We start from the raw sequence: 57,671 nt of genomic DNA, 5'->3' as shown, positions 1-57,671 counted from the left end.
TCTCCTGGCGCTTCGCCACATCCTTCAGGCGGATCGGTTTTCCTGTATAATTTGTAGCAAGATCCAACATCAGTCTCAGCGCATATCTTCCTCTTGTAGAAATCCTCATGTAATATTTACCTCCAATATTTCAGTATTCTTCTGATTTATAGCCTTTCGCTCTTTCTGTTATTGTGCAGCTGTTCGGCCGGAAATATTCCTCTGTATTCCATGACCGGCACCCTTCTCTGTGATGCACAGGCAGCTTCCTGTATCTTCTTTCATAAGAAACAGAATCTGCTTTGCAGACTTTATTCTTTATATTGTTAATAGGTTTTGTTTGTTTTCTCTATTATACCCTAAAAAACTATCTGATACAAGTCAAGCGGATATTCGCAATCCGCTTTGCTACTTGCTCATAACCGAATAACTGCTTCGCAGTTTATCAGAAGGAGCCTGCACTCCTCCTGATACAAGCAAGTCCCCATCCAATGCTTATTGTTTTTCGCAACCCCGCAGGGGACTTACTTGATTCGGTAAAAATAAGAATAAAACCGGCGCTCCGGCAGCCTGCTTGGACAGGCATTCAGGAGCGCCGTAAATAATTCCGCAGAAGTACGCTTCGGGGCAAAAGAAGCGGTCTTCGGATCAATTATTTTGTAAACAGTGGTGTGGAGTAGTAACGGTCTCCGCTGTCCGGAAGAAGTGCTACGATCACTTTACCCTTGTTCTCCGGGCGTTTTGCAAGCTGGATTGCTGCATAGAGAGCTGCACCGGAAGAAATTCCTGTAAGGATTCCCTCTTTCTTGGTGAGGAGTTTGGATGTCTCAAATGCATCCTCATTTTCTACTGCGATGATCTCATCATAAACCTTGGTGTCAAGTGTATCCGGAACAAAACCAGCACCGATACCCTGGATCTTATGCGGGCCTGCTTTTCCCTCGGAAAGTACAGGAGATGTTGCAGGCTCAACAGCTACTACTTTCACGTTCGGATTCTGGCTCTTCAGATACTCACCTGTACCTGTGATTGTTCCGCCTGTACCAACACCAGCTACGAAGATATCTACCTTTCCGTCTGTGTCGTTCCAGATCTCAGGACCTGTAGTTGCTGCATGTGCCTTCGGGTTGGCCGGGTTCTCAAACTGTCCTGGGATAAAGCTTCCCGGGATCTCCTTGGCAAGTTCTTCTGCCTTGGCAATGGCACCTTTCATTCCTTTAGCTCCATCTGTCAGAACTACCTCTGCGCCGTATGCTTTCAGGATGTTTCTTCTCTCAACACTCATGGTTTCCGGCATGGTGAGGATTGTCTTATATCCCTTGGCAGCTGCGATAGCTGCAAGTCCGATTCCTGTGTTACCGGATGTTGGCTCGATGATGGTTGCGCCTGGTTTCAGAACGCCTTTCTGCTCTGCATCCTCGATCATTGCCTTACCGATTCTGTCCTTAACGCTTCCTGCCGGGTTAAAATACTCAAGCTTGGCAAGAATGGTAGCCTCAAGTCCTTCAGCCTTCTCTACGTTCTTTACCTCTACAAGCGGTGTGTTTCCGATCAGTTCCAGTGCGCTTCCGTAAATTTTACCCATGGTGATATCCTCCTTAATTCCTTATCTCTATTTCCTTATTTCCTAGTAACTATATATGTTTTCTGTGATTTGATTGAATTATATCATAGTACAGGGATTTGTCAATACATTTCCGCCAAAAAAACGCAGGAATTTTTCTCCAGAAAAATCCTGCGTTTTGTGCTGTTTCATTTATTCTGTTTTTATAATTTGGGCCAGCAGACGCATCATCTCATCCACGTCCAGCGGCTTCGCCAGAAAGCCATCCATCCCTGCTTCCTGTGCCTTTCGTCTGTCTTCATCATAGGCATTGGCAGTCATGGCAATGATCGGAATCTCAGCTCTCGAATCGTCCAAATCCCGGATCCTCTGTGTTGCCGTGTAACCATCCATATTTGGCATCTGGACATCCATCAGGATCACATCATAATATTTCTCCGGCATCTTTTTCAGTTCCTCAATACACTGGATGCCATCTTCCACATGTTTCACTTTTATTCCGGTTTCTTCAAGAACTGTCTCCGCAATTTCCGCGTTCAGTTCATTATCTTCCGCAAGAAGAATCCGTTTTCCTTCAAGCTTCTCTGTAATATCCGGAATATTCTGTTTCTCTTTTTCCCGAACCTGGTTTTCTAAACTGACAGGAAAAGAAAATTTCATAATAAAGCGGGTGCCTTTTCCCTCTTCACTTTCTACTTCGATGGTTCCACCCATCCGGTCAACCAGAGATTTTACGATTGGAAGTCCAAGTCCTGTGCCTGCAACTCTGGTTTCCGTAGAAGTATGTTCCCTGGAAAATTCCTCAAAGATATGTGGAAGATAATCCTGGCTCATTCCAATCCCGTTATCTTCTACAACAACTTTATAGTTTGCGTTTTTCTCATCCTCAGAATCCAGCTCATCAATGGATACTGTGATCTTTCCATGAGGATTGGTATACTTGATGGAATTGCTGACAACATTCAGAATAATTTCCTCCATCTTTGTTTTATCACACAGGATCTGATCGTGGACCACATTCAGGCTGCACTGATATTCCAGAGATTTTTTTGTAAGGGATGATTCAAAAACAGTGTTCATGGCTTCCACCATTTCACGGATATTTACACTTTCCGGATTCAGAGTGATCTTTCCACTTTCGATACGGGCCATTTCCAGAACCTGATTGATGATCGTCAGCAAAATATCGCTGGAAACCCTGATCTTTTTTATGTAGCCAAAAGATTTCTTTTCATCATGGAGACTCTTCTCAAGAAGTCCGGAAAATCCTACAATGGCATTCATTGGCGTCCGGATATCATGGCTCATGTTAAAGAGAAATCTCGTCTTTGCCTCATTTGCTTTTCTGGCTTTTTCCGCGGACTTCCGGATTTCTTCTGTATACAGTTTTTCTCTCTGTTTTCTGTGAAGCATCAGATAACAGATCGCAGTGGCCAGAACAGCTATGCTTACAGCAACCAGAAAAACCAGTGCCTGCTGTTTCACAGTAACCCATCCGGTATGTGGAATAATCTCAAAATACCAGGTGTCATTTGGAACCTTACAGCTGATCTGTACAGCCCCTTTGTGAATCGCATCTCCACCCTGGGCAATGATCGTTTTCTTTCCGGAATTTCCGTCTTTTTTCCACATCTGATAACAGTAGGAAGCATCGGTAAGCTTATCCAGTTCCAGTTCTTCCAGAAATCGGTTCCAGTCAAGTACCAGGATTGAGAATCCCCAGAAGGATTTTTCCCCGGATTTATCTGTAATATAAATCGGTTCAAACAACAGTGAGCCAAGGCCTCCCTGATTCAGCTCATAAGGACCGGCTATGGTATACTGGCCGCTTTTCATTGCCAGATTCGCTTCATGTTTACGGGCCGGACTATTTAGCATATCAATTCCAAAAGCTGCCTCATTTCCTTTCAGAGGATAAATATCCTTAACTACTCCGTCCGGTGCCAGTTCAATAGCTTTTATAATTTGAGAATCGTCGGAGATCATCTGCGACAGAGCCTGAAATTCTTTACTGTCCATCTGATGTCCGGATCCAATGATATTCTGAAAGAATTCTGAGACATCAAGATATCGATTAAGCTGTGATTTTATCCGGTTCACGGTTGTTTCCGCTGTAAAAGCAGCTCGCATTTTCTCTTCATTTACAGTATTCCTGTTGAGCAGCTGTCCGCAGACGGATACTATAAAGAAGGAAATGATCCCTACGACCAGACAGTAGATCCTGATCTGTTTTGAAGTATTATCTTTTTTTATCATTTGATTTTTTTTACCTTCTCCTGCTCGGTATAACGTTACGTCAGATGTATATTTTACCATCCTCATATTTTGTTTACAACAAAAAGAATCTTCCAAACGGCAGTGTTTTTGTCTGCTGCTGTTCAGAAGATTTCTTTTATTGGATCATTCTTTATTATCTGGCGGATTCAGGGTCAGATGACTGTTCAGGCAGATATCTGCTATCCGCATTATCTACTTTGCAGATTCGGTTAACATAATATCTCCGTCGCTACATTTCACACTTAAAGTCGGTGCGGAAGTGCCTACTTGGTTCTCATAAACAGAGAAGTCTTCCTCATTGCTGGATTTTCCACGGGAAAGATCTCCTGTATCTACATCCCCGTCTGTGGTTTTCAGATAAATGTTGGTTTTATCCACGCTGCTCTTTTTCATTTGGATGGAAACATCTCCGTTGGAGCTGGTGATTTCCATATCTCCGTTGAAACTGCTGTTGCCCATCTGAAGCTCACCATCATCAAGAGAAATCTGGCCGTCTGTAAGATCTGCTTTTTTTATGCTCACATCTCCGCTTTCGGATTTCAGCTGCATGTTATCCGTACACTGAAGCTCTTTTACATCCAGATCTCCGTCGCCAAGCTTTGCCTCAAATTTTTCAAACACGCCTTTGTCCAGCATCAGATCTCCATCGGAAAGTTGCGCTGTCATTTTTTCACATAAAAGCTGATCGGCAGTAAAATCTCCGTCCGAAAGCTGAATCTCAGCTTCCAGAAGCTGCGCTTTCTCCGGCACATAGAGAATCACTGTATTTACCGCATCTTCTTTCTGGGTCTGCTCTATATGTGTCCGAAAGACTCCCAGATCATATGTTATAAAATAACCTCCCGTTCCTCCTTCGGACTCCTTAAGTGTAAGTTCTCCGTCTTTATCCTCCCAGGTCAGGGGATCTTTCTTTCCGTTTTTCTCAAGTTTATATTCCATATAATAATGGTCATCATCCGAAGTCCGGATATCCAGGTCAAGATCCTCAAAATCTACATTCAGTTTTGTAAAATCATCGATCTGTTCTTTTTTCATAACTGCAAGGTTTTTATGAGCAGAAGAATTTCCTCCGGATACATACACATGATCTGAAGCATATGTGAAATCTTTTCCCCCGGCAAAATATCCTGCTGTAGAAAGAACGACTCCCGCCACACAGAGCGCTGTGCCTGTCATCAATGCTGTTTTTGCGATCTTATTCATTTCTTTGCACCTTCTTTCTTACAAATCGGTTTACCAGACGTCCGATTCCTGTTGCACACCATTTACAGATATATATGGTAAGCACACCGACCAGGATTCCGGCTCCTGCCATAAGAAATCCGCCGCCAACCATCATGCAGGCTGCTGCCACAGATTTCAGGATCAGTGTGGCTCCAAAACCGGCTACCATGATTCCTCCGGCTATGGTTGCGATGCTGGCCACACCCAGGGAAAAAATCACGGCTGCGATCACAACTACTACGGCAAACAATACTGCCAGCACACTGAACATAAGTGCCAGACTTACCGGTGACGCACAGAGGACAAGAATTGCAAGGAGGATGATCTTACCCGGAGAACGTTTCTTCTTTGTAGAATCACTGGTTGAAGCAGCTGCATTTTGTCCTGCTGCACTCCGTCGGTTGCCGGAACCTTCTGCCGGCAGTTCCGTCTCTTTTTCTCCGGTACTGTCTTTCCCGTCTCCCACACTCTCCTGCAGAAGATTCAGAAGCAGTTCCCTGGCTGCTTCCTTCGGCTCGCCAAGTTCCTCCATTACCTGCTGCTCATTCTCCGGACCTGCCTCATCGAAATATTCCGAAAAATATTCAATGGCATTCTCATAATCTTCTTTCGGAAGCCGCTTCAGATATTTCCTGAGCTGCTCCATATACTCTTTCCTCGTCATTTTCGAAGTCTCCCTTCCACAATATCATCTATGGTATCGCGGTATTCTCTCCACTCTTTCCTCAGATATTCCAGATGACTGCGTCCTTCCTCTGTGATGGAATAATACTTGCGCTTCCTTCCCTGGAACTCCTCGGAATAAGTTGTCAGATATCCGCCTGTCTCCAGCTTCCTCAAAATAGGATACAGAGTTGATTCCTTAATCGATGCTACCATCTTCACAGTCTGACTAATCTCATATCCGTAGGAATCCTGCTGTTCCACAACAGAGAGGATCAGGCATTCCGTCAGCACAGCTGACACCGGATAGTAATACATACGCTCACCCCTTTATGTAATTATTTTATATATAAAATTTTTATATATAATTATTTTACATATATAGTATCATACTTTTCTCTTTTGTCAAGGAGAATTTCGCAATTGCTTTTTCCGAAGTCCTTCTTTATAATGTTTTACAAATACAAACTATTTCCCAAGAAAGGACATGATCTTATGGAAAAAAAGCCCCATCTGATGGCGATCGTCCTGTTTCTGACGGGTCTTATCTGTATTGGACTGCTTTTTGGCTTAAGTTACAAAACCTATCAGAAAATTGATGCCGCAGACCAGAAAATGACTTCCGTCATCGAACCGGTCAAAACGAAGCAGAAAGCCATGAAAGAAGATATTGACCTTTATACAGCCAAGATCGAAAAGAAACAGGCAGCCGACAAATATCTGCAGCAACGCTCCCAGACTGAACAGGCAGTAAAGAACAACACCGGCGAACACGAACGCGCACCGGAATCCGAAAACAGCCAGAAAAGTTCCAAACCTTCTGTTTTCAGTGAAGCCGGTGGTGAGGGATTCTCTGACGGAGGCAGCGATACCACTGCTTCTGCTGCAAATGGTCACATCGTAGGAATTGATCCCGGACATCAGGGTGAAAACGTGGATATGAGCGCCACAGAGCCCAACGGACCTGGTTCCTCCACCATGAAAGCAAAAGCTTCTACCGGAACCAGTGGTTCTTTCAGCGGCCTTCCGGAATATCAGCTGAATCTGAATGTCTCTCTTCTTCTGAAAGATATCCTGGAGCAACATGGCTATCAGGTTGTAATGACAAGAACTGACAATGATACTGCGATCAGCAACAAGGAACGTGCGGAGCTGGTAGCATCCCAGGGTGCAGAAATCTGTGTACGTGTCCATGCAAACGGCGATGATTCTTCTTCTGTTTCCGGCGCACTGACCATGTGCCCATCACAGCAGAATCCTTATGTTTCCAGTCTCTATGACAGTTCCAACCGTCTTTCCCAGTGCATCATTGATTCCTACTGTGCAGCTACCGGTTTTCAGAACCGCGGTATTATCTATACAGATACCATGACAGGAATCAACTGGAGTACCATACCGGTTACTATTGTGGAAATGGGATTTATGACCAATCAGAATGATGATCTGAAGATGGCAGATTCTTCCTTCCAGCAGACAATGGCCGAAGGGATCGCCAATGGAATTGATGCTTATTTTCAGCAGTAAAAGGAGTATTTCTTATGAAAAAAAATGTATTTTTATATGTTGTGATCGCAGTGCTTGCCGTTGCCCTGGTGGGTTTGGGTGCACTGAATGTCCGTTCACTGAACAAGCTTGAATCTCTTCAGTCCAAGGTTTCCGACCTTCAGAAAAATGTTCAGGAAGTTTCTGATTCTGCTGCTGAGCTGAGCAGCAAGGCAGATCAGCTGGATGCTCTTTATGCGGATGATCCTACCGTTGAAAGTGCAGCAGCTGCCGCTTCCCCGGATTCTCAGGATTCCAGCTCTCAGGAGCAGAATTCTGATTCTTCCACAGATTCTTCCACAGATTCTTCCGCAAGCCAGGAAAGCGCAGCAGCTTCACAGGAAGAGGGCACTCTGTCTCCTTCCAGTGGAAGCAGCACTTTTACCGATAATTCCGACTCCAGCATGGACAACGTACTGAGTCAGGTACAGTCACTTCTTCCGACTGATAACGGTACCTGGTCCGTATATGTATGTAATCTTGCAAAAAATACCGAAGGTGCCATCAATGATCAGAAGATGCAGGCTGCCAGTCTGATCAAGCTGTATATCATGGGTGCTGTATATGAAGATTATGACAGTCTTTCCACAACTTACGGAAAAGAAACCCTGGATAACAACCTGAATTCCATGATCACAGTCAGTGATAATGACGCGGCAAACAAGCTTGTCAACTGTCTCGGAGGCGGTGATGACGCAGCCGGAATGGCGCGTGTCAATAAATTCTGCCAGGATCATGGATACACCAACACTTCCATGGGACGTCTCCTTCTTGCAGATAATTCCAATGGAGATAATTACACCTCTGTAAAAGATTGCGGAAAATTCCTGAAGACCATCTATCAGATGGACAAGGGCAGCGCGGCAGAAGATACTCTTGCAGGTGCGGAATACATGTACCACCTCCTGAAAATGCAGACAAGAACCAACAAAATCCCCGCTCAGCTTCCAGAAGGTGTAAAAGTCGCCAACAAGACCGGAGAGCTTGACACTGTGGAGAATGATGCCGGTATCATCTACGATACTGCAAAGGGAATCGACCTTGTGATCTGCTTCATGTCACAGGATCTTAACGATACCGCCGCGGCACAGAATACCATTGCTCAGGACAGCCGTGCGATCTACGGATATTACAACGAATAATAAAAAGAAAATATCTTCATTTTTTACCGGGAAGGAAAACATCATGAACCAGACGAAAGAGAAAAAACAAGACACTTATTCTGGCCTGCACTGCTGCTCCTGCTTATTCTGCTGGTGCCAGGCCACGTGGTCTGTGTGCAGGCAGCATCTGACCAGACTACTGTTGAGCTGAAACTCAGCCAGGGTACACGCCGCTATGATTATGCTTATCAGGTCCTTGATCTGGTAAACCAGGAACGTGCCAAAAAGAACCTGTCCCCTGTTACTATGGATAAGAACCTTCTGGAATGCGCTATGACCAGAGCAGAAGAACTGACTGTTTACGCCAGTCACAACCGCCCCAATGGTTCCAGCTGTTTTTCCGCTTTTCCTTACTTTGCGGATCCAAGCGAAAACCTTGCCATCAACCAGTCTACTCCTGAGGAAGTTATGGAGACCTGGGTCAAATCTTCCGGACATTATGCCAACATCATAAATTCCAGCAATGTTTCTGCCGGAATCGGCTGCTACTCACAGAACGGGCATCTCTACTGGATCCAGTGTTTTACTTCTCACAAAGCAGAAACCTGTACACAGCCTGCCAACCAGAATGTCTCTCCTGTTATTTCCGCACTTCCAGATCTGGTGGATTTCCACTTCGATGCATCTTCTCCTGTACTTAAGTTTCATGACCGTACACTGGCTGAAGGAAAAGATTATGCCATTTCCTTCTCCAACAATCAGAACAGTGGTCTGGGAAGCTTTACGATCACAGGCCTTGGTTTTTATTCAGGAACTCTGACCAATAATTTCTTTATCCGACAGGTCAGTCTCTCTCAGGCAAATATTGCTTTTTCCCAGTCCTCCTATCTGTATACCGGAACAGCACTGACTCCGAAACCAGCGGTTACCTGGAATGGTATGACCCTGACAGAAAATGTAGATTATACGCTCTCCTGGCATGATAATGAACGTCAGGGCAATGCTTATGTTACCGTTTCCGGTATGGGAAATTTCACCGGTGTAAGAAATAAATATTTCTATATCGACCTTACACCGATAACAGAAGCTGAAATCGGTGATATTCCGGATTATGAGTATGCCCCGGGCAAAGAATTCAAACCGGAACCAACCGTCACACTGAACGGTGTTACTTTAAAGAAAGATGTTGATTATACTCTTTCTTATTCCAATAACACCATGGCAAGTTCCAGAACTAACAGGCCCCGTGTCAATATAACAGGTATTGGTATCTACAGAAGCGGATTTTCCAAATACTTCACGATCAATCCGCTGAAACTCTCCGGTGAAACCATTCAGCTTCCAAATACAAACTACGGAAACGAAAGTGTAACCACTTATCTGCGAAACAATCTGATCATCACTTATAATGGCACAAAGCTGACTTCTGATGATTTTACCATTACCTCTGTTCGCTGTTCCGCAAGCAATGAGATCCTTGATTTTTCACTTTCCTACAAACAGAATTATTCCGGAACGAGACAGATGACGTCTGTAAAACTCTGTAATTTTTCAAATATTCCGGAACAGATTTTCAAAGGAGCTGCGGTAACTCCGAAGCCAGTTGTAAAATACGGTTCTTCCACACTTCAGGAAGGTACAGATTATATCCTTTCCTGGGCGGATAATACAAAAACCGGTAGAGCAAAATAACAGCACATACATAACCAAATAACTGCTCCGCAGTTGGTTAAAAAAAGGATGATGCACCAGACACGCATCATCCTTTTTTATTCTTCTTTTCAGTTCTTCTCTTCCCCTTCTTCATAGGATTTCTCCCAGATCTCGGAAAAAACTGCCAACGGACAGTCTGTCAGCAGACACATGAGGATGAAACACTCATATGGATTTACTATGTAGATCTCACCCATGCCGCATCGTGCCAGGATTTCCTGGATCTCATCCAGAAAATGGCGGTATCTTGTATATGGATCATCATCTGCCATCTCCTGAGAGATCACAAAAAATTCCAGCGTGATCAGATCAAATCGTTCTACCGGAAACTTATGGTTCAGAATGTTATTGATCCTCTGGCGGCTGAACCGCTTCTGGCTGAAATGTTTTGCCAGAATAGAAGCGGACATTTTTTTCAGATTTCCCATCTTGTTGATAGGGATACCGCTGCAGATGACCTTCTCCAGATCTGAAGCGCTGATATTCTCAGGCTTCCAGATCTTTTTGCCACCGTTTTCCTCTTCATCCTGCTGGTACATGGCTGCAATGATCTTACGGGCACGTTCCAGAAGGATCATAAATTCCTGAAAAGCCTGACTCTTTTCCGATTTCGGATCGTCGCATCTGCCTTTCAGAAATGCCAGATATTCCAGAAGTTTCTCTTCACTGTCCAGACAGAGACCTGTTCCGTATACAACCTCACCGGTCTTTTTTTCCGTGGGTGTCAGTTCTTTATAGATTTTTTTATATTCTTCTGCCTTATAATAGCCAAGATGGTTATGATAGCAATACCAGTAAATTACTTCCTCCGGATTATGAAAATCAAAATCCTGTTCCCGAAGCACCCTGGTCAGAAAATCCGATACATCCTCCGTACTCATGCGGAGCCCGAACCCAAGAAGAAAAACAGTCTCACGTTTCACAGAAGCCTGGGTCAGCCAGTTGTTCACCAGAGAACTCAGCTTGGCAGAAGTCGGGGACATGGATTTCGGTGTGTAAGTCTCTTTAAAAGATTCCACCACAATATCCCTGTAAACCTCCTGGGGTACCTGGGAAAAAGGTTCTTCCAATTCTGCACGCTCATAAACATATCTTTTCAGATAATCGCCAAAAGAAACCAGTTCCATTTCTTTATAAAGATAATGAAAAATAACATCTGCATCCTCATCCTCAAAGGAATCCAGACTGACAACCTGGCGGAACTTCTGTGCCGCCTTTCTGGTAAATTCAAAATCCTTCACAGAATCGAAGGCAACTGTCTGTTCAAAATCAAGATCCTGCATTCGATTTCTCATCGCAAATTCTCCTTATCCCTTATATTCCTCACCGGCAGACTGAGCCGGTTGGAAGCAATGCCGCTCTTTATTACCGGCAGAGTTTCTACCGCCCGGTGCTGTGCCGTTCTGCCCATCGTTTGAGAGGATTTTTTTCTTCATAGCCGTTGATCTGGGCAAGGATCATCGTTACATTATCTCTTCCACCTCTGGACAGCGCCATTTCAAGAAGCTCTTCTACTTTTTCTTCCGCGGTACCGGTTTTGCTCAGGATTTCCTGTATTTCTTCATCTGACAGCATATCCGTTACGCCATCTGAACAAATCAGATAACTGCTTCCCGTCTGATAGCCGATCTCCACAATGGATGGTTCCAGAGCCATGTTTTCCTCCTGAAAACCCAGGTACTGTGTCAAAGGAGCTTTTCCAAGCATTTTTCCACTGATCACATGATCCGTAGATATCTGCTGCAGTTTTCCCTGAAAATGGCGGTAAATACGACTGTCCCCAAGATTACAGGCATAGATCGCTTTTTCACTGAAAGACAAAAGTGCCATCGTAGTTCCCATGCTGCTGATACGATTTTCCCTGCTGTATCTGCATACTGCTTCATTCATATTTGCACAGGCTCCTGTGAGAAAAACCACCGGCTCTTTTTTGAGGCTTTTTTTATTTTCTTCATAAAAACCACCCAGTGCTTCCACGGCTGCAGAGGCTGCCATCTCACCACAGCTTTCCCCTCCCATGCCATCAAAAACTGCCAGTACGGGAAGCTGCCAATGCTGCGTATGACCTGCCAGGATTCCGTCAACTCCCTGGTTGTGCACTGGCAGCCGCACTCCGCAGCACCAGAAATTATCCTCATTATTCGTCCTCACCTTTCCGGTGTGACATGTATATGCATAATCAATCTGATAGGCCATTCTTTTTCCTTTCGTAAAAACCCCTTCGACATTATTGCTGAAGCTCCATTACAGAATTACTCCAGTATTTGTCTCCCAGTTCTACATATTTGTCGTTATCACTCTCTTTATCATGAACCTTACCATCTGCATCGATCCATCGGATCAGAAGGCCGTCCTGATAATAAAAATACTGTTTTTCATCTCCGTCCCATACATAAGTATAAAACATCTGCTCGCCCCAGTAAAAATATTCCTCATAAACGCCATCTGCGGAACTGCCGGGATATACAAGTACTTTGGCGATCTCTCCTGATCCGTTATAAAAGCGCAGGCGATCCCCCTCTGTGCCTTCACGTCTATAACTGTCCAGAGCATTTTCTATGGTTGTCGCATGGTCACGTATCGTTTCCATTGCCTGTGCGAAGCTTTTATCTACATCGTCTGCAGTGCCGAAATTTCCTTTGTTCAGAGCATCAGAATCATCGGAATCTGTATACGAAGGTTCCCCGTTGTCCGAAGGTTTCCGTATCGTTCGTACCGCAATGATCCCGCCGATCAGCACAACAATGATCCCGACTGCTATGAGCATTCTGAAAATGCCTTTCCGCCTCTTTCCGTCATCGGTATTTCCACCATTCTCTGACACGGATCCTTCCCACTCCTGGAGATTCTGGTCACGGTCGTCTTCCAGATCTGTGATAGAAGTAACTCTGGGCTTTACAGCTCCGGTTTTTCTTATACCGGGTTCTGGCTGACGGGAAAATCCTGACTGATAACCGGACAGACTATCTCTTTCGGATACTGTTTTTCCGGATGCAGATTTTTGAGGATTCTGTATTGTACTCTGAGCCTTTGGCCTATTCCGGGCTGCATTTTTTGCTATTTCTCCGGCTGTCGGTTTCTCCGGCTGTACAGATACCGGCGCAGGATTTCTACGTGCCTGACGGATTGCCTCCGTATTCAGTTGACTTGTTCTTGCCAGCTGTCTGGCTGCACCCTCCTGGAGAAACTTCGGCATGGACTCCGGAACAGGTCTTTCCTCCACTGGTTTCGGTTTCTCATGAACTCCCTGTTCTCTGTTTGCCGTTCCATACCGGATTTCTTCCAGTGCTTCCCGAAACTTATCAGGAGTCTGATATCGTTCTTTTGCATCATAAGCACAGGCTTTTAAGATAACGGAGCCGAAAGCCTCTCCCGCATCCACAGGTGCAGGCGGTGTTTCGCCTGACATCCTCCTCGTGAGCGCGTTTTCCTTATCTCTGTATGTGATCAGCTGTTTTTCAAGATTCAGAAACGGAAGCCTGTTATGATTCATCAGTTTATATAACACCAGGCCAAGTGCATAAATGTCCACTCTGCTGTCGTACTGTTCTCCCCTGTACATCTCCGGCGCCATATAGGAATAAGTTCCCTTTTTGGAAAGGGTACTCATGGTTTTTTCCAGTTCTCTGGCGATTCCAAAGTCTCCCAGCTTGAAATCCCCGAATCTGGATACAAAAATATTCTCAGGTTTGATGTCCCTGTGGATAATGTGAAGCTGCCCGCAGTATTCCAGTGATTTACAAAGGTCTATGCCAAGCTTCATCACTTCTTTTTCTGTGAGATTTTTTCCCGCATAATATTCCATGAAGCTTGTGAGATATTCCATGCGGATAAAAATATCCCATCCGATCTCGTCCAGATATTCCATTACCTTGTAATCTTCTACAGATACAATATGGGAATTTCCCCGGAAATACTCCATGGTGCTTACTTCCTGAATGCACTCCTCCACCAGATTTTCGAAATAACCGCGGACGGATCTTTCATCGCCGGATTCTGAGCGCACACTGTCCAGTTCCCCTTTACTGGCGGGGATTGTGATTATCTTAATTGCCGAGTAAAAAGAACGTCCCTTCTCTGTTCTCTGAGCTTTATACACTCTTCCAAAAGAACCTTCCCCGATCTTACTTATGATCTTCCATTCCGGCCACGGGGAAATTGGCAGTTCCTTGTCCATCGCAATCCCTCCTCTCTCAGAAAATCCCTGCTTATAAACAGAAATCTCCCTCCGGATTTCCGGGGGGAGATTTATTTATATTAGCAAGGTATATTGACTTATTCTTCTACCGGTGCAGTTTCCTCTGCTGTCTCTTCAACAGCAGCGGTCTCTTCCTCCGGAGCAGTCTCAGTCTTCTCTTCCTCTACGGAAATTTCCTCTGTATCCTCAGGCTCCTCGGAAGCTGTTTTTACTTCCGGCATTCCTGTGTCAAGACTGATCTCACTGTAACGCTTCATACCTGTACCTGCAGGAATCAGCTTACCAATGATAACGTTCTCTTTCAGACCGATCAGCGGATCGACCTTACCTTTGATAGCAGCCTCTGTCAGGACTTTTGTTGTCTCCTGGAAGGATGCTGCTGACAGGAAGGAGTTTGTAGCAAGGGATGCCTTGGTAATACCAAGCATAACCTGTTTGCCCTCTGCCGGCTGTTTGCCCTCTGCCTCAAGTTTCTCGTTAACTTCCTCAACATCAAGGACATCAACAAGTGTTCCTGGCAGGAACTCTGTATCTCCGTTATCCTCGATACGGATCTTCTTCAGCATCTGATGAACGATAACCTCGATATGCTTATCGTTGATCTCAACACCCTGCAGACGATATACACGCTGAACCTCGCGGATCATGTAATCCTGAACTGCACGAACACCCTTAATTCTCAGGATATCATGCGGATTTACACTACCTTCTGTCAGCTCATCGCCGGCCTCAAGAACCTGTCCGTCAAGGACTTTGATACGGGAACCGTATGGGATCAGGTAAGTCTTGGAATCACCTGTCTCCGGATCATTTACGATGATCTCACGTTTCTTCTTAGTGTCGTTGATTGTGGCAACACCTGGGATCTCTGTGATGATCGCAAGACCCTTCGGCTTTCTTGCCTCAAAAAGCTCCTCGACACGAGGAAGACCCTGTGTGATATCTCCACCGGCAACACCACCGGTATGGAACGTACGCATGGTCAGCTGTGTACCTGGCTCACCGATAGACTGTGCTGCGATGATACCAACGGACTCACCAACCTGTACCGGCTCACCGGTAGCCATGTTCGCACCATAACATTTCGCGCAGACACCAACCTTGCACTTACAGGAAAGGATGGTACGGATCTTCAGTTTGTCGATCGGTCCGCCTGTTGTGTTGCTTACGCCCTCTTTCATAATACGGGCAGCACGCTTCGGTGTGATCATGTGGTTCGCCTTAACAAGGATTTCTCCGTCTTTATTCTTAACTGTCTCACAGGAGAATCTTCCTGTGATACGCTCCTGAAGGCTCTCAATCTCTTCTTTTCCGTCCATGAATCCACGAACTTCCATTCCGGAGATCTCTGCTCTGTTCTCACAGCAGTCAGCCTCACGAACGATAAGATCCTGGGATACATCAACAAGACGTCTTGTCAGGTATCCGGAATCGGCTGTACGAAGAGCGGTATCGGAAAGTCCCTTACGAGCACCATGCGCAGACATGAAGTACTCCAGTACGTCAAGACCTTCACGGAAGTTAGACTTGATCGGAAGCTCGATAGTATGACCGGTTGTATCAGCCATCAGTCCTCGCATTCCGGCAAGCTGTTTGATCTGCTTATCGGAACCACGGGCTCCGGAGTCAGCCATCATGAAGATATTGTTGTACTTATCAAGACCTGTCAGAAGGGCTTTTGTAAGCTCATCATCGGTCTTCTTCCAGGTATCAACAACCTCTTTATAACGCTCTTCCTCAGTGATAAGACCACGTTTGTAGTTCTTTGTAATACGGTCAACAGTATCCTGAGCCTGCTTGATCATCTCCGGCTTCTGCGGCGGCACGGTCATATCGGAAATAGATACGGTCATGGCTGCACGTGTGGAGTATTTGTAACCCATAGCTTTAACAGAGTCAAGTACCTCGGCTGTCTTTGTTGCTCCGTGTGTATTGATAACTTTTTCAAGGATCTGCTTCAGCTGTTTCTTACCTACAAGGAAGTCAACCTCAAGAAGCAGTTCGTTTCCAGGTACGCTTCTGTCTACGAATCCAAGATCCTGCGGAAGGATCTCGTTGAACAGGAAACGTCCCAGTGTAGAGTGAACATTGCCGCTTAAAACAGTTCCGTCCGGCATTGTCTTATGGCAGCGTACAATGATCTTGGTCTGAAGTGTGATGACCTTGTTCTCGTATGCGAGGATTGCCTCGTTGATACTCTTGAAAAACTTGCCCTCACCCTTGTTTCCAGGTCTCTCCTGAGTCAGATAGTAGATACCAAGGACCATATCCTGTGAAGGAACAGCTACAGGACCACCATCAGACGGTTTCAGAAGGTTGTTCGGTGATAACAGAAGGAAACGGCACTCTGCCTGTGCTTCCTGGGAAAGCGGAAGATGTACGGCCATCTGGTCACCATCGAAGTCTGCGTTGAACGCTGTACAAACAAGTGGATGAAGCTTGATTGCCTTACCTTCTACAAGGATCGGCTCGAACGCCTGGATACCCAGACGATGCAGTGTAGGTGCACGGTTAAGCATAACCGGATGCTCTTTAATGACGTCCTCAAGGACATCCCATACTGCAGGCTCAAGTTTCTCTACCATCTTCTTGGCATTTTTGATATTGTGAGATGTTCCGTTAGCAACAAGCTCTTTCATAACGAAAGGTTTGAACAGCTCGATGGCCATCTCTTTCGGAAGACCACACTGATAGATCTTCAGCTCCGGTCCTACAACGATTACAGAACGTCCGGAGTAGTCAACTCGTTTACCCAGAAGGTTCTGACGGAAACGTCCGGATTTACCTTTCAGCATGTCGGAAAGGGATTTCAGGGCTCTGTTTCCAGGTCCTGTTACAGGACGTCCACGGCGTCCGTTATCGATCAGGGCATCTACAGCCTCCTGCAGCATACGCTTCTCGTTGCGGACAATGATATCCGGAGCGCCAAGCTCCAGAAGTCTTTTCAGACGGTTATTTCTGTTGATGATTCTTCTGTAAAGATCATTCAGGTCAGATGTTGCAAAACGTCCTCCATCCAGCTGTACCATAGGACGAAGATCCGGTGGGATAACCGGGATCACAGTCATGATCATCCACTCAGGACGGTTGCCGGACTCACGGAAGGACTCTACAACCTCAAGACGTTTAATGATTCTTGCACGTTTCTGGCCTGTTGCATCAACAAGCTCTGCTTTCAGCTCTGCGGAATCTTTCTCAAGATCAATAGCTTTCAAGAGCTCCATGATGGACTCAGCACCCATACCTACGCGGAAGCCTTCGCCGTAAGACTCTCTTGCTTCCTGGTACTCACGCTCGGTGAGTACCTGTTTGTACATAAGGCCTGAATCAGCAGGATCCAGAACGATATAGTTTGCAAAGTAAAGCACTTTCTCCAGTGTTCTTGGAGAAATATCAAGGATCAGACCCATACGGGACGGAATTCCTTTGAAATACCAGATATGAGATACAGGAGCTGCAAGCTCAATGTGTCCCATACGTTCTCTACGAACGGCAGATTTGGTTACTTCAACACCACACCTGTCGCAGACAACGCCTTTATAGCGAATTTTTTTATACTTTCCACAGTGACACTCCCAGTCCTTGCTCGGTCCGAAAATTCTTTCGCAGAAAAGACCGTCCTTCTCAGGCTTCAAGGTTCTGTAGTTGATTGTTTCAGGTTTTAAAACCTCACCGTGTGACCACTCTCTGATCTTCTCAGGGGACGCCAGTCCGATCTTGATGGCATCGAAAGTCATTGGCTGATATGTTTCATTGGCGTTCGTTGTTTCTGCCATGTATTCTTTCCCCTTTCTTATTCCTCATCATCAAAGGACTCTTCAAACTCGATCATGTCCTCGTCTTCTTCAATGTCTTCATCTTCTTCTACATTGACAAGTTCTTCTCCGCTGAACTCCTGCTTGGTATAGCCGTGTTTACCGAAGGACTCCTCATCTCTGCGTCCTCTGGAATCTCCCTCGATGACGTGACGAAGATCAGTATCTCCGTAATCAGAAGTCTCCATGATGTGAACTTCCTCTCCGTCCTCGCTGAGTACACGTACATCCAGACCAAGAGACTGAAGCTCTTTAAGAAGTACCTTAAAGGACTCAGGAATACCTGGCTCAGGAATGTTATCGCCTTTGATGATCGCTTCATAGGTCTTAACACGTCCGATCACATCATCAGACTTCACTGTCAGGATCTCCTGCAGTGTGTAGGAAGCACCATATGCCTCCAGTGCCCAAACCTCCATCTCTCCGAAACGCTGTCCACCGAACTGAGCTTTACCACCCAGAGGCTGCTGTGTTACCAGGGAGTATGGACCTGTGGAACGTGCATGGATCTTATCATCTACCAGATGATGCAGTTTCAGGTAGTGCATGTGACCGATAGTTACAGGGCTGTCGAAGTACTCTCCTGTACGTCCGTCACGAAGTCTTACCTTACCATCTCTGGAAATAGGAACGCCCTTCCAGAGTGCTCTGTGAGCTTTGTTCTCATCAAGGTACTGCATAACATCCGGTGCAAGGATATCTTTATATTTCTCACGGAATTCCTCAAAGTCTTCCGTATTAACGTAATCGTTGGCAAGCTCCAGAGTATCCTGGATATCAACCTCGTTGGCGCCATCGAATACTGGTGTTGCAATGTTGAAGCCAAGTGCTTTGGCAGCAAGGCTTAAGTGGATCTCCAGTACCTGTCCGATGTTCATTCGGGAAGGTACACCCAGAGGGTTCAGCACGATATCGAGCGGACGTCCGTTCGGAAGGAATGGCATATCCTCAACTGGAAGTACACGGGAAACGACACCCTTGTTACCATGACGACCAGCCATCTTATCACCAACGGAGATCTTTCTCTTCTGTGCAATATAAATACGTACTGCCTGATTTACTCCAGGGCTCAGCTCGTCGCCGTTCTCTCTTGTAAATACCTTGGCATCTACGATAATACCATATTCACCGTGCGGTACTTTAAGGGAAGTATCACGTACCTCTCTTGCCTTCTCACCGAAGATGGCACGAAGGAGACGCTCCTCAGCAGTAAGCTCTGTCTCTCCCTTAGGAGTAACCTTACCAACAAGGATATCACCGGCACGTACCTCAGCACCGATACGGATGATACCACGCTCATCCAGATCTTTCAGAGCATCATCGCCGACACCCGGAACATCACGTGTGATCTCTTCCGGTCCCAGCTTGGTATCACGGGATTCTGCCTCATATTCCTCGATATGGACAGATGTATAAACATCATTCTGTACCAGTCTCTCGCTAAGCAGAACGGCATCCTCGTAGTTATAACCTTCCCAGGTCATAAATCCGATCAGCGGGTTCTTACCAAGTGCAAGCTCACCATTGGATGTAGACGGACCATCAGCGATAACCTGTCCTGCCTCAACGTGCTCACCCTGGAACACGATCGGTCTCTGGTTGTAGCAGTTGCTCTGGTTGCTTCGCATAAATTTGGTCAGATGATAATCATCTTTTGTTCCGTCATCGTTCTTGATGGTGATATCTGTAGATGTAGAACGAAGTACGGTACCTGCTTTTCTTGCAACAACACATACACCGGAGTCAACGGCTGTCTTGGTCTCCATACCTGTACCAACAACCGGAGCCTCTGTTGTAAGAAGCGGAACGGCCTGACGCTGCATGTTTGATCCCATCAGCGCACGGTTCGCATCATCGTTCTGCAGGAACGGAATCAGGGCTGTAGCAACGGAGAATACCATTCGCGGAGATACGTCCATGTAATCAAACATGTGCTGCTCGTACTCCTGTGTCTCCTCACGGTAACGACCGGAGACATTCTTATGAAGGAAATGTCCCTCTTCGTCCAGAGGCTCATTCGCCTGTGCTACATGGTAATTATCTTCCTCATCCGCTGTCATGTATACAACCTCATCGGTTACACGCGGGTTGGAAGGATCTGTTTTGTCGATCTTTCTGTACGGTGCCTCTACGAAACCGTACTGATTGATTCTTGCATAGGATGCAAGGGAGTTGATAAGACCGATGTTCGGTCCCTCAGGAGTCTCGATCGGGCACATTCTTCCGTAATGGGAGTAATGTACGTCTCGAACCTCGAATCCGGCTCTGTCTCGTGACAGACCGCCAGGTCCCAGTGCGGAAAGTCTTCTCTTATGAGTCAGCTCTCCAAGCGGGTTGTTCTGGTCCATGAACTGTGACAGCTGGGAAGATCCGAAGAATTCTTTCACTGCTGCAGTTACCGGTTTGATATTGATCAGGGACTGCGGAGAAATGCTCTCTGTGTCCTGTGTTGTCATTCTCTCACGTACCACACGCTCAAGTCTGGAAAGACCGATGCGGTACTGGTTCTGAAGCAGCTCACCGACAGCACGGATACGACGGTTACCCAGGTGGTCGATATCATCATCGTTACCAAGGCCATACTCCAGATGCATATTGTAGTTGATGGACGCAAGGATATCTTCCTTGGTGATGTGTTTCGGGATCAGGTCGTGGATATCACGTTTGATCGCCTCACATCTGTCCTCAAATGTGTCATTTTCTTCCAGAATTTTTTCGAGTACCGGGTAGTATACTAATTCTGTAACACCCAGGGACTTCGGATCCTCAAGCTCCGGCAGATAGTGACGGATGTCAACCATAAGGCTGGAAAGGACTTTGATCTCTCTCTCCTCACCCTGGATCCACACATACGGAACTGCGGAATTCTGTAAAGTATCAGCAAGCTCTTTTGTAACAAGTGTCTCAGCCTCTGCAAGGATCTCACCTGTTGTTGTATCTACAACATCCTGGGAGAGCTTGTGGCCTACGATACGTTTGTTGAAATGAAGCTTCTTATTAAATTTATAACGTCCGACTTTGGCAAGGTCATATCTTCTCGGATCGAAGAACATTGCCATGATCAGGCTCTCTGCGCTCTCTACTGCAAGCGGCTCGCCCGGACGGATCTTCTTATACAGCTCAAGGAGACCTTCCTGATAGTTTGTGGAAGTATCCTTGGTAAAGCTGGCAAGGATCTTTGGCTCTTCACCAAACAGATCAATGATCTCAGCATTGGTTCCAATGCCCAGTGCACGGATCAGAACAGTGATCGGAACCTTTCTTGTTCTGTCTACACGTACATAAAATACATCATTTGAATCTGTCTCGTACTCCAGCCATGCACCTCTGTTCGGAATTACAGTACTGGAAAACAGTCTCTTACCAAGTTTATCATGAGCGATTGCGTAGTAGATTCCAGGGGAACGTACTAACTGGCTGACAATAACACGCTCAGCACCATTGATAACAAAGGTACCTGTAGCAGTCATCAGCGGTAAATCTCCCATGAAAATCTCGTGTTCGTTGATCTCTTCTGTTTCCTTATTGATCAGCCTTACTCGAACCTTCAAAGGTGCGGCATAAGTCACGTCACGTTCTTTACACTGCTCGATGGAATATTTCGCATCTTTTTCATCATATGTGAAATCGATGAATTCCAGACTGAGCTTTCCGCCGTAATCTGCGATCGGAGAAATATCATCGAATACTTCTTTTAAACCTTCGTCAAGAAACCACTGGTAGGAATCTTTCTGAACTTCGATCAGGTTTGGCATTTCCAGGACTTCTTTTTGTCTCTGGTAGCTCATACGCATGCTTTTTCCAGTTTTTACAGAACGAATTCTGTTTTTTTCCATTGACGTTTCACCCCTGTTTTTTTATTATTTATTACAACATGATCCCGCCTGACCTTTAGGCAGGCATATCTAGCCATAATATAGCATCCTCCACTTTAACATAAGAAAAAAAGCGTGTCAAGCACTTTTTTTGATTTTTTTACATTTTTCAAAAAAAAGATTCTGTTCCTTCTATACATACGATGTATGGATATCCGGAACAGAATCTTTTTTTATCACACATACTTACTTCACAATAGTATTTACTGTTACTGTATTTCCGTATTTATCTTTTGAGACAAGCTTCAGAGCAGTATTCTTTTTTTGCTTCTTTATTTTAATAACGTACTGTTTCTTTTTGTTTACGGATGATACACCCAGCTTTGTCTGTTTTCCGGAACGCCGCGCATAGGCAATAACTGTCTGGCTACCTGATGCAGTTCCGCTTATAGCTGTACTTCTTGATGTAACAGCTCTGCATGAAGGACGGTTGATGCCGGTCCATCCTTTGCAGCTTTTTACATATACCGCCTGAACCTTTCCGTTTTCACAAAATGTATTCTTTTTCATGACCGGTATTACAGATGCATATGCATAAACACCATTCCCCCTATTTTTCTCCGCACGGTTTCCTGATACTTCGGATACTTTTGATTTCCAGAGCAAAATACCACTTTTTGCATTTGATGTCACACGATTGCTTTTTACCCTGACTCCGCCGGCCACATACTCAATTTTCACGCCATGATTTTTGTTGGATAAACAGATATTACCAAGAATATTATTGTTCTTTCCTGCATTTACACGTATTCCCGAGCCGGCCACTGATTTAACAGTATTCTTCTGTGCAGTGGATGAAGTATTTACAGATTGCAGATAAATTCCATCTCCGCCTGCTCCGGAAACAGTATTCTGCTCTACAAGATTTCTCTGTTCTGATCCTACTGCATAGACAGAACCAGAGAGATAAATTCCCGTATTTGCAGTTCCGGACACTGTATTCCTGCTGATAACGCTTCCTCTGGAATCCTGGGCATAAATCCCAAAATTGGAATATGAAGAAGTTTTTTTCATTGTTACCTGATTATCTGTTACGGTATCTGTGTCAGTAAGAGACATGCTGATTCCGTTTCCATATCCGCTGATCTGATTATCTTCTACAGTCACACCTTTCACCGGATATATCTTTTTAGGGAGCACAGCTCCATCTTTTTTCATATTATAGCCTGAAACTTTTATACCACTGCAGATCCATGCAATTCCACCAATGCTGGTAGTTCTGGCAAGACTGATGTAGTTTCCTGCCACACGAAGATTCCTATTTTTCAGCATGTCCGGCCCATCATCATAGCCTGGCGTCTGGTGTGTATTGCTGCTCACAGAAGAAATGTCCACTCCATTTCCCACATTTACCATGGTATTATTTTCTGCTGTAGAATCTTCATAATTCATAAACCTTATACAGCGTTTTTTTACATTATGGAAAGTATTATTCGTAACTGTGATCCTTTTATATGTTTTTCCGGACATCATACTGTGCGTTCCCAGCCCTGTAAAGACATCTTCGAACACATTTCCATCGATCACAAAATCTTCACAGGTCGTTCCATCATAAGGTCTGTACTGCGGAAAAACATTGCTCTCATCTGTACAGCAGTCGATCTGAATACATTCCTGTCCGCCTTCCACATAATTCTTATAATAGCCACTGAATGTACAGCCTGTGATCTTGGCATTTTTCACTCCGCCAAATTCCAGAAAATGAGATTTCAGATTATTAAGAAATGTAGCATTTTTAATCGTAACATTCGTAGCATGTCCAATGCAAAATCCCACAAATCCGCCTGGTGCATCCTTATTTTCCACACACTGATAATTGTAGTCCCAGGTTCCTCCATCGATCACAATGTTGCGATATCCATCATATCCGCCTTCTGAATCTTTGGTATTTCCAAGACGGAGGATCAGATGTTTGGTGGTAGACGTTTTTGTAATATTAGCGTCTCTTGCATATAAGTACATATTACTGTACATGCAAAGTGTACCTGTCAGTTCATAATTTCCCGGTGGAATTATGATCTTGCAGGGATTTTCATCTGTGGCCTGATCTTTCAGTTCAAGAAACAGTGTGTTCAAGGGTGCTGTGATATCCTGTCCTTCCTCAACTTCCAGAGTCACAGTCTGATAAGTTCCAAGTTCTCCATCTGAAGCATCTCCTGCGGAAAAATCCCCAGCAGCATTGGCATCATCTGTAAAATCAGCCTGTGCCTGACCTGCGCCTTCATCAGCTTTATTATTATCCGGCTCTGCGACGTTTTCTACATTACCGTTTTCCTGCTGAAGCTGAAGTTCTTCGGAACCGTTATCGCCGTTCTCCGTTCCTTCGGAAAAATCTGCCGGCAATTCTCCGCTGATACTGCCATCTGCTGTCTGAATATCCTCACTGCCAGCTTCCGTTGCTGCATTGTCAGAAATATTCTTATTTGTGTCAAAATCTCCATCTGTGCTTCCATCTGAAAATGTGTCTTCAGTTGAATTTTCCGATATTTCCTCATCCCCCGGTGCCTCTGATACATCCACTGCTTCTACAGCACCTGACTCTATTTTTGTCCAGGATGCCTGTGATGCAGGAACCACACTGCCATCGTTATCCAGCACAAGCGGATCCAGATCCTGTTCTGGCATATTTTCCTCTTCTTCAAGCTCCTCCTGCTGCTGCATTGCAGCTTCCTGAGCCCGAAGTTCATCCAGAGGATTTTTCACGTTTACAGTTATATTTTTTACATTTTTTCCGACAGACACTGTCTTGGCTGCCGTCGGAAAAGAAACTCCTGTGATTCCCAAAGCAGCAGCAAGGATACAGGCCATTATTTTTCGTTTCATATTCCATCCATCCTTTCCTGTCTCCTTTATTATCCTTTCTTTTTCTTCAAAAAGCAAGATTTACCCTGGATTTTTTCACTAAAAAAGGCTGCTGTGCCGCCGGTAAACCGGCAGCCACAACAGCCTTTAAAACTTCTGATCTGATCGGATTATTTAAGTGTAACCTTAGCTCCCTCAGCCTCAAGTTTAGTTTTGATGTCCTCAGCCTCAGCTTTGGATGCGCCCTCTTTAACAACCTTCGGAGCACCATCAACGATAGCTTTAGCCTCTTTAAGTCCAAGACCTGTAACCTCACGAACAACTTTGATAACTTTAACTTTGTTCGGGCCTACCTCTGTAAGCTCTACGTCAAACTCATCTTTCTCCTCAGCTGCCTCGCCTGCTGCACCTGCTGCTGCTACAACAACACCTGCTGCTGCGGAAACACCGAACTCTTCCTCACAAGCTTTTACAAGGTCATTTAACTCTAATACAGATAATTCTTTGATTGCTGCAATAAATTCTTCTGTTGTTAATTTTGCCATTTTAATTTCCCTCCATTTAAAAATTTTAATTAAATATCATGCGGCCATTATGCCGCCAATTGCACGTTGCTGTAATTACTCAGCAGCTGCTGCGTCAGCTCCGCCATTCTGCTCTGCGATCTGATTAAGCACACGAGCGAAGTTGGTGATCGGAGACTGGATGCTTCCAAGCAGTTTTCCAAGAAGTTCCTCTCTTGAAGGAATTGTGGACAGTGCCTGAATTCCGGCCTGATCATTGTAGTTACCCTCAACTACACCTGCGATCAGCTCCAGTGCCGGGAACTGTTTTGCATATTTAGCAAGAATTCTTGCCGGAGCAGTTGCGTCTGTCTCGGAGATAGCGATCGCATTTGTGCCATGTAAATGCTCACTGAGGCTCTCAAATGCTGTACCCTCGAATGCACGACGCATCATGGTATTTTTGTATACCTTGTACTGAACACCAGCTTCTCTTAACTCTTTACGAAGAATTGTATCCTGCTCAACAGTAAGACCGCTGTAGTTTACAAGTACAACAGACTGTGCGTCTTTAATGCTGTTAGAGATCTCTTCTACGATTGGTTGTTTCAGTTCTACTTTTGCCATGAAATGGTACACCTCCTTATAGATTTTGTATACCGCCGTCGCAATAAGTCAATCCGTTAAAAAAAGACCTTACTGCTTCGCAATAAGGCCTTGTGTAATCTTAACTCAGAATACTTGGACCTCGGTAGGCGTTTTGATCCTTATGCCTTACGGCACCTACTGTCTTCGGCAGCGTTCTTAGGTACAATACCATAACAGTGCCGGGTGTGTCAAGTATTTTTTAAGATTTTTTCAAAATTATTTAGTACCAAAAATACGGTCTCCGGCATCTCCAAGTCCCGGGCAGATGTAAGCGTTCTCATTGAGCTCTCTGTCAAGGGAACCACAGTAGATCTGTACATCCGGATGTGCCTCGTGAAGTCGTTTCAGTCCTTCCGGTGCTGCAATGATGCACATAAACTTGATATTCTTTCCGCCCTGTTTCTTAACAAAATCAATAGCAGCCTCGCCGGAACCGCCTGTTGCAAGCATCGGGTCAACGATTACTGCAATACGCTCATCAATGGATTCCGGAAGTTTGCAGTAGTACTCATGCGGCTCATGTGTCTCAGGATCTCTGTAAAGACCTACATGTCCCACTTTGGCAGATGGCACCAGTGTCAGGATACTGTTTACCATTCCAAGACCTGCACGGAGTACCGGGATAACAGCCAGCTTCTTACCGGCGATCATAGGTGTCCTGCATGTCTCGATCGGTGTCTCCACTTCCACTTCCTCTGTAGGAAGATCACGAAGTGCCTCGTATCCCATAAGGATGCCGATCTCCTCCACCAGTTTACGGAACTCATTTGTTCCTGTGTTCTTGTCACGGAGCATTGAAATTTTGTGTTTGATCAGCGGATGATCCATAATATAAACATTTTCCATTGTGATTTCCTCTCTTGTTCCGACGCAGCCGATACGCCTGCCACATCTGTGATTTTTTATCTTATTACATTATAATATATATAGTGTTTTTCCAAAAGGGGGAGTTTTACTTTTGAAGTTTTAATTCTCCGTCTCCGGCAGCAATAGCCTGATCGATCGCCCAGGCAACTCCAAATTCCTGGTTGGTCTTTGTTATATATTTTGCCACCTCTTTGATCCCGGGAACGGAATTTCCCATGGCTACCGTGGCGCCGAAATCCATAGACAGCATGGAATAATCATTAAAGCTGTCCCCAAGCACCATTACCTCATCCATTGTATATCCAAGAGATTCTATATATTCCTTCAACACAGGACCTTTCTGGGCTCTGACTTCCGTCACCTCCTGGTTCAGGATAAAGGAAGATGCCACCGCAAGCTCAGGATTCTGTCCAAGCTTCTCCCCGATCTCCTGAAGCATGTCCACATCTCCTGCAAAAATAAAGATCTTGTACACAGGCGTCTCACATTCTTCCAGAGAACGGATATCTGAGATTCCTCTGGTATTTCCGGCAATCTGCAGGAACTGAGCAGAGTTACGGATCTTTTCATCGCTGTCATTTTTGTCCATATGGAAAAGTCTTATCTGGCGGATAATACCCTCCTCGATCTCCTTCTTAGTTCCAAGCCGGTAATCATACCTGTCTGTAAAAAATATAACAGATACAGGATATTCTTTAAGTTCCTCATAGACCTCCTCGCAGAGATCAATGGGGATCGGCGTACGTTTCACTACTTCTCTCTGTGGGTTTCTCACCTCTGCTCCACTGCTTAAGATGTAATCACAGGTAATATCTGTATCCTTCAGTGCGTCCATGGCTCCACGGAAATTACGTCCTGTAGCCACCATAAAACGGATTCCCGCATCACAGGCACGTTTAATGGCAACCTGAGTTTCCGGTGCGATCTTATGGTCATCCCCAAGAAGGGTTCCGTCCATATCACTGGCGATCACTTTTATCATAAGTTCCTTCTCCTTTGAGCATTTTAATCTTCTGTGAGAAATTATAGCTTACAGGAACCGGAATTACAAGATGGGACAGATAAAGCGGGCATTTATATTCCCCTTTGCTGCCACCATGTCCTGTGATATAATTCTTTGCATATATTTTCTTATTATATTATTTCATTCTGATGGAGGAATCATGCTAAAAAAATCATATATATACCGGACCTTCACCCGGCTTTTATCTGTCACGCTGCTGATCAGTTTCTGTTTTCTTTTTGCCGGATGCGAACAAACCCAAACCAACACTGATGAGCAGGAACCTGTCAGTGTTTCTGATTTTAAACTGAACACAGTTGTTGATATCAAGATCTATGATTCCAGGGACAGATCTCTCCTTGATGACTGTCTCTCTCTCTGCGACAGATATGAGCTTGTTTTCAGCCGTACCAATGAAGACAGTGAACTGTACAGACTGAACCACAGAGAAGACCAGGGCCAGGAATCCGGCAGTTTTCCTTATAAGATAAGTACAGATCCTGATTCACAGAAGGAAACCTGGATGATTTCCCCCCAGCTTGCAGATCTTCTGGATGAAGGACTTGCCTTTACCAAGGAATCCGGAGGTGCTTTTGATATTGCCATTGCGCCTCTTACCTCTCTGTGGGATTTTACCGCAGAAGATCCCCAGGTACCGGCAGACAATGATATCCAGACAGCACTGCCACTGTGCAGCTCTGATGGCGTAGAGCTTAACGGGCAGAAGCTTACTCTTCCTTCTCCCGACACTGCCTTTGACGTAGGGGCTATTGCCAAAGGCTATATTGCCGACCGCATCAGTGAATACCTGAAAAAAAGCGGCGTAAAAAGTGCCATCATCAATCTGGGCGGCAATGTTCTCTGTATTGGAGGACGGCCTGACGGAGAGCCATTTAAGGTTGGCGTTCAGAAGCCTTTTGCTGACCGCAATGAAACGGCTGCTGTAGTGGATATCAACGGACGTTCAGTTGTTTCTTCGGGAATCTACGAACGCTGCTTTAAGCAGGACGGAAAACTCTATCATCACATCCTGGATCCACACACCGGATATCCTTATGATAACGGTCTGATCTCCGTCACTATCATTTCTGACCGTTCCGTGGACGGCGATGCCTTAAGCACCACCTGCTTTGCACTGGGCCTGAAAAAAGGTCTTGCCTTCGCAGAAAAAAAAGGTGTCCAGGCTGTCTTCATCACCAAAGACTATGAGCTTCACTATACAAAAGATTTCCAGAAAAAAATAAAAGTTTCACAGGTCGACTGATCTGTGAAACTTTTATCTGTGATAGTATCTGCTGCTCTTTTTAATTAGGTGTGATCATATCCGGCCAGGACAGGATTTCCCTAGAGATGATCTCTTCGTAATCACCTTCCACATCCTCACTTCTTCCGGCTGCAAACACATTGGTCTCAGCACCCCATACACTGTCCTCATACTCCCATACGTGGAACTTCAGCCCGCGGAACATAAAATCAATGCTTCCGCAGCCATCCTCTTCCGTATACTCAAATGGGATCTTCTTGGTATTCAGTGCTTCCTGCACTTTCTGTAAACGCATATACTCTCGCTCCTTCCACGCCGAAAATCTTTCTTTATATCAAGTATAGCATGTTGTGATTTTCGACACAAGGAAAGGATGAAAGTGGCTGTGAGCTACGGATATCTCAGGCCCAGTAGAGTCTCATTCCAAACTCATGGCTCATACGGTCCGGATGCCCATCAACTCTTGAAAGCAAAGTACAGATATCCTGATAGGTATTCTTTGCCATACATTTACCGCTATTATCAGAAAGAATTAGTGTAAGGTTCCACTTCTTGCCTTTTCCGTATTCTTTCTCAAAGGTTTTTACCATGACACGGCTGTCTGCCGGAACTTCTGCTTTAACACTTCCCTTTTCCACCAGTTCTCCGTTCAATGTTTCTGTAATGATCCATGTAAGTTCACACTCTCCCAGAGCTCCATCTGTATCATTTACAATATACAGACTGTCCAGATAATCTTTGTGCTTTGCAAAAGCACCCACTGGTGCGTTGCTTTCCAGTATAGCCTGAAGACCCTTTTTGGGAATTCCCCACCAGTCATATAATCCGTAGAAGCTCTGAGGACACAGATCGATAAACATAAACTGTATATATCCTGAGCAAGGTTCATATTTCTGGATCCTGTAATGCTCTGTATAATATTTCAGAAGCTTATACTGATATTCCTGGATCTTCGGGATATCATCCACCAGTTTTTCCAGACGATGATATACCTCCGGAACAGTTTTCAGATTTTCACTGCTGCCCGGTGCATCAAATCCGTACTCTGTATTCAGCTTTTCTGTCTGCTCATAAATATCTGCATATTCTCCACCGCATAAAGAACCCAGATAATTATGGCTGTCCCCGCTAAGCAGATCGTCTTCGCAGAAAGAACCCTTGATGATCGGTCTGCCCGGATCCATCTTCTGTACTTCCCTGTACAAAGCAGGTCCCGGATTTTCCTCCATAAATCTCCTTCTCACATTTCCATCCGGATCAATACATCCCGGTTCATTCATAATGATCCAGCAGATCAGAGACGGATGATGCTTCAGAAGTTTCACATTTTCTCTGTAAACATCTGCAAATCTCTGCGCCCATTCATCTGTTGAAGGATGCGTCCAGTTGTACTCCGAATCCTGAAAAACTGCAATTCCCAGCTCGTCACACAGATCATAAAAAACTTCCTGCTCTGTGTGGACATGTACTCGTACCAGATTAAAACCTGCCGCCTTTACATTAAGAAGATCTCTCAGGTACCGTTCCTTTGTCATTGCAGAAATATAACAATCCGGAAAATAAGAGGTTCCTCTTATATACAGTTTCCTGTTATTAAGCCAGAATCTTGTTATTTTTTCATTACGCTCAATCTGAATGTCCCGAAAAGCAAAATTCGTTGTTCTGCTGCTCAGTATGTCTTTTCCCCTGCTTAACGTAAGTTCTGCCTGATACATCCAGGGATAACCATGATCCCATGTGGACCACAGTCTGACATCTTCCACTTTAAGCTCACATTTAAAACCTGTCTCTGCTTTCTCTGCCATTATCTGAACAGTTTTTTCTGTCTTTATAAGACCGGACTCTTTTTCCCGGATCTTTACATTAAAATCATATGTCTCCCCGGATTTCAGACCTCGCGCTTCAGTTTCCACATATACGTCTGCTTTCCTTACATCCGGATCCAGTTCATACTTCAGATCTGTCTGATCTTCCAGAACACCTTCTTCTGTCAGGATCAGTTCCACTTTTCCGTAGATTCCTACAGGATTTACATCTCTCTGGATAAATGTATCAGAATGTTCGTAGGTACCTTTTACCATATTTCTTTTTACCAGGTGGGTTCTGGAATCCTGTGCATCCAGCTCCACCTCATCATCCCATGGAGAACTTACCTTTACAATGAGATAATTTTTCTCTCCAAAAACAAGCTTATCTTTTACATTAAAGGAAAATGGAGCGGAATATCCTTCATGCTCTCCAAGAAATTCTCCGTTAATCCATACTTTTCCATAATAATCAACATTGGTAAATTTAAGGACAGCATCCGTAACTTTCTGATCCGGAACTTCAAACTCTGTTTTGTACCACCAGGGCGCCTGATTGAAATATCTCAGTTCACGCCCGAAATATGGCTGTCTGGCATAGATAAGCTGCAGATGTTTCAGTTCCTCCAGTTCCTCCCATTCAGACACCTGGGAACCTACGGAAGTATCCGCTTCCCTGGCAGCATAAAGCCCGGTCTTTTCCCCTGTATCATGAACATCCTGCAAAATTTTCCATCCTTGTTTCAATTCAATCCTTGTTTCCATTTCAGCCTCCTAACTCTTGACCGCACCTGCAGCCATACCTTCGATTATGTTTTTGTTAAGAATAAAATACACGATCAGTGTAGGCAGGATCGATATTACGATCGCCGCAAATGTACTTCCCCAGTCCACTCTTCCGAACTGCCCCACAAAGTCATTCAGGCCAATTGGCAGAGTTTTCATATCAGAAGATGAGATAAATGTATTGGCATATGTAAATTCGTTCCATACAAAAACAAAATTGTATGTAAGAACTGTCATTGTAGTATTTTTAGCCATAGGTACCACGATCTTGCGGAATGTGGTTCCCATTGTGGCACCGTCAATAACTGCTGCTTCCAGAAGAGAATCCGGCATAAATTTAAAAAATCCGGTGTAAAGATAGATACACATTGGAAGTCCGAACCCGATCTGCGGAAGCACCAGTGCCCAGTATGTATTTCTCAGTCCGATCCTGTTATAAATCTGGAACATGGGTATAAGGCAGGAAAAAATAGGCACCATCATTCCAAACAGGAAAAATGCCATCAGTGCATTGGCATATTTTACCTTTACCTTGCTGATCACAAATGCAACCGGGCATCCCAGGACTACGATGCCAAGAAGTGTGAGAACTGCCACAACCGTACTGTTAAGAAAATATCTTGGAATGGATGAGATCGTCAGTGCGCTGATATAGTTTCCAAGATAAAATCCTGATGGCAGGGCATACTGTGCAGTATATGTCATTTCATCCGGTGTTTTCAGACTGGAGCAGATAACCCAGAAAATAGGGTAGACCTGTATCATGACAAAAATAAGGATCACTACATAGAACACAGCACGAATAGGTATATTTTTTCTTGATTTTATCATTCTGACCCATCTCCTTTCGCCGATCCCAGGCATTTCTGTATAATCCCTACTGCTACCAGACATTCAATGACCAGAAAAACGGACAATGTACTTCCATAGCCAAAGTCAGCCGAATTAAAAGCGGTTTTATACATATAAGTTGCCACCATCTCTGTTGATCTGGATTTATTGTCAAGAATATAGAATACATCAAAGGTTTTCAGACAACCATTTACAAGCATTACAATGACAATGCTGAATATATTTTTCACCAGTGGAAGCTTTATGTAACGATACTGTTGAAAAACATTGCAGCCATCCATTGTAGATGCCTCGATCACATCCTTTGATATGGATACAAATGCGGAATAAAAAATGATCATGTACAGACCACAGTATTTATATCCATCGATCAGGGTTATGGTAATCAGCGCTGTATGGGAATTTGCCAGCAAAGCGATAGGTTCCATTCCCAGTTTTTCCATCACATAGCAAACCAGGCCCTGGGGCTGGACAGAAAGCATTTTGGAAAAAATCTGGCAGATCGCCATAGATGAAATGATACATGGAATAAAATAAATAACCCGCAGAATATTTCCACCTTTGGAAATATGTGTAAGCAAAATTGCCAGGATCAGTCCTGCACATAACTGGAACAAACTTCCCAATACAACAAATTTAAGATTATTTACAACAGCCTCACGAAATGTCTCATCCTGAAACATCCTCACATAATTTTCCAGTCCGATAAACTTCATATCACCGATTCCATTCCAGGAAAAAAGACTGTAACCCATTGACCACAGAATTGGGATGATAACAGTAAGAATATATACGAACAGTGCAGGAAGAACAAACGGTAAAGGCTGGATTTTATTTCTGGGCTTCATATCCTCTCCCCTTTCATACGCAGATGCAGATAAAATTCCGCATCTGCGTATTCTCTCAGTTATTCTTCAGTGTCAAAATAATCAGATGCATACTGTTCTACAGCTTTGTCCATGTTTTCGCAGAACTCTTCAGGAGTTGATTCTCCCATTCCAAGGCTTGCCAACTCTTTTCTGTAAACCTCGTTTGTAGAAGGATCCAGACGAACATCCCAGCACTGGGCAAAAGTGCCGCAGTTCTCAAGATCACTTAAAATCTGCTGTGTAAGCTCCGGAAGCTTCTCCGAATCACTTGGCATCATGGATGGAAGCATATTGAACTCATACATTGCCGTATCAGCAAAATTATCCCATACATAACTGATGAAATCTTTCATCTCATCACTCATGGAATCCTTGAGAATGGCAGTTCCGATTCCACAATTCGCATAGTAATCATTTTCTCCTGTAGCGGTTCCTTCGCTGTCTACAGGAAGTTTGAACATGGAAATGTCATCTTTAAGATTTCCCTCATCATCTGTAAGATCCGGTGTATCCCATGTTCCGGTGTATAACATTGCCGCACCACTGTTCAGAAACAGATCCATCTGTGCGGTAGCATCTGAACTTGTCCATCCTTCACTGAAATACTGGGCTATATCCTGTGTATACTGGGCTGTTGCGATACCTGTCTCAGAATTAAATTTTTCTTTTCCCATTCTTGCATTGTCAATGAAGTCATTTCCTTCCAGTCTGAAAGCCTTAAATGCAGGATAACGCATGATCATGTCGTAATTTCCTGCGGATATCGGGGTCATTCCCGCATCTTTCAGCTTCTTGCACACATCCAGGAGGTCTTCCAGTGTCTGAGGTGTTTCAGTAATTCCGGCTTTTTCAAACATGTCTTTGTGATACCAGAAATACTCTACATTTCCCTGCCAGGTCATAAGGTAATTGCTTCCGTCACTGAGTTTCGGATAATTCAGTGCAATATCAAAGAACTTGTCTTTGATACCCAGTTCATCATAAAGGTCATCCACACTGTAGATCAGATCCTTTTTGCAAAGTCCTTCAAAAAATGCCTCCGGATCTGCGTCAAACCAGTCCGGCAGCTCATTGCTGGATGCAAGGATCTTGATCTTCTGAAGATATGTTTCTCTGTCTGCAATAGACTCTACATTGAATTCAAAATCCGGGTGATCTTTTTTATAATCTTCTGCAAGCTTCTTCAATGTTTTCAGTGCCGCATCTGTTTCGCCCCTGGCACTGATATAATTGATCACAAGTGGTTCGGAATCCTCTTTTTTATCTGCCCACACATTCATCATGCTGAATGAAGAGAGACACATCATTGTGGCAAGTGTAGCAGCCATCACTTTTTTTAATTTCATTTTCGTCCTCCTTTTGGTACATTTCTATTCATCCGGATTGAATATTTTGTTCCGCTTTCCTTATCGATGAGACCATTATATTAAATCCGTCCGGAAAAATACATGGAAAATCTTCGCTGTACCTGGAATATTTTCTCCAATCTTTCCCCCACACTTGTGAGAATTTTTCCCTTATTATATAATGTAGCCAATAAAACCAGAGGGGGGATTCCATGATAGAAAATCTGAAAAAAAAGGTGTTTCACTTATTTTTAGGAATCAGTCTGAAACGCAGGCTTTTTATTACATATCTGCTGCTCAGTTCTCTGATACTCATGCTTACTTCCGTGTTTTTTTATACTGCATCCAAAAAAGTACTGATCAAGCGTGCCGCACTTTCCAGTCAGCAGCAGCTATCCCTGATCACCAGCAACCTTGGAGAAAAGATCGATAATATATCAAACTATGCCATCACCCTTTCCATCAACAGCAATATCGCCGATGTTTTAAAAGAAAATCCCACAGTTCCCGAAAACACACTGGAACATTTTCTGGTAAATTCCGAGCTTACAGACCAGGCCCAGCGTATCATCGGACTTCACAAAAACATCTATGCCTGGGATATCCTGGATACAGAAAACCACTGGTTTCACAGCAGTACCACAGAAACAGATCAGCTTGATTCCATTTTAGGTCCCGAAGTCCTTGACAGCCTTCAGACTAATCTGGCCTTTCAGTTTCTCGGACCCTTCCAGATAAGTGGGGAGCCAACCTTTGTAGCCTTAAAAAGTATTACAAACATTGATAACACCAAATATCTGGGCGCCCTGGTCCTTCTGATCAGAGAAACAAATATTTCCTCTGCATTCCGCGACCTTCCGGACAGCTCTTCCAGGGATTTCTATATTACTGATGAAAATGGACAGATACTTTCCTCTTCTTCATCCGGAGGTATTTATAAAGACTTCTCATCCTATACAAAAATCAGTTCAGAGAATTATAAAACCCTGACAGAAACCGACAGGCAGTTTTTTTCCGTAGACGGCACTGACACTCTTTTTATCTGCAAATCCTATCCTGACCTGAACTGGAATGTGATCAACCTGATTCCTCTGGAAAGCCTGACTCTGGATCATATGGTGATCCTGCACAACATTCTTCTGATCAGCATTGTAGTGTTTATTTTATCTGTATTTTTTTCCATATTATGTACAGGTACTGTCACCGCACCTATACAGAAACTTGTAGAAAAAATGAAATCTGCGTCTGCCGGAAAGCTGAATATTTCTGCCAGTTACTCTTCAAATGATGAACTTGCAGTTCTCTATAACCAGTTTAACCTTATGATGCAGAAGATCCAGACATTACTTAACGATATCTATGAGGAACAAAATGCCAAACAGAAAATGGAAGTACGTCTTTTACAGTCCCAGATCAATCCCCATTTTCTTTATAATACTTTAAACACCATCAAGTCTCTCATAGAACTTGACATGAATGATACTGCAGTAAAAGCAGTGTCTTCCATGTCATCTTTCTACAGAAACTCTCTTTCAAAGGGACAGTTTATCATTCCTCTGCGCCAGGAGCTGCTTCTTACAGAACAGTATCTTTATATCCAGAATCTGCGGTATATGGATTTTGTTGATTACGAGATCACCTATGAGCCGTCCTGGGAGGATCATGGGGCAGAGATACCCAAGCTGACCATACAGCCTGTTGTGGAAAATATTTTTGTCCACGGACTTACCAGCCAGATATGCCATATTCACTTAAATGTTTCTATCAGAAATGGTACCATCTGTATTTCTGTTTCTGATAATGGTTCCGGTATCCCGCCGGAAAAACTTGCCGAACTTAACCGTTCTATCAGAGACTTCAAAACTGCCCGACATTCTTTCGGGCTTCCAAGTATCAACCACAGGATTGCTCTTCTCTACGGTGAGAATTACGGACTCACCATCGAAAGTTCACCTGAAAAGGGAACCACTGTAACCATAGTAATACCTGACAAAAAAATCTGATTGAGGGGGAAATATAAATTGAAAACACTCGTAATTATTGACGATGAAATTTTTTTCAGAAAATCTCTGATCAATTTTCTTGAAAAACAAAACATTTATAACATTGCAGGGGAAGCTAATAACGGACAGGCCGGAATCCAGCTTATTGAAAATGTCAAACCCGATATTGCCCTTGTGGATATATCCATGCCGGTTATGAGCGGTCTGGATATGATTGCAGCTCTTGGAACAGACTGTCATACCAGATTCATCCTTTCCACAGGATACGAAGATTTTGACTATGCCAAAAAAGCCATCTCTCTTCAGGTCCGCGGATACCTCCTGAAGCCACTGGATCACCGGGAGCTTATGGAGACACTCCAGAAAGTAAGTGACGAGATCGATCAGGAAAATTCCAGAAACAGTTATGTGAATAATTATTTTCAGTTCCGCGATCTGTATACACGACAAATGCAGCTTAATTTCTTCCAGAAAGTGATCAGTGGAACAACCATTTCCCCGGATGATCTGGAAAAAATTCCGGTTCATAAAACTTCCGATTATCTTACCATTCTTATGGAGATCCACAATGCCAATCCGGAAATATGGGATGAAAAAGGTGATTTTTCTCTGCTCCACACCATCCTGGAAAATATATGCAGGGAAATCTTACAGCCTGTGTGCAAAGAGCTTATTTACATTGACTATTCTCAGATGAGACAGTATATCATCATGGAAAAAAGCTCTGATTTTTCTTTTACCGATCTGGAACAATCCTGTCTCAGACTTGCCGGGATATATGATAATATCGCACAGATTTCCACTTTTTTCTGCTGTGGAACACCTCATGAAGGCGTGGAAGGAATCCGCTATTCCTATGAAGAGGCTCTTTCTGTTTTTCATAACAGAACTGCGTCTTCTTCCGGATTTCTTTATTTCACGCCCCAGTCCCATTCCGGTGATTTTACATTAAAGCCTCTGGTTTATAATGATATCCTGATCTTTCTGCGCCAGCAAAATTCACCGGCTCTCTGTAAATATATTGATGAATATTTCAACGATATCATCACCAAAAAAATCCATATCCGGCAGACCTGGAGTGTAGCTGCTGCTTTTCTTACTGTACTTGACGGTTTTATCACGGAGTGCAGTCAGCGTGAAACGCTTTTTCCTCTTCTGGAAAACGCCCTGAATACTTACCAGAACTGCCAGAGTGCCCTGCAGTTAAAACAACTGCTCCAGTCTACCTGCAAGGCAGTTCTGGATTCTCTTGCTGATGAAAAAAATCCGCGGAAGTCAGCTCTTGTATCCCAGGTTCAGGAATATATCTGTCTGAATTTTAATCAGCCGGATCTTCGTCTTGAAACCATTGCTTCCCATTTTTTTGTCAATCCCCAGCATCTCTCTACTGTATTCAGTCAGGAATCCGGAGTTACACTTACCTCATATATCAATGTCTGCCGCATGAAAAAAGCCAGACAGTTTCTTCTGGAAGACAGCCCTTCCATTCAAAATGTAGCTTCTTTATGCGGATTTTCTGATTCCGGATATTTCAGTAAATGTTTCCGGAAATATTACGGGATCTCTCCGAAAAATTTCGTATCCCTGACTGAAGAGAATAGTTATTAAAGCGGACATTCAGATTCTGTTGATGTTTTTATTTCTTTAAAGTGTAACGATCCACCACTTTATCTTGTTAAAATAATGTTTTATTTTAACATATGTTTTATGCAAAATGCAAGTTCTTTTTATTGTGCAATATCGAGGAATGTGTTAAGATAAAACTTGCGACTTTATACAAATAGCAGTTTACCAAACTGCAACAATGAGGTGAGTTATGAAAGAAAGAGAAAAACTTGGATCCCGTCTGGGATTCATTCTGATTTCTGCTGGCTGTGCCATCGGAATCGGAAACGTCTGGAAATTCCCTTACATGGCCGGACAGGGCGGTGGCGGCACATTCGTACTGTTTTACCTGATCTTCCTGGCCCTTCTTGGACTTCCTGTTATGACTATGGAGTTTTCTGTTGGACGTGCCAGCCAGAAGAGTCCTGTCAAAGCATATTACGCACTGGAAAAACCAGGACAGAAATGGCACATCCATGGATATATCACTCTGATCGGATGTTATCTCCTGATGATGTTTTACACCACTGTTACAGGCTGGATGCTGAATTACTTCTATATGACAGCCACCGGTAAATTCCAGGGACTTGATTCCGACGGTGTTGCAGGACAGTTTACCAACATGCTTGGCCAGCCCGTTACTATGGGATTCTGGATGATCGTTGTTGTTATTGCAGGTGTTTTTGTCTGCTCCCGCGGTCTTCAGAACGGCCTTGAAAAAGTTACCAAGGTTATGATGATCTCTCTTCTGGTGATCATGGTTGTTCTTGCCATCAACAGTTTTACCATGGATGGTGCCAAAGAGGGACTGAAATTCTACCTGATCCCGGATTTCGAGCGTATGAAAGAAATCGGTATTATTTCTACCATTACCGGTGCTATGAACCAGGCATTCTTTACTCTCAGCCTTGGTATCGGTGCTATGGCTATCTTCGGAAGCTACATCGGAAAAGATCATGCACTGCTTGGTGAATCCATGAATATTGCGCTTCTGGATACTTTTGTTGCGATCACCTCCGGACTTATTATTTTCCCGGCATGTTTCACATTCAATGTTGACCAGACTTCCGGACCGAGCCTGATCTTCATCACACTGCCGAATATTTTCAACCACATTCCGCTTGGAAGACTGTGGGGAAGCCTGTTCTTCATCTTTATGTCATTTGCAGCTTTCTCTACCATCCTGGCTGTATTTGAAAATATTATTTCCTGCGGTATGGAGCTTACCGGCTGGAGCCGAAAAAAATCCAGTCTTGTAAATGCCATCGCCATCATCCTTCTGTCTCTGCCATGCGTACTTGGATACAATGTATGGTCCTGGGACTGGCTCAAGGTATTCGGCGGCGCAATTCTCGACCTTGAAGATTTTCTGGTAAGCAACATTCTGCTCCCGCTTGGTTCTCTTGTATACCTGCTTTTCTGTGTTTCCAAACGGGGCTGGGGCTGGGAAAACTTCACAAAAGAAGCCAACACCGGAAAAGGCATGAAGATCCGGAAATGGATGCGCGGATACATCACTTATATCCTGCCGCTGATCATTCTGTTTATCTTCTTCTTTGGTCTGTACGATAAGTTTTTTGCATAAAATAAAACACCCCTGACGGATATCGTATGTGATTTACACACGCGATTTCCATCGGGGGTGTTTTTGTTGAGTCAGGCGGATATTCACAGCCTGCATTCTTCCCGATACAAGCAAGTCCCCTCACCGCGTATTGCTTTTCGTAATTGAAGCAGGGAACTTACTTGATTCGGTTAAGAATTTTACCTGCCTAGCAGCTCCAGTACTTCCTCTCTGCTGATCAAAGCCTGGCCGATTCCCTCGCCGCTTAAGATCTCATCAGCCAGTTCCCGTTTTCTTTCCTGAAGAGCCCGGATTCGTTCTTCTATGGTGTCTTTCATAAAGAGGCGGTAGACACTGACAACGTTCTGCTGACCGATGCGGTGGGCGCGGTCTGTGGCCTGGTTCTGCACGGCAAGATTCCACCAGGGATCATAATGGATCACGATATCTGCCGCAGTAAGATTTAAGCCTGTTCCTCCTGCTTTCAATGAAATGCAGAAAACAGAAGTATCATCCTCATTAAATGCATGTACCATCTGCGCCCGTTTTTCCTTGGAAGTCGATCCGGTCAACATATAAAAAGAAACTTTTGCTTTTTTCAGACGGACAGCCAGCACATCCAGCATGGTAGTAAACTGGGAAAACAACAAGAGCTTATGTCCGCCATTCACCGCATTCTGAACCAACTCCATGCACATCTCCAGCTTGGAAGAATTCCCTTTGTATCCTTCATATACAAGTCCCGGATAACAGCAGATCTGCCGCAGCCTCGTGATCTCTGCAAGGATCTGCAGTTTAGAAGTGCGAAACTCCGCATCCGACTGCATCCCAAGCATCAGGCGAAGCCGTTCCGTATGGGCCTCATACAGCTCCTTCTGCTCGCTTTCCAACGGGGAAAACATATCTTTTTCCAGCTTATCCGGAAGATCCTTCAGCACATCCCTCTTCAATCTCCGCAGCACAAAAGGACGGATCATTTTCTGCAGACGCTCCATCGCATCGGAATTGCTGTACTGCACAGCTGGAAGCTCTATTTCCTTGCGGAATTTCTCATAAGAATACAAAAATCCCGGCATCAGAAAATCAAAAATACTCCACAGCTCACTAAGCCTGTTCTCCACCGGTGTACCGGTCAGCGCAAGCCTGAATTCCGACCGAATCTCTTTCACAGCCTTTGCCACCTGAGTTCCGTGATTCTTGATATACTGCGCCTCATCAATGATCTGCACAGCAAAATCCAGGTTCTGATAAGCCTTCAGATCCCGTTTCAGAAGGTCATAGGAAGTGATCAGAACCTCCCGTTCTCCCGCATTTTTGATCAGTGCTTTCCTCTCCTTCACATCACCAGTCACAACGGTAGCCGGAAGTCCCGGCGCAAAACGTTCGATCTCGTTCATCCAGTTAAACACCAGCGAAGCAGGCGTTATCACAAGGGCACGTCTGTTTTCTCCCGGCGCAGATTCCTGAAATTCTGACCAGAGAAATGTGATCACCTGGAGGGTTTTTCCAAGTCCCATATCATCTGCCAGGATCCCTCCAAACTGATTATGCTTCAGAGTTTTGATCCAGTAAAAGCCCTCTTTCTGATAGCCCCGGAGGATTTTTTCCTGCTCCCTGGGAATCTGAAATTTATGTTCTTCCATTGTCTGCATGTTCCGGATCAACGCACGAAAGGCATTGTCCTTCTCTACCTTGATCAGATCGCCGCCCTTCAGCTGACTGTCCAGATACATAGCACGATAGGCCGGAACCTGAGTCTTTCCTTTTTTCAGTTCACGATCACTGATCTGCAGTCCATTTTTCAGAGCAGAAAGCTCCCTGAGCTGACCATCGGAAACATCCAGAAAGCTGCCATCCTTCAGACGAAAATATTTTTTCCTGCGATCGTACCTGGAAAGAATATCAAAAAGCTGCGCCTGATCCATCCCCTCCACATCCAGATCCAGGTTCAGAAGTCCGGCTGACAGAGAAACGCCAAGACGGATGTTTGGCAGCTTTGTCACCCGCATCTGTTTGATGGACTGGGAAATATAGACAGCTGCAACTTTCTGCATGGCAGGGATCCCTTCAGTAAGAAGCTGGTAGAGCTTTTCTTCGGAAGCTTTCACACTGTCGGGCTTCCCTGAACCTTCCCTGCACAAAGATTCCAGTTCCTCGGCACGACAATCCAATGCCAGCTCCATCCGCTGGTCATCATATCCGTTAAAATATTTTGACAGCAGCGCAAACACACCAAGCTCTCCCGGAATATCCCTGGTGCGGGCAGACACATCTCGGTCAAAAACCGAAAATTTATCCTTCCCGTAAACAGAAAATGCCTTACAGGTGATCCAGTCACGCTCCGGCGCATCCAGATAGATCTCATATGCAGCCTTGTAGCATTCAAGACCTGTTTCTTCCGGGAAATCCCTGAGATCACAGTGGAAAAATTTTTTCAGGGAAGGAAGCAGCTCACGCACAAACGCAGGCACATCCGGTTCATCAATAAAGCCTCGGCCTGCAGGAAGCCGCTCCAGACAGGCAACAAATTCCTCCACTGCTCCAAGCTTCTGCCTGGAAACCAGATATACCTTCGCATTATCAAAATACATATGATACCGTATGCCTGTCACACTGTATACCGGCGCGATCTCAAGAGATAACCCCTGATCCTTCTTCCGGATCATCAGCGTCCTGTCCGGAATTTCTCTGACAGAATGCCATGTTGTCTCCGGATCATTGTTCATTTTGAACTTGAAACTTTTTTCGCCAAGTATAAGAAGCAGATCCTCAAGTTCTTTTCTATCAACGGTAAGATCCCTCACCTTTTCCACAGCTATATTCTTCAGCTGTTCATATCTGGACATGTAAGTGCCATGATGATTCTCGACCCATTCCCGGATAAAGGACAGCACGCTTCTGGATCCTTCTGAAAAGGCTTCATCGGAATGGATAAATTCTAGATTTTTTCCATAAGAAACCTTCTCATTATGATCCAGATTCCACACAAAGGCCAACACATCCTTGAGGATATATTTTTTCTCACAGCCAACGCGGAATTCCACGGTAAAACAATTTCTCACAGAATTAAATTTCAGGCAGGTTTCCAGCTCCACCCTGCCAAAATACGGATCCCCGGAAAACGGAAGCATACGGCTGTATAGCTGACGATTAAGGAGGCTTTTCAGCTCAACGGTGGTTTTCGTTGCAGGCTGCCCTGGTCCGGATAAAGCAGCCGGAAATGCTGTTCCGCTGAATAACTCTGCCTGCTTCTGTTCCTCATCCTGCTGTCTGCGGATTTCCACACGCTCATAGGCCTTACGGTCTCCATATTCCAGAAGCACTGCCACGCAATGCTTACAGATCCCGGAATAGCTGCGAAAGGCCGGGCAGTCACAGTATGCTTCTTTTATGCGGTCCGCTTCTGTATCATACTGAAAGCCTGTATTGTATACATTACGCCCACTTCCCTTCACTGCTGCAGATATTTTATCCACAGCTCCTTCCGACTTAATATCCAGCGACTGGATTCTCTTTCCGGTACGATAAATATCAAGACCTCTCTGATATGCCATTGTATTACAAAGTGCCCGTATGGCTGTTCGTTTAAGCATGTATCTTTCCCTTCTTTTCTTATCGCGTTTCTTCCATTATAAAAGGAGACCTGCACTGTGACAAGTCTCCTTATAGTACTCATTGATATCTCATTCCTGATCTGCCTATAGCATTTCCATAAAATCCCGCATCAGGTTCAGCTGCTCTGAAATGAATTTCTGCATCAGACGTTCCCGTCATACGTTGGTACAGATAACTTTCTCAGCAGGCTTTCCTTCTTGCTTCATCCTCTTTCCGCTCTTCTCCGACTTCTGTCATCAGATACGGATCAAGAACCTCTTCCAGCTCTTTCTCAGTCATGATCCCTTGTTCCAGAACAAGTTCCCGGACAGATTTACCGGTTTTTACTGCAGTTTTTGCGATGGTTGCAGACGCCTTGTAGCCAATATGCGGGCAGAGAGCCGTTGCGATTCCTGCACTGCTTTCCATCAGGTCTTTGCAGTGTTTGCGGTTTGCGGTGATTCCTGTGATGCAGTTTACGCTCAATGTATCCACTGCTTTTTCCAGAGTCGTAATGGATTCAAAAAGATTACAAAATACAACCGGCTCAAAAGCATTCAACTCCAGCTGTCCGGCTTCTGCTGCCATGGTAATGGTGGTATCATGTCCTACGATGTGGAAAGCAACCTGGCTTACTACCTCCGGAATGACCGGATTTACCTTACCTGGCATGATGGACGACCCATTCTGCTTCGCCGGAAGGTTGATCTCCCCAAATCCGGTTTTCGGGCCGGAGGACATCAGTCGAAGATCGTTGCACATCTTGGAAAGATCCACCGCACAGGTTTTTACTACACCGGATACGGCAACAAAGCCGTCCAGATTTTCTGTTGCGTCAAAAAGGTCCTCGGCCTGTTTCAGCGGATAACCTGTAATCTTTTCCAGATTTGGCACGATCTTATAAAAATAAGAGTCGGAAACGTTGATAGCAGTTCCCACTGCAGTTCCTCCAAGGTTTACGGTGTACATTTCCCTGTGAGCCTTTTTGATACGTTTCCTGTCTCTGGAAACCATGGACGCATAACCGTGGAACACCTGACCAAGGCGGATCGGAACTGCATCCTGAAGCTGTGTACGTCCCATAGTGATCACATCATCGAACTCCTCTGCCTTTTTTGCAAGCTCCTTCTCAAGTCTTACCAGTGCTTTTTCCAGAGGTGCAAGAAGATCCAGAACGGTAAGCTTACCGGCCGTCGGGATCACATCATTGGTGGACTGCGCCATGTTTACATGATCATTTGGATGGACCATTTTATAGCTACCCTTCGGACATCCGAGGATCTCACCGGCTCTGTTTGCGATCACCTCATTCATATTCATATTTGCGCTGGTTCCGGCACCACCCTGAATGGCATCTACGATAAATTCCTCAGCCAATTTTCCTGCGATCACTTCATCACAGGCTCTGACAATGGCGTCTGCCTTATCCTCCGGAAGAAGCCCTGCATTATTATTAGTGATAGCTGCTGCTTTTTTAATCTGTGCCAGGTTCCTGATAAATACCGGATGAAGCTTTGTACCTGTAATAGGAAAATTCTGTTTTGCCCTTAAAGCCTGAACTCCGTAATAAGCCTCTGCAGGCACTTCCATAGTTCCGATCGAATCTGCTTCCAGTCTTGTTTCTGTTGTCATTTTGTCATCCCTCTTCTTTCTTCTGATCCTGTGCACATCTGATTTGCTCCGCCCTCTGATCTCATTTTTTCAGTCCGACGGATATTCACTGTTTACAAATCATTCTGTTATTTTCATTTTTATCAGCAGCTGTTTTTCTGATGCCTAAGAAACTAACACTTTCTTTGTGGCTTGTAAATACTTTTAATTGAAAACCACGATTATCCGTGTTTTTCAATAGTTTATATTAATCTTTTTAAGAATTTCTTTTATTTTTCTTATTTTTATTAAGTCGTTTCTTGTGTTGTGATAACACACGCAGTATAATCAATACAGAAATACCTATTTTCAATCCACTTCCCTACGCAGCTCTGTACCAGTTACAAATGACATTTTTTCATCGAAAGGAGACATTCTACATGGAACACAAACTCGACAACATCGACCGAAAGATCATCGAAATGCTTCAGAAAAACGCCCGCACTCCGGTAAAGGAAATCGCAAAGGAAGTCTTCCTTTCCTCCCCCGCTGTCTCCGCCAGGATCGAACACCTCGAAAAAAACGGGCTGATCACAGGCTACCATGCCCAGATCAACCCGGTATTTCTCGGTTATCATATAAAAGCATTCATCAACCTGGAAGTAGAACCCAACCAAAAAAAAGACTTTTATCCCTTCATCCAGTCCATCCCAAACGTCATCGAATGCAACTGCGTCACCGGCGATTACTCCATGCTCATCGAAGTAGCCTTCCGCTCCACCATGGAACTGGACCACTTCATCAACGAACTCCAGCAGTTCGGCCGCACCAAAACACAGATCGTATTCTCCACCAGCGTAGAACACAGAGATCTGCCGGTGGAGTAACCACCCTCCCTTGCCGCCTTGAAAAACCAGCCCGTGAGGCGTGTGCTGCCTGTCGCCGGACTCTGCAGGAGGGGAGCTGATTCTTGGCTGGCGGAAATCTGCGTTGTTTTTCAAAAGTCCGCTGTCTGAGCGACGCGAGTTCGGACTTTTGGAAAACGGTTTTAGCAGAATTCCGGCAGCCTAGAAGCCAGCCCCCGACGAAGCCCCGGCGACAGGCAGCACACGCCTCACGGGCGTCCGTATTTCAACAAAAAAAGAACAGCAATGAACCTCAAATCCACCACTGCTCTTCACTCATGTCCTAAATCACTTTCCCATCAAAGCAACAATCTTCTCCTTCAGCTCCCGCGCATTCTTCTTCGGATCCTCCGCCTTCATGATCGCAGAAACAACCGCCATACCACTCATACCGGCGCCCTCAAGCACATCCATATTCCCGGCATTCAATCCCCCGATCGCAACCGCCGGAATCGGAACCGCCTCACAGATATCCTTCAACGTAGAAACCTTGGTAAGGATCGTTACCACCTTAGTAGTAGTAGGATAAATCGCCCCCACACCAAGATAATCCGCACCATCCTCATAAGCCTTCACAGCAGCCTCCACCGTCTTGGCAGTAGCCCCCACGATCTTATCCGGTCCCATCAGCTTCCTTGCCACAGCAACCGGAATATCAGAAGCTCCAACATGCACACCAGCCGCATCACAGGCCAGCGCCACATCCACACGATCATCAATGATCAGCGGCACATTGTAACGATCTGTGATCTCCTTCACCTTAAAAGCCTTATCCAGATACTCCCGTCCACCCTTATTCTTCTCGCGAAGCTGGACCAGAGTCACGCCACCCTTACAAGCCTCCTCAACCGTACGGAGCAAAGACTCCTCCGTATGATAAGAACTATCCGTCACCAGATACAACGTTACATCCAAATCTTTTCTATCCATCCTAATCCCCTCTTTTTCAGTACATTTCAATTTTCAACAGATCCAGCAGCTGTCGATCCGAAAGCCCATAGATCTCATCCAGCAGATTTACCTGAAAGCTTCCCGGACCGCGGGAAATCTTCTCCGCTTCCTCGCCGGCGATACCCATAAGTACAGTACCAAGCACTGCCGCAGCCAGGTAATTCCCGGATCTCCCATTTAATTCCATCTCAACGCCAGACCAGACACCTGCCTCTATACTATCCGTCATCTCTTTCGCAATATTATCTTCGCACCCCGGCAAAAACGCCGCAGTCAGTGCACCGACCATACAGCCGGTTCCTGTGATCCCGGACAGCGCCGCACTGCCATTTTGTACCAGAACAACCCGTTCACCATCCGTAACAAAATCCTGTTTCCCGGTAGCCAGCACGATTGCCTGATTATTTCTGGAAAAAGCCTTAAGCACTTCACTGACTCCATCGATATTTTCCTCAGTCAGAGCATCCTCAACACCCGCATCGATTCCGATCGCATGAGACGGCAGCCCGGAAACAGCCAGAAGCTCTGACATATTTCCCTTCAGCACTGCCGGATGACCGATCCTTAAAAGCTCCCTCGCCAGATCCAGTCTGAGATCACTGCAGGCAACCCCTACCAGATCCAGAAGAACCGGGATCTTATTTTCCATCGCTGTTCTCATAGAACGCTTCATTGACTCGATCCTGGCATCGGTAATATTCCCGAGATTCAGCATCAGCGCACCAGCCGATGCCGTAATACCTGTCACCTCTGCCGGATGCTCCGCCATGATCGGCCTTGCACCTACTGCAAGGACCACGTTGGCACAGTCATGGATCGAGATCGGATTGGTGATGCAATGGATCAGCGGCTTTTCTTCTTTAATTCGCTTTCGCAGTTGTAAAATTCTTTGTCTCATATGTTTTTGAACCCAAAGCTGCCTGGAATTTCACCAGAAGACCTGCTTTACTTAGAGCCTTCAGGAAAATATAGGCAACACATCCTCCCATTGTGGTTGCTGCAAGGAACATCGGCGTATAATAAAATGCTGTCAGTCCGCCTCTTCCCATCAGGAATGCCATCACCGGATAAGAAACCATGGATCCGATGATACCTGTTCCAAAGATCTCACCGATCACCGCGCAGATGATCTTGCCTTTGGAAAGTCTGTAGAACACACCTGAAAGGAATGCGCCAAATACTGCACCGGTCAGTGCAAGTGGCGGGATTCCCATAAACATCATACGGATCACGCCGATCATGGTCGCACAGAGAAGGGAATACCACGGTCCCATCAGAACCGAGCATACGATATTGACAAGATGCGCCGTGGGGCACATTCCCTCAATCCTCAGGATCGGTGAAATAACGACACCGATCGCAACCATCATTGCCAGCATTACCATACGAAGCGTGTGCATCCTTTGTTTTTCCATAGTGTTTTTCCTCCCTGAAATATCAGGCAGAGCCCTGTCAGATCTGGGCAAAAGCTTCCCGTCTGCTGCAGTCTGCCCTTAGATTTTGGCGGTCGAAGTTCCCTTACTTCCTCTCACTCCGAAAACACGGATTCCCATCGCTTACATGATCCTTCCGGAAAAATCCTCCGGAATATCACTCTCCTGCCAGACATTAAGGCGCTCCCCTTCCTGCCCGCTCTTTCGCAGAAGCTCCACATGCAGTCTCTGTCACTTTCACATCCCTACATTGTCAGACCATTCCAGTTCCATTCCTGCATCCGAAAAGAGCGCATCCCATGGAAAACTCCACGGAGACACGCTCTCAGATCACAATCCCTCCGTTGGCATTACCCAAATCAGGTACGGTCGAAGATCTATCTTCCTCTCAGCCTGTCACACAAGCTCCCGCTGGCTCTTTTCTTTTCTGTTTTTCAATATAGCACACACCTATCCCGTTGTCAAACCTCCACTACTTATTGCTCTTTGCACTCCCGCCGGAGACGTTACTGTTCACTCCGTTCTCAGCAACACGCTTCGCGATGCACAGAATTTATGCTAATCGCATAAATTCGCGCGGTATGTCTCGGGTTTTCTGTGACCTTCGCTCACAAAAAACACCTCGCGGAATATTACCAGTGGACAGTAACCCGGAAACTTTCCTAATTCAGTTAAACAATTATTTTGGCATAAAAAACTCCCTGCTTCACTACTTTTCATAGTAAAACAGGAAGTATATAAATCTTATTTTGAGATCTCGTCGATCAGACGCAGCTCCTCAGCTGTAAACGGTGCACAGTGGATCGCTTTCACATTATCAAGGATCTGCTGCGGCTTGGAAGCTCCGATCAGAACACTGGTAACTTCCTTATGCTGAAGCAGCCAGCCAAGTGCCATATCAGCCAGCTTCTCTCCACGCTGGGCTGCCAGATCGTTCAGTCTCCGGACCTGATCCAGACGCTCCGGCGTCAGCACACTTTCCTTAAGGAATCTTCCATCTTTGCGGATACGGCTGTCCTCCGGGATCCCGTTCAGGTAACGGTCTGTCAGCTGTCCCTGAGCAAGAGGGCTGAAGGTGATCAGACCTTTTTTCAAAATGCCGGTGGTTCTCTTGAGACCGTTTTCTTCCACAGTTCTGTCAAAAATGGAATACCGGTTCTGGTTGATCACAAAGGGACATTTCAGATCCTTCAGGATCGCTGCCGCCTGACTTACGGTTTTTCCATCATAATTGGAAAGTCCCACATAAAGGGCCTTGCCCTGCTGAACCGCTGTTGCCAGCGCCCCCATAGTCTCCTCAAGCGGAGTCTCCGGGTCCATTCTGTGATGGTAAAAAATATCCACATATTCCAGACCCATGCGCTTCAGACTCTGGTCAAGGCTCGCCAGAAGATACTTGCGGCTGCCCCAGTTTCCATAAGGGCCTTCCCACATATCATAGCCTGCCTTTGTTGTGATGATCAGCTCATCACGGTATGGCATCAGTTCTTCTTTCAGGATCTTGCCGAAATTCCGTTCCGCACTTCCATAGGCAGGTCCGTAATTATTGGCAAGGTCAAACTGTGTGATACCATTGTCAAAAGCTGTAAAGCACAGCTGCTTCATGTTTTCATAATCAGAAGTATCTCCGAAATTATGCCATAATCCAAGAGACACCTTCGGAAGCATCAGGCCGCTTTCACCGCAGCGGTTGTACTCCATAGTTTCGTAGCGTTCCTTTGCAGGTGTGTACATAAAAAAGACCTCCCATAATGTAGCATGATTTACATTTTCTGTAACTGCTTTTACTATACTTCACCGGCCCTTATTTCGCAAGACGGATCATATTCCAGCTGTGTTTTGCAAAAACTGCTTCCAGTTTTCCGCCATCCAGCTTTGAGCATTCTGCACTGGCTTTTACAGGAACTACATTCTCCGGCTGAGCCTCTGTATTGGCTGCCTGAAGGTCGTCATTATTGAGTACAATATGCTCTACGATCTTATATCCCTCAAACTGTCTCAAGTCACAGGAAACTTCCATATCCTCATCCAGACTCTTATTCACTGCAAAGATCGTCAGCGTATCCTTTTCCTCATCCCAGACACACACAGAATCCAGATATGGCGCTTCGCCATAAGTTTTGCTCTCGTATACCGGTGTGAGAACCTGTGTATTAAGGACGGTTCCTCTTCCAAACACACTTGTCAGCATATACGGATAAAAGATCGTCTGACGCCATGCGCCTGTATCGGATGTCATGATCGGCGCAATAACATTTACCAGCTGTGCCATGCAGGCGATCTTTACACGATCTGCATGACGGAGAAGTGTGATCAACATGCTTCCCACAAGAAGTGCATCCTCAAAGTTATAAACATCCTCCAGCTGATGGGGCGCCTGTACCCATTTTTCCAGCTTTTTATCCTGTTCATTGCTGTGGTACCATACGTTCCATTCGTCGAAGGAAAGATTGATCTGTTTTTTTCCATGCTTCTTTGCTTTTACAGCATCGCAGATGGAAACCACTCCTGAGATAAAATCATCCATGCCCTTGGAGCTTGCCAGAAAATCGGCAGTGTCTCCCGATGCATTTCCATAGTACTGATGCAGGGAAAGATAATCCACCTGATCGTAAGCCTCGTCAAGAACCGTATACTCCCAGGAGCCAAAGGTAGACATTTCCAGACTGGAGCTTCCGCATGCAACAGTCTCAACCTCCGGATCCATAAATTTCATCAGGCGGGCAGTCTCTGCTGCAACTCTTCCGTACTCTGCCGCAGTTTTATGTCCCATCTGCCACGGACCGTCCATCTCGTTTCCGAGACACCATAATTTGATATCATGCGGCTGTTCATAGCCGTGAGCCTTACGGAGATCACTGTAATAGGTACCACCCTTAAAGTTACAGTATTCCAGAAGATTTTTCGCATCCTCCGGTCCTCTTGTTCCCAGGTTTACTGCCATCATCACATCGCTGCCGGCTTTTCTGGACCAGTCCACAAACTCATTGAGTCCAAACTGGTTTGTCTCGATGACACCCCAGGCCAGCTCCGGTCTGGACGGACGCTGAGCTTTCGGTCCGACGCTGTCCTCCCAGCGGAATCCGGATACAAAATTTCCGCCCGGATAACGAACGATCGGTACCTGAAGCTCCCTTACCAGCTCCAGAGTATCCTTCCGGAATCCCTGCTCATCAGAAAGAGGGCTGCCTTCCTGATAAATTCCCTCATAAACCGCACGTCCGAGATGTTCTATAAAAGAACCATAGATCCTTTTGTCTGTTTTTCCGGTGAGGAAATATTTATCCACGATGATCTGCGCTTTTTTCATTGTAAAAATCCTCCTGTAAATTATTATTTTCTGCTGCTACTGCATTTAGCTCTGTTTCCGATTCCGCCGTATATCAGCTCTTACGCCTCTGTTCGCTCACACACTCTCAGACAGACCGGAAATCAACCGTTTCTATGTTTCATTTTACCATCCTGTTCTATCCATACCAGTGATTATCTTCCGAAATAGTTGACTTTTTTTCCGGTAAGATTTATCGTAAAGACAGTCTTACCAGACGGACGTCCCTCTGTCACTTTACTTTATACTTCCAGACAGAAAGTTCTTTACAATGCCACAGTCGGATTGTCTGATCTACGTAATGAAAGGAGCGCAGCATTTTCATGGATTTCACCTTAAATTTCTGCGAATACAACCGTTCCAACTCCGATTACGACAGGATTTTCCGACCGGAGGGAAGCGGAGATTTTCTTTTTCTTTTATTTAAAACACCAATGAAGGTTTATCTGGGCAGTCAGCTTACTGTCACCCGGGAAAATGCCTGCATCTTTTATATTCCGGGAAATCCCCAGCATTATCAGGCTGTGCGAAAATTCCGGAACAGTTATGTCCATTTTTCCTGCGGAGAAAACCTGGCAAAACGGTTCGGACTTCCCTGCAACGAAATTTTTTACCCCAGTGACTGCCAGGAGATCGATCACTGTATCCAGAAGCTGCAGCATGAATATCTGAACAGAGAAGTTTTTTCCCGGGACTACGAGTATGCCCTGCTCTGCCAGCTGATGATCACAGCCTCACGGGAACTCCGCAGTACAGATACAGGCAAGTCTGCAGACTCGGAGCTCTGCAGCCTGTTCCAAAAAATCCGTCTGGAAATGCTTACAAATTACGAAAAGCCATGGACAACAGAAAAGCTCTGCGCCATGGCTAATCTCGAAAAAAGTCAGTTTTATTCCTGTTACCGGAATTTTTTTGACAGTACCCCTCATGCTGACCTGAATCTGCTCCGTCTGGAAAAAGCCAAAAATCTGCTCACCAACGAAGCTCTGCCTGTTCAACAGGTGGCTCTGCTGTGCGGATTTTCAAATCTCTCCCACTTCAGCCGGTACTTCCGAAAGAACTGTGGCTGTTCGCCCAGTGAGTGGGCACGCCGCCCCTGACCAAAAGGATATTCACACTCTGCATTCACTGCGCAGGCAACTTGTCTGATCTGATCACCGTGCCGCATTACACTTCTCATAAGCAAACAGTGCCGCACCAAGCGCACCACAAAGCTGTGCCTCATCACAGATATAAAGCTTCGCCCCCAGCTTCTCCTCCAGTGCCTGGATGATACCTTTATTTCTGGCAACACCACCGGTCATCATGTATTCCCCCGGATTCTTTTTGCCAAGGCGGGCTGCAAGAGCTCCTACCTTGGAAGCAACAGATACATTCAGACCATGGATGATATCTGCCACGTCCTTATTCTGGGCAACTAGGGAAACTACCTCGGACTCTGCAAATACAGTACACATGCTTGAGATCACTACGTTCTCTTTCCACTCCAGGCCACGGGTACTCATCTCCTCCAGGGAAAGTCCAAGAGTACGGGCCATCATTTCCAGGAATCGTCCGGTTCCTGCTGCACATTTATCGTTCATCAGGAAATTTTTTACCGCACCGTTCTCGTCAATGCTGATCGCCTTGATATCCTGACCGCCGATGTCGATAACTGTACGCACATTCGGATTCAGATAATGGGCTCCCTTTGCGTGACAGGTAATCTCTGTGATACTGTCATCACCACTGTCAATATAGGCACGTCCATATCCGGTAGTAACGATACGCACGATATCTTCTTTCCTGATCCCTGCTTTTTCCACGGCCATCTCCAGGCTCTTCTCTGCACTCATCATAGCGCCGCCGCCTGTGGGAATGATCATGGTCGATTTAATTTTTCCGTCTTTATCCAGGATCACAACATCCGTACTTGTGGAACCGCTGTCGATCCCTGCCACATAATAAACTCCTGATTCCATTTTTTTCCTTATCTCCTCGCTGATTCCTTTTGATGGGTCCATATCCTCAGAGCCTTCCAGGGTCTCCGCAAAAGCCTGCACTCTGGTAAGGAGCTGTCCTGCACTCTGGCTTGTAAAATCTGTCTCGATCTTCAGAAGCGGAACCTTGATATCACGCTTGATGCTTGCATACTCAAATCCGTAATAGTCGCAGAATTTAATAGTATGATAAATGATTCCCTTCAGGTTCGGATCCAGATACAGCCGGTTTCTTCGGGTGCTGTTGTTCATACGGAAGCAGGGCATCTGGGAAAGAAGTGCATCCGCATAAGCCAGGAACATGGCATCGTCTTCCATTTTTTCCAGCTCCTCACGGATCACTGCAAGACGTCTTCCACCTGTACAGGTCAGGTTTTCCACATCCATGCGGATATTATCCCGGATCATTTTTTCCAGGATGCCGCTGACACGGACACCCAGAACACCGATATACGGCTGGTTATCCACAGGCTCATGGGAAAAAGCATTCAGAAATCCACTTCTGTCGAAGGTTTTCCCCGAAAATTTCTCATAAGCTTTCTTCAGACGGTGGATGCCCTGGGCAAGCTTCACCTTTTCACAGTCGTTATCCTCATGAGGCATGTCCAGCATGTACAGAAATTTACATTTACCGGTACTTTCCACAATGTCGTACACACGGCGCATGGAATCACAGCAGTTAACAAGAACAAGCTGCTCTACCTTTCCCTCCAGCACTGCCTGGATCACAGATTTTCCAAAGCCACAGAGATTAGCATGAGCGATCTGGTCCGAAAGCTCAAAATTCTCCGGCATTTCCTCAAGAACCGCACATTCCTCGCCAAAGCCCTTAAACAGCTCCAGCGGTGTATATTTACAGACGTAATGTATCATGACCGTTTTTCCTCCTTACCTTCTGACAGCATTTCCAGATATGCCTGAAGTCGTGTGGATACCTGGCCGTCACTGGAATTGGCCGGGTTACAGCCGTCACCGTCCAGGACCATGGTTGGAAGTCCTGCATTTTCCAGAGAATTTTTGATCAGGCTGGAAGCTCCGATGGTTCCCTTGCAGCCCCAATGCGCAAAAAGGATCCCGCCGTCTGCCTCTGTAAGGTTCGCCAGCTCCTGGGCACGCCGGATCCTCTGCTTCACACTTCCGTTGTAAATGCAGTTGACCATTTTTTCCGCAAGGGCCTCATAAGGATCCGAGGCCTGCATCCGCTGAAAACCGTCTGCAACAAAATCACAGGCACGGATATGCACGTTCTGGCTGTAATTAAATACATCCTTTACCGGCTCCTGCAAAAACGGCATCATATGCATCCACAAAATATGAAGACCTTCCCCCTTTGGTGCCTTCTTCACATCCTCAAGAAGCATTTTTGTGTATTTCAGGGATTCCTCTGAGCCCGCCAGAAGATGGCACATAAAGATCGCATACAGCTCATTTGTCAGGGAAGTCACCGGATCGTGATCCTTTCTGAGGGCAAGCTGGCTGCTGTAATAGGAGGCCGCTTCATTGCTGTTGGCAACTGCACGCTGTACCGACTGCTCGGAGATTTTTTTCCCGCCTACATCCTCCAGGAATTTCTTCAGCTCACGGAGCTGATCTGCAACATAGCTGATGGAATCCTGATTTTTTTCATAGGGTACGTCAATATAAAAGCCCGGGATCTGATATTTCTGTTTCAGATAAGGAAACGTCATCATGTTTCCATCGCAGGCAAGGTTTGTGTAGATGGTACATTTGGGCTTCGGTACCAATCCTGTCATGGACGCTCCCAGAAAAACTCTGTGATAGGAGCACATGGTTTCCGGAAAGCCCTCTGATTCCGTCTGTGCCAGAAATGCCTGCTCACATCTGGTTCCGGCGATGAAGCAGGACATTGCCTCCACGGAATACGGAGTGATCCCTGCTGCTGTCAGAAGCTCTCCCGGTACAAAAATGCTCACAAGCGCGGTATCGTCCGGTTTTGCAAGGGCTTTGATAATATTCTGCATGACTACACGGGCTACATACTGTCCCGAAGCCGGAAGCTTCCTGTCAGGAAAAAGCTGCAGACGTTTTTCCTGAAGCCGGTATCCAGTGAGAAGAAGTTTTCGTGCTTTTTCCGGATCCCTGATGGATCTCTCTCCCACCATATCCCCGAATTTCTTTATAATATCCAATCTGTCACATCCTCCGTCAAATCAAAAAATCTATTATAAGTCTGTCAGACGCTTACCCGAAATTTTGTCTCAAACAAAATCCTGTAGCATTATCATCGTCTAGATGGTATAAAGGTTCCACCTGTCAGACCAATATTTTTATTATAAAGATATTTTTTTCAAATGTAAACACGCCAATTTTTACAAATTTGAAGCCTTTTGCACATATCAAAACATCAAAATGCAGATTTTCCACAAAACTCGCATTCCTTTTCGTGGAAAACCTGCTTTTGTCTTATCACATTATCTTCTGCTCTGTTTTTTCCGTTACTCTGTATCACATCTGATGACGTACCACCTTATATTCATCTCCGGAACGATAATACGGACATTCCTTGTAAGCGCTGCTCACAAAACGATAATATTCATCCTCATCCAGATTGACATCACAGTAATATTCGTCACACTCTTCATCATATGTATAGTTTGCACAGTATTCGCAGCTGGTTCCCTTCATATTTATTTCTCCTCTCTTTGCAGGAAAGTATTTCTCCCTGCTGTTCTCCTGATTATATAATAAAAAAAGGAAGAATTCCATTACTGAAATCCTCCCTTTTTTATATATCAGAACATTCCGTTCACAGTCTTATATTTGTAAAGCATCTCCGCATGGTTCTGCTCTTCCACCTGGATATCTGCCAGAAGCTTCCGCACACCACTGTCTTCAAAAGCAAAAACATCCGAGTTGTATTCTCCGGAAATCAGCTTTTCTGTTCCGATACAGTCTGTTGCAAGAAAAGCATCGTGTTCCTTATCCTCTGAGGACATCACCGATGTGTAAGCAGCCTTGGGCTGGTAATCACGGCCGTCACTATCATTACAGTTTACCTGTGGAACTGTACCGGAAAGCACCTGGCTCAGGGAATCGTAATGCTCCTGCTCTTTTTTCTGAAGAGTCTGAAATAAGCTTTTAAGCTCCGGATCCCTGGCCTGCTGTGCATATTTTCCATATTTTTCAATGCAGCTTTTTTCCTGTGTCTGAAGATCCTGGATCACTGTGCGCTCTTTTTCCTTTAATATCATTATGATCATCCTTTCTTTTGATAATAATGATAGTATGGTTTGGAAACGCGATTTTATTCATGTTTTACGCAGTCAGGATCTCCATCAGTGCTCCATAAAGATCCTTGTCCAGCTCCATAGACTGAAGCTCAGATAAAAGAACCGGCAGCTTCTTTCCGGCTGTGATCAGCTGATATAATCTGTCCTTCAGTACAAAACCGATCTCTGCCTGGTTCAGGAAATCAAAGACACGCTCTTTTGTCTGATTGTCTGCCACTTCGCCAGCGAGAATGATCTGCACCTCTGCCGCTGTGTCTGCTTCCACTTCCACACAGATCTTCTGAAGCTTCTCCTCATATTTTACAGCAGCCTCAGTCTCTGCTCCGTTAACCAGAACCTTCACAGTATCTGTTCCTGTTTTCGCAAAATTACAGAACTCCACGGTATAAGCTCTCTTTGCCGGGATCAGCTCTGTTTTTCCCTGTGCGGGATGAATGGTAAACACTGCCTGATCCTTTTCCTTATAATCCATTTCCGTAAATACACAGGCACCATTTTCGTAAGCACAGGTTTCGTTGTCATCCTCATACAATCTGAAGCTTCCGTCAGCACCCGGGAATACCCGGATATTCAGGCTTTCCGGATTCTTTTCCGCCTCTGTTCCACGGATCTCATCGGTCATCACCAGAATACCGCCTGCTTTTGCAAGAACCGGGATACTGTCCAGAGTACGGTACATATCCACCATTCTTCCGCCCTCATAGCGCAGACCTGTTTGACACTCCCCACAGCTAAAGCAGGGGGATTCTTGCTTCTCCCACTACTGCATT

42 protein-coding genes, 1 riboswitch and 1 other annotated feature (1 of these 44 running past the window's edge) are annotated in these 57,671 nt (G+C 45.2%); of the genes, 9 read left to right on the top strand and 33 right to left on the bottom strand.

All coding sequences use genetic code 11. The features are described from left to right. From G5B12_RS05790 to G5B12_RS05765, 6 genes are all read right to left on the bottom strand, one after another. Positions 1-109 carry the beginning of an RrF2 family transcriptional regulator gene (locus tag G5B12_RS05790; RefSeq protein WP_021977005.1) on the bottom strand. 326 nt of this gene lie to the left of the window's left edge, so 109 of the gene's 435 nt are visible here — the first part of the coding sequence; its start codon is at positions 107-109; the stop codon falls past the left edge of the window. A 522-nt stretch (positions 110-631) separates the two neighbouring features. Further along, a complete protein-coding gene (gene cysK / locus G5B12_RS05785) occupies positions 632-1,564 on the bottom strand; it encodes a cysteine synthase A (protein ID WP_174087900.1) in 933 nt (310 codons plus the stop codon). A gap of 171 nt (positions 1,565-1,735) precedes the next feature. After that, positions 1,736-3,799: an ATP-binding protein gene (locus G5B12_RS05780; protein ID WP_174087899.1), complete on the bottom strand. Its 2,064-nt coding sequence runs from the start codon at positions 3,797-3,799 to the stop codon at positions 1,736-1,738. A gap of 213 nt (positions 3,800-4,012) precedes the next feature. Further along, a complete protein-coding gene (locus G5B12_RS05775; protein ID WP_174087898.1) occupies positions 4,013-5,023 on the bottom strand; it encodes a DUF4097 family beta strand repeat-containing protein in 1,011 nt (336 codons plus the stop codon). Next, complete coding sequence (locus G5B12_RS05770; protein ID WP_021977001.1) at positions 5,016-5,708, bottom strand: DUF1700 domain-containing protein; 693 nt, start codon at positions 5,706-5,708, stop codon at positions 5,016-5,018. Before G5B12_RS05770 ends, G5B12_RS05775 begins: the two co-directional genes overlap by 8 nt. Next, positions 5,705-6,025: a PadR family transcriptional regulator gene (locus G5B12_RS05765; protein WP_118061753.1), complete on the bottom strand. Its 321-nt coding sequence runs from the start codon at positions 6,023-6,025 to the stop codon at positions 5,705-5,707. The genes G5B12_RS05770 and G5B12_RS05765 overlap by 4 nt, the downstream gene beginning before the upstream one ends. A 177-nt stretch (positions 6,026-6,202) precedes the next feature. Here G5B12_RS05765 and G5B12_RS05760 point away from each other — a divergent pair, with 177 nt between their 5' ends. The 3 genes from G5B12_RS05760 (at position 6,203) to G5B12_RS05750 (ending at position 10,044) form a co-directional block, all read left to right on the top strand. Next, entirely contained in the window at positions 6,203-7,231 is a 1,029-nt protein-coding gene (locus tag G5B12_RS05760) for an N-acetylmuramoyl-L-alanine amidase family protein (protein ID WP_021976213.1), read from the top strand. Between the two features lie 14 nt (positions 7,232-7,245). Continuing rightward, positions 7,246-8,391: a serine hydrolase gene (locus G5B12_RS05755; RefSeq protein WP_174087897.1), complete on the top strand. Its 1,146-nt coding sequence runs from the start codon at positions 7,246-7,248 to the stop codon at positions 8,389-8,391. Positions 8,392-8,526: 135 nt separating this feature from the next. Then, positions 8,527-10,044, top strand: a complete 1,518-nt coding sequence (locus G5B12_RS05750; protein WP_174087896.1) for a CAP domain-containing protein — start codon at positions 8,527-8,529, stop codon at positions 10,042-10,044. 89 nt (positions 10,045-10,133) lie between these two features. On the opposite strand, the gene G5B12_RS05745 is transcribed toward G5B12_RS05750, so the two are convergent. The 10 genes from G5B12_RS05745 to G5B12_RS05700 form a co-directional block, all read right to left on the bottom strand. Further along, complete coding sequence (locus G5B12_RS05745; protein ID WP_174087895.1) at positions 10,134-11,360, bottom strand: hypothetical protein; 1,227 nt, start codon at positions 11,358-11,360, stop codon at positions 10,134-10,136. Between the two features lie 85 nt (positions 11,361-11,445). Next, positions 11,446-12,261 carry a PP2C family protein-serine/threonine phosphatase gene (locus G5B12_RS05740; RefSeq protein WP_021976216.1) on the bottom strand — a complete coding sequence of 272 codons (816 nt, stop codon included), beginning with the start codon at positions 12,259-12,261 and terminating at the stop codon, positions 11,446-11,448. A 31-nt stretch (positions 12,262-12,292) separates the two neighbouring features. After that, on the bottom strand, positions 12,293-14,242 hold the full coding sequence (locus tag G5B12_RS05735; protein WP_174087894.1) for a serine/threonine protein kinase: 1,950 nt from the start codon (positions 14,240-14,242) through the stop codon (positions 12,293-12,295). Positions 14,243-14,340: 98 nt separating this feature from the next. Beyond that, positions 14,341-18,039, bottom strand: a complete 3,699-nt coding sequence (gene rpoC, locus G5B12_RS05730; RefSeq protein WP_174087893.1) for a DNA-directed RNA polymerase subunit beta' — start codon at positions 18,037-18,039, stop codon at positions 14,341-14,343. 17 nt (positions 18,040-18,056) lie between these two features. Continuing rightward, a complete protein-coding gene (rpoB, locus tag G5B12_RS05725; protein ID WP_118061748.1) occupies positions 18,057-21,914 on the bottom strand; it encodes a DNA-directed RNA polymerase subunit beta in 3,858 nt (1,285 codons plus the stop codon). 225 nt (positions 21,915-22,139) lie between these two features. Beyond that, the gene (locus G5B12_RS05720) at positions 22,140-24,776 is read right to left on the bottom strand and encodes a right-handed parallel beta-helix repeat-containing protein (RefSeq protein WP_174087892.1); all 2,637 of its coding nucleotides are present in this window, start codon (positions 24,774-24,776) and stop codon (positions 22,140-22,142) included. A gap of 149 nt (positions 24,777-24,925) precedes the next feature. After that, positions 24,926-25,300, bottom strand: coding sequence for a 50S ribosomal protein L7/L12 (rplL, locus tag G5B12_RS05715; RefSeq protein WP_174087891.1), 375 nt, complete (start codon positions 25,298-25,300; stop codon positions 24,926-24,928). Between the two features lie 75 nt (positions 25,301-25,375). After that, the gene (gene rplJ, locus G5B12_RS05710; RefSeq protein ID WP_021975916.1) at positions 25,376-25,885 is read right to left on the bottom strand and encodes a 50S ribosomal protein L10; all 510 of its coding nucleotides are present in this window, start codon (positions 25,883-25,885) and stop codon (positions 25,376-25,378) included. 50 nt (positions 25,886-25,935) lie between these two features. Next, positions 25,936-26,072 (bottom strand) — a sequence feature (ribosomal protein L10 leader region). 50 nt (positions 26,073-26,122) lie between these two features. After that, positions 26,123-26,752 (bottom strand): uracil phosphoribosyltransferase, encoded by a 630-nt coding sequence (gene upp, locus G5B12_RS05705; RefSeq protein WP_059086661.1) that lies wholly within the window; start codon positions 26,750-26,752, stop codon positions 26,123-26,125. A 106-nt stretch (positions 26,753-26,858) separates the two neighbouring features. Continuing rightward, a complete protein-coding gene (locus tag G5B12_RS05700; RefSeq protein ID WP_173734166.1) occupies positions 26,859-27,755 on the bottom strand; it encodes a Cof-type HAD-IIB family hydrolase in 897 nt (298 codons plus the stop codon). A gap of 181 nt (positions 27,756-27,936) precedes the next feature. Here G5B12_RS05700 and G5B12_RS05695 point away from each other — a divergent pair, with 181 nt between their 5' ends. After that, positions 27,937-29,040 carry an FAD:protein FMN transferase gene (locus G5B12_RS05695; protein WP_173761022.1) on the top strand — a complete coding sequence of 368 codons (1,104 nt, stop codon included), beginning with the start codon at positions 27,937-27,939 and terminating at the stop codon, positions 29,038-29,040. 40 nt (positions 29,041-29,080) lie between these two features. On the opposite strand, the gene G5B12_RS05690 is transcribed toward G5B12_RS05695, so the two are convergent. The 5 genes from G5B12_RS05690 to G5B12_RS05670 form a co-directional block, all read right to left on the bottom strand. After that, positions 29,081-29,335, bottom strand: coding sequence for a hypothetical protein (locus G5B12_RS05690; protein WP_059086658.1), 255 nt, complete (start codon positions 29,333-29,335; stop codon positions 29,081-29,083). Positions 29,336-29,441: 106 nt separating this feature from the next. Next, positions 29,442-31,610 (bottom strand): glycoside hydrolase family 2 protein, encoded by a 2,169-nt coding sequence (locus G5B12_RS05685; protein WP_118368586.1) that lies wholly within the window; start codon positions 31,608-31,610, stop codon positions 29,442-29,444. Between the two features lie 9 nt (positions 31,611-31,619). Further along, positions 31,620-32,462, bottom strand: coding sequence for a carbohydrate ABC transporter permease (locus tag G5B12_RS05680; protein ID WP_015526309.1), 843 nt, complete (start codon positions 32,460-32,462; stop codon positions 31,620-31,622). Then, complete coding sequence (locus G5B12_RS05675) at positions 32,459-33,331, bottom strand: carbohydrate ABC transporter permease (RefSeq protein WP_015526310.1); 873 nt, start codon at positions 33,329-33,331, stop codon at positions 32,459-32,461. The genes G5B12_RS05680 and G5B12_RS05675 overlap by 4 nt, the downstream gene beginning before the upstream one ends. 59 nt (positions 33,332-33,390) lie before the next feature. Next, positions 33,391-34,698, bottom strand: coding sequence for an ABC transporter substrate-binding protein (locus G5B12_RS05670; protein WP_059086656.1), 1,308 nt, complete (start codon positions 34,696-34,698; stop codon positions 33,391-33,393). A gap of 212 nt (positions 34,699-34,910) precedes the next feature. Here G5B12_RS05670 and G5B12_RS05665 point away from each other — a divergent pair, with 212 nt between their 5' ends. The 3 genes from G5B12_RS05665 (at position 34,911) to G5B12_RS05655 (ending at position 39,891) form a co-directional block, all read left to right on the top strand. Next, positions 34,911-36,701, top strand: coding sequence for a sensor histidine kinase (locus tag G5B12_RS05665; protein WP_021976597.1), 1,791 nt, complete (start codon positions 34,911-34,913; stop codon positions 36,699-36,701). Between the two features lie 18 nt (positions 36,702-36,719). Next, entirely contained in the window at positions 36,720-38,309 is a 1,590-nt protein-coding gene (locus G5B12_RS05660) for a response regulator transcription factor (protein ID WP_173734169.1), read from the top strand. Positions 38,310-38,517: 208 nt separating this feature from the next. Then, positions 38,518-39,891 carry a sodium-dependent transporter gene (locus G5B12_RS05655; protein ID WP_021652213.1) on the top strand — a complete coding sequence of 458 codons (1,374 nt, stop codon included), beginning with the start codon at positions 38,518-38,520 and terminating at the stop codon, positions 39,889-39,891. Between the two features lie 179 nt (positions 39,892-40,070). On the opposite strand, the gene G5B12_RS05650 is transcribed toward G5B12_RS05655, so the two are convergent. Continuing rightward, a complete protein-coding gene (locus tag G5B12_RS05650; RefSeq protein ID WP_174087890.1) occupies positions 40,071-43,463 on the bottom strand; it encodes a DEAD/DEAH box helicase in 3,393 nt (1,130 codons plus the stop codon). A 202-nt stretch (positions 43,464-43,665) separates the two neighbouring features. Then, positions 43,666-45,096, bottom strand: a complete 1,431-nt coding sequence (locus G5B12_RS05645; RefSeq protein WP_174087889.1) for an aspartate ammonia-lyase — start codon at positions 45,094-45,096, stop codon at positions 43,666-43,668. A gap of 398 nt (positions 45,097-45,494) precedes the next feature. On the opposite strand from G5B12_RS05645, the gene G5B12_RS05640 reads away from it, so the two are divergent. Next, positions 45,495-45,941 carry an Lrp/AsnC family transcriptional regulator gene (locus tag G5B12_RS05640; RefSeq protein ID WP_021652217.1) on the top strand — a complete coding sequence of 149 codons (447 nt, stop codon included), beginning with the start codon at positions 45,495-45,497 and terminating at the stop codon, positions 45,939-45,941. A 306-nt stretch (positions 45,942-46,247) separates the two neighbouring features. Here the strand turns inward: G5B12_RS05640 and thiE are convergent, their stop codons facing one another. The 5 genes from thiE to arfA all read right to left on the bottom strand — a co-directional run bounded on the left by thiE (position 46,248) and on the right by arfA (position 51,653). Continuing rightward, on the bottom strand, positions 46,248-46,889 hold the full coding sequence (gene thiE / locus G5B12_RS05635) for a thiamine phosphate synthase (RefSeq protein WP_015526321.1): 642 nt from the start codon (positions 46,887-46,889) through the stop codon (positions 46,248-46,250). Between the two features lie 16 nt (positions 46,890-46,905). Next, the gene (locus tag G5B12_RS05630; RefSeq protein ID WP_174087888.1) at positions 46,906-47,808 is read right to left on the bottom strand and encodes a hydroxyethylthiazole kinase; all 903 of its coding nucleotides are present in this window, start codon (positions 47,806-47,808) and stop codon (positions 46,906-46,908) included. Next, positions 47,771-48,325, bottom strand: coding sequence for an energy coupling factor transporter S component ThiW (gene thiW, locus G5B12_RS05625; protein ID WP_015526323.1), 555 nt, complete (start codon positions 48,323-48,325; stop codon positions 47,771-47,773). The genes G5B12_RS05630 and thiW overlap by 38 nt, the downstream gene beginning before the upstream one ends. A gap of 337 nt (positions 48,326-48,662) precedes the next feature. After that, a riboswitch (TPP riboswitch) is annotated at positions 48,663-48,765 on the bottom strand. Between the two features lie 322 nt (positions 48,766-49,087). After that, a complete protein-coding gene (locus tag G5B12_RS05620) occupies positions 49,088-50,077 on the bottom strand; it encodes an aldo/keto reductase (protein WP_174087887.1) in 990 nt (329 codons plus the stop codon). 70 nt (positions 50,078-50,147) lie between these two features. Continuing rightward, positions 50,148-51,653, bottom strand: a complete 1,506-nt coding sequence (gene arfA / locus G5B12_RS05615; protein WP_174087886.1) for an arabinosylfuranosidase ArfA — start codon at positions 51,651-51,653, stop codon at positions 50,148-50,150. 341 nt (positions 51,654-51,994) lie between these two features. Here arfA and G5B12_RS05610 point away from each other — a divergent pair, with 341 nt between their 5' ends. After that, entirely contained in the window at positions 51,995-52,771 is a 777-nt protein-coding gene (locus G5B12_RS05610) for a helix-turn-helix domain-containing protein (RefSeq protein WP_174087885.1), read from the top strand. 54 nt (positions 52,772-52,825) lie between these two features. On the opposite strand, the gene G5B12_RS05605 is transcribed toward G5B12_RS05610, so the two are convergent. The 5 genes from G5B12_RS05605 to G5B12_RS05585 all read right to left on the bottom strand — a co-directional run bounded on the left by G5B12_RS05605 (position 52,826) and on the right by G5B12_RS05585 (position 57,589). Then, positions 52,826-54,523 (bottom strand): acyl-CoA dehydratase activase, encoded by a 1,698-nt coding sequence (locus G5B12_RS05605; protein ID WP_021652226.1) that lies wholly within the window; start codon positions 54,521-54,523, stop codon positions 52,826-52,828. Then, complete coding sequence (locus tag G5B12_RS05600) at positions 54,520-55,800, bottom strand: 2-hydroxyacyl-CoA dehydratase subunit D (RefSeq protein WP_110103610.1); 1,281 nt, start codon at positions 55,798-55,800, stop codon at positions 54,520-54,522. The genes G5B12_RS05605 and G5B12_RS05600 overlap by 4 nt, the downstream gene beginning before the upstream one ends. A 316-nt stretch (positions 55,801-56,116) precedes the next feature. After that, positions 56,117-56,296 carry a DUF6472 family protein gene (locus tag G5B12_RS05595; protein ID WP_092073491.1) on the bottom strand — a complete coding sequence of 60 codons (180 nt, stop codon included), beginning with the start codon at positions 56,294-56,296 and terminating at the stop codon, positions 56,117-56,119. Positions 56,297-56,403: 107 nt separating this feature from the next. Next, the gene (locus G5B12_RS05590; protein ID WP_044961927.1) at positions 56,404-56,862 is read right to left on the bottom strand and encodes a ferritin-like domain-containing protein; all 459 of its coding nucleotides are present in this window, start codon (positions 56,860-56,862) and stop codon (positions 56,404-56,406) included. Between the two features lie 64 nt (positions 56,863-56,926). Next, a complete protein-coding gene (locus G5B12_RS05585; RefSeq protein WP_174087884.1) occupies positions 56,927-57,589 on the bottom strand; it encodes a DUF5110 domain-containing protein in 663 nt (220 codons plus the stop codon). Between the last annotated feature and the right edge of the window lie 82 nt (positions 57,590-57,671).

Source organism: Blautia sp. MSK.20.85 (assembly GCF_013317245.1).
Lineage (GTDB): Bacteria > Bacillota > Clostridia > Lachnospirales > Lachnospiraceae > Blautia_A.
The sequence above is the reverse complement of the archived record's forward strand: the minus strand, read 5'-3'. Positions and strand labels throughout refer to the sequence as shown.

Excerpts from the sequence above, each read along its gene's own strand:
- cysK (WP_174087900.1), bottom strand. The coding sequence starts at position 1,564 with ATGGGTAAAATTTACGGAAGCGCACTGGAACTGATCGGAAACACACCG.
- G5B12_RS05780 (WP_174087899.1), bottom strand. The coding sequence starts at position 3,799 with ATGATAAAAAAAGATAATACTTCAAAACAGATCAGGATCTACTGTCTG.
- G5B12_RS05775 (WP_174087898.1), bottom strand. The coding sequence starts at position 5,023 with ATGAATAAGATCGCAAAAACAGCATTGATGACAGGCACAGCGCTCTGT.
- G5B12_RS05770 (WP_021977001.1), bottom strand. The coding sequence starts at position 5,708 with ATGACGAGGAAAGAGTATATGGAGCAGCTCAGGAAATATCTGAAGCGG.
- G5B12_RS05765 (WP_118061753.1), bottom strand. The coding sequence starts at position 6,025 with ATGTATTACTATCCGGTGTCAGCTGTGCTGACGGAATGCCTGATCCTC.
- G5B12_RS05760 (WP_021976213.1), top strand. The coding sequence starts at position 6,203 with ATGGAAAAAAAGCCCCATCTGATGGCGATCGTCCTGTTTCTGACGGGT.
- G5B12_RS05755 (WP_174087897.1), top strand. The coding sequence starts at position 7,246 with ATGAAAAAAAATGTATTTTTATATGTTGTGATCGCAGTGCTTGCCGTT.
- G5B12_RS05745 (WP_174087895.1), bottom strand. The coding sequence starts at position 11,360 with ATGAGAAATCGAATGCAGGATCTTGATTTTGAACAGACAGTTGCCTTC.
- G5B12_RS05740 (WP_021976216.1), bottom strand. The coding sequence starts at position 12,261 with ATGGCCTATCAGATTGATTATGCATATACATGTCACACCGGAAAGGTG.
- G5B12_RS05735 (WP_174087894.1), bottom strand. The coding sequence starts at position 14,242 with ATGGACAAGGAACTGCCAATTTCCCCGTGGCCGGAATGGAAGATCATA.
- rpoC (WP_174087893.1), bottom strand. The coding sequence starts at position 18,039 with ATGGCAGAAACAACGAACGCCAATGAAACATATCAGCCAATGACTTTC.
- rpoB (WP_118061748.1), bottom strand. The coding sequence starts at position 21,914 with ATGGAAAAAAACAGAATTCGTTCTGTAAAAACTGGAAAAAGCATGCGT.
- G5B12_RS05720 (WP_174087892.1), bottom strand. The coding sequence starts at position 24,776 with ATGAAACGAAAAATAATGGCCTGTATCCTTGCTGCTGCTTTGGGAATC.
- rplL (WP_174087891.1), bottom strand. The coding sequence starts at position 25,300 with ATGGCAAAATTAACAACAGAAGAATTTATTGCAGCAATCAAAGAATTA.
- rplJ (WP_021975916.1), bottom strand. The coding sequence starts at position 25,885 with ATGGCAAAAGTAGAACTGAAACAACCAATCGTAGAAGAGATCTCTAAC.
- upp (WP_059086661.1), bottom strand. The coding sequence starts at position 26,752 with ATGGAAAATGTTTATATTATGGATCATCCGCTGATCAAACACAAAATT.
- G5B12_RS05700 (WP_173734166.1), bottom strand. The coding sequence starts at position 27,755 with ATGATAAAAGTGATCGCCAGTGATATGGACGGAACCCTTCTTGGGGAT.
- G5B12_RS05695 (WP_173761022.1), top strand. The coding sequence starts at position 27,937 with ATGCTAAAAAAATCATATATATACCGGACCTTCACCCGGCTTTTATCT.
- G5B12_RS05690 (WP_059086658.1), bottom strand. The coding sequence starts at position 29,335 with ATGCGTTTACAGAAAGTGCAGGAAGCACTGAATACCAAGAAGATCCCA.
- G5B12_RS05685 (WP_118368586.1), bottom strand. The coding sequence starts at position 31,610 with ATGGAAACAAGGATTGAATTGAAACAAGGATGGAAAATTTTGCAGGAT.
- G5B12_RS05680 (WP_015526309.1), bottom strand. The coding sequence starts at position 32,462 with ATGATAAAATCAAGAAAAAATATACCTATTCGTGCTGTGTTCTATGTA.
- G5B12_RS05675 (WP_015526310.1), bottom strand. The coding sequence starts at position 33,331 with ATGAAGCCCAGAAATAAAATCCAGCCTTTACCGTTTGTTCTTCCTGCA.
- G5B12_RS05670 (WP_059086656.1), bottom strand. The coding sequence starts at position 34,698 with ATGAAATTAAAAAAAGTGATGGCTGCTACACTTGCCACAATGATGTGT.
- G5B12_RS05665 (WP_021976597.1), top strand. The coding sequence starts at position 34,911 with ATGATAGAAAATCTGAAAAAAAAGGTGTTTCACTTATTTTTAGGAATC.
- G5B12_RS05655 (WP_021652213.1), top strand. The coding sequence starts at position 38,518 with ATGAAAGAAAGAGAAAAACTTGGATCCCGTCTGGGATTCATTCTGATT.
- G5B12_RS05650 (WP_174087890.1), bottom strand. The coding sequence starts at position 43,463 with ATGCTTAAACGAACAGCCATACGGGCACTTTGTAATACAATGGCATAT.
- G5B12_RS05645 (WP_174087889.1), bottom strand. The coding sequence starts at position 45,096 with ATGACAACAGAAACAAGACTGGAAGCAGATTCGATCGGAACTATGGAA.
- G5B12_RS05640 (WP_021652217.1), top strand. The coding sequence starts at position 45,495 with ATGGAACACAAACTCGACAACATCGACCGAAAGATCATCGAAATGCTT.
- thiE (WP_015526321.1), bottom strand. The coding sequence starts at position 46,889 with ATGGATAGAAAAGATTTGGATGTAACGTTGTATCTGGTGACGGATAGT.
- G5B12_RS05630 (WP_174087888.1), bottom strand. The coding sequence starts at position 47,808 with ATGAGACAAAGAATTTTACAACTGCGAAAGCGAATTAAAGAAGAAAAG.
- thiW (WP_015526323.1), bottom strand. The coding sequence starts at position 48,325 with ATGGAAAAACAAAGGATGCACACGCTTCGTATGGTAATGCTGGCAATG.
- G5B12_RS05620 (WP_174087887.1), bottom strand. The coding sequence starts at position 50,077 with ATGTACACACCTGCAAAGGAACGCTACGAAACTATGGAGTACAACCGC.
- arfA (WP_174087886.1), bottom strand. The coding sequence starts at position 51,653 with ATGAAAAAAGCGCAGATCATCGTGGATAAATATTTCCTCACCGGAAAA.
- G5B12_RS05610 (WP_174087885.1), top strand. The coding sequence starts at position 51,995 with ATGGATTTCACCTTAAATTTCTGCGAATACAACCGTTCCAACTCCGAT.
- G5B12_RS05605 (WP_021652226.1), bottom strand. The coding sequence starts at position 54,523 with ATGATACATTACGTCTGTAAATATACACCGCTGGAGCTGTTTAAGGGC.
- G5B12_RS05595 (WP_092073491.1), bottom strand. The coding sequence starts at position 56,296 with ATGAAGGGAACCAGCTGCGAATACTGTGCAAACTATACATATGATGAA.
- G5B12_RS05590 (WP_044961927.1), bottom strand. The coding sequence starts at position 56,862 with ATGATATTAAAGGAAAAAGAGCGCACAGTGATCCAGGATCTTCAGACA.
- G5B12_RS05585 (WP_174087884.1), bottom strand. The coding sequence starts at position 57,589 with ATGGTGGATATGTACCGTACTCTGGACAGTATCCCGGTTCTTGCAAAA.